The sequence below is a fragment of the Marivita sp. NO-S04 genome, from assembly GCF_059070475.1.
In genome coordinates, this window is the sequence record NZ_CM180980.1 from 4252957 (window position 1) to 4308712 (window position 55756).

A 55756-nucleotide genomic window follows, 5' to 3' on the forward strand; every position below is an offset into this window, starting at 1 on the left:
TGATAGCTTGAATGCACCTATGCGTCATTCTTTTCAAAGCTTTGTTCTTTGAAAGTGGCTACCGAGCGGGTCAAACATAAACCTTGTTGCTGCTGCGGGCATATAGATGAGCGGGGGAGTAAAACAGTCAGAGGTGAACAAAACGCTTTCTAACTTTGCACTGCCGGGAGCCGGAGCATTTGGCGGTAAGTGGAAGTTAGCTGCGATTGCGATGCGTTGTAGAGGGTTTGGGCAAAGCAGACGTTCGACATGGGCAGGATAGACGTGGGGTATGGGGCCGAGGGAAATATGCCTGCAACGTGCATGGGACTTCGGTTGACGGGCACGAGGAAAAGCGGCCCTGATCGGCAAGGAGTTACCAACCCTGAAAATGAAACAGCCGTCCTTTGTCGCCGTCGTCGTGCAGGCGCAGGATGATATCCTGCTCTGAAAATCCGACATAGCCACCGTCGTCATCGGTCGGCAAATCGAAGTCCATTACAGTGATGATCGATTGAATGCCCAACTCAGTATAGGCGTGCACGGAGGCCAACAGGTTGGCTTTTGGTCGTGGGTCGAGCAATTCGAAGATCCCGTCATGAAAAACGAACCTTGGGAACGCACCATCGAGATGGGCACGAACAACCGCAAGATCGAAAGCAACGCAAAGCAACTTCTTGAAGGAAGTGCCGTCAGCTTCGCTTGTGGACAGCTCGTTGCGATCGACGAAGTCGGTACGGAACTCCAGATTGCCTTCCCCGTTGAGGCTTACCGAAAGAATGGCGTCGCGCCGCAGGACATCTTTCAACTGGCCGCTGAAGTATTCTCTGACCTTAGATAACAGACTGGTCCGAGTCCGGCTGGCTTGATCGAGCGCTTCTTCGGCAATGCCCTGCAACTCGGCATATTTTGCTTTGGCTTCGCGCAGTTCACGGCGTTTGTCCTGGATGTCAGAGAGCGTATTGTGCTGACGCTTTAGGAGTTCAACTTCAGCCGCCGTCTTGGCGATTTCGGCAGATAGCGTCCGGTATTTGTCGAACACGTCCTCACTGCGCAGGAACTCGAGGCTTCGGCGTCGTCTATCGTTGAGCACGGTGAGCTCTGAGTTGATGCGCGCGATCTCTGCTTTTGCTGATGCAAGCTCCTCTCGCAGGTATTCGCTTCGTTCCTCAGTGATGGCTTTGTTGAAGGCGATCAGTTGTTCGAAGTCCGTCTTCACCTGGTCTGGAAAATTGACACCAGCTTCTTCAAAGAGGGTTTTGGCCTTTTGTGGATCGAAAGCGATCTTATCGGCAACCAGACCGCGTTCCAGTTCGGAGACCGAGTGCGACAAGCGATAGCGGTCCTGGTTTAGATCGGCGATTTGAGCGTCGATGTCGTCAACGATAGCGGTGGTCTTGCTGGCATCGAAACCTTCAAAGTCAAACTCGTCCAGTTCGGCTTGCATCCGAAAGACTTCCGCCTCTCTCAACTGGATCAAAGCATCGACTTTTGCCGGGTCTGACTCGCTGCCATCTGCACCCTGCTGAGCTCTTGCCAGAAGGGCCGCCTTAACTTCAATCTCTGCCTTCAACTCATATCGCTCGGTGAAAATTGAAGCGTCAAGCCCCAGGATCCGCGCGAGAATGGGTTTCCAGTCTTTATCGACGCCGGCATGACGTTGCAGTTTGAAGACATCGTCGTAGTCGGCCTGTGTCCGCAAAAAGTAGCCGATGGCGTTCCGGAACTTCCAGGGATCGATGTCCCTGAGGTCGAGATAGCCATCCAGAAGCGATTTTGCCTTGGCAAATGGCAGCTCAAAATGGGACCAGTCATCGTTGGCCAAACTGGTAAGGTCTGGTTGTGTCGTTGGGGACAGCGAAAAACTGACTTTTGACGGGTTCAGGGCTGCCCGCCGGATTGTCAGGAAGGAACCATCGAGCAGCTCAATTTCGAGAAAGAAAACAAACTCGCCAAACAGATCTTCCCGTTTCTTGAAGAAATGATCCTTGCCTACGCTTCCCAAAAGACAAAAGTCGATCACGCGCGCGAGTGTCGATTTGCCAAGGTTATGAGAGCTTTTGGACCTATTTTCAGGCAGTCGTATTTCGGCCAGGACCACGTTCAAACCGTCGTTGAAGAGGATCGGAGTGAAGTAGTGGTCAAGGTTGCTGTAGAGTCGGCGCAGTCTCATGTTTGTGCCGTATACTCGAAGCGGTCAGCCTTTGGCAGGTAGCGGATCAATCCGAGCATAAAGAGTAGGTTAACGGCGGGCAGGAAGAGAGCCTTGGCACTCTTGGTGTGCTTCTCCACAAGTGCGAGAAGGTCTGCGTAGGTCTCGGTTCGCTTTTTCTTCAGCCGGTCAAGGATCACTGTGGCAACGCTTACAACCGTGAGATCGGGGTGGGCGTGCTTAGACGGTCTGATCATCTTTGTCCTTCCCGATGTCGCAGTTCCAATACATGTAGTAGAGCATAGCGCGAGTCAGCCGCTTGTTCGACCTCAGAATGCCAGATCGGCCGATCAAAAGATCGATCAGGTAGTTAAACACGTCATCGAAGGTTTCATAGTCTGACCGCTTGGCAATGATCTTGAGGTTAAACTCATCGACGGCCTCCTGATAGGACGCTTTGAAGCTCTCATTGATTGGGTCAGATAAGAACTTTCTGATGTCGAACATGAGCTCAAAGTACCGCTTGCGCAGCGCGGCTTCGAAGTCAGGCGTCATGTTGTTGAAACGGTTTTTCTCCTGAAGCGGTGTGCGCGGGGTAGGTGTGCTCCGGTCTTCGTCGGATGCTGCAACCAAGACGGTTTCCCGAAACCCCTCAATCGTGTCAGCAAGGTCGTCGGGGCTGACAATCAATGGTGCTTGGAGGGGGTTGATCGATATCGACGACTTCGCATCGGGAAATAACTCCAGCCAGTCGTCCAACTGCTGAGTTCCTGAGAGCGCGACATTGCCGATAGGCATTCCGGTCATGTCGGAGATCAATTTGGTGAGCTTTTGCTCGGCAATGCCAGAGAGTTTTCGGTTGGAAATCAGAAGGTAGTTTTGTGCTTCTCCACTCTCATAGAGCGCCTTGATCTTTGGAATTTCGTCGCAGATCAACCCGGTAAGCTTGTCAGGATTGCACACCGATGGATCACTGAATGAGGCGTTGATACCGTTTGTTTGTTTGACCTGAATGATCGTGCAGCCAGTCCAGGGCGCCGCCGCCGATGGGTAGCATTGAGCTGTTCCTTTGAACTTTGCGTCGCGCCCACCGTCCTTGCCGGGTGCGAAACCCATCAGCCCCGGTCCAAACAGTCTCTGACCGATGGCGACCACAACCTTCTCGAACTGGTCGTCGCTCAGATCAAAGTACTGCATCATATCGTTTTGGCCTCAAGTGTTTTGCCATATTTATGAACAAGCTCGTGTTTGCAACAACGTCATTTTACAGAATGTTGGGGTGACGTCCCGCGACCCTTGAGTTGCAGTGGCAATTCTCGCTGAGTCGTGACCGAATGGCGGCTATCGCCGTCGCTGTGCAAAGTAATGAAGCAAGCACATGCAGTGATTTTCGTGCTACGTGCGCGCGCAGCATAACTTGGAGACTTCGGGTATGGGCTCTCTGCGGTCTTTTGCGGTGCCTTGCCCCGATGTCCGCTTTGGAAGGCTGTACTGCTGGGGTCGAGAGTTGGGGCGAACGGCAGCTTTGGTGAAGGATTTTCGATGCGGGCCGTGGTGCAACGGTGCCGCTTGACGAGTAGTCGGCCCGTGTTGGAAATCCTCCCAAGGTGGAAGCCGCGGTGGCCAGGTACTGTCTATGGGGAAAGTGCGTTGAGGTTTCCAGCGCCGGTGCAACGTGGCTGACGGATCGAATGATATCGCCCGTCGCAAAGAGCGCCCTGATCGGCCGATTTGATGATGTGCGGTCGCGGGCGGCGCCTTTCGTCGGCGGTTCGCGGGCGTGGCACTGCGTGAGGCATGGCTGAGCCGGTCCGGAACGGGTGTGAGATCCGAAGGTTTGATCGTGGCAGAGACTGGCGGTTTGTCATGCGGCCTGCTCCCGTGGTGGGGCGCGCGACATCGGTTTTTGGCCGCGACGGAAGATTTCGGTGATGCGCATCGGGCCACCGCAGCTTGGGCACGGCTCGCGCAGGGTGAGCGGGGCAGGCTCCGCTGGTTCCTGCGCTTCCAGTTCGGGCGCCCGCTGCCCGAGCAGGCCGCGGATGCGGACGATGGTGGCCTTGCGGGTTGCAGCGGCCAGAAGTCCGTAGTGCCGGATCCGGTGGAACCCATCGGGGAGGACGTGCATCAGGAACCGGCGGATGAACTCGGATGTGGCGAGGCGCATGACCCTCGCGCGGTCGCCGGACTTGATGCGGTAGTCCTTCCATCGAAACGCCACCGTCTCGGCGTCTGCGCTGATCAGGCGATGGTTCGAGATCGCGACGCGGTGGGTGTAGCGGCTCAGGTAGGCGAGCACTGCCTTGGGACCGCCGAAGGGCGGTTTGGCGTAGACGACCCATTCGGATTTGCGGAACGGCGCGAGCCAGGTGGCGAAGGCATCTGCCTGTGCCAGTCGTTCGAGATCGCCGTAGAAGGCCAATTCGCCAACGGCATGAAGCGCCAGCAGCCCGTCGAGGAACAAGCGCCGGAAGAGGCGAGACAGCACGCGGACGTGCAAGAAGAACCCGGGCTTGCAGGCGACCCATCGGGTGCCGTCCGGCGAGAGCCCTCCGCCCGGCACGATCATGTGGATGTGGGGGTGATGCGTCAGGGCAGAGCCCCAGGTGTGCAGCACGCTTGTCATGCCGATCCGGGCGCCGAGCCGCTTGGGGTCGGCTGCGATGGTCGTGACCGTTTCGGCGGACGCCCGGAACAGCAGGCCATAGATGGCCTTCTTGTTCCGCAGGGCGATCTGCGCGATCTCGGCTGGCAGGGTGAAGACGACGTGGAAATACTCGACGGGCAGAAGGTCCTCGGCGCGCGCCACCATCCAGTCGCGCGCCGCCGGCCCCTGGCACTTCGGACAGTGCCGGTTCTTGCAGGAATTGTAGGCGATGTGATGGTGGCCGCACTTGGCGCAGCCCGCTACATGCCCGCCGAGCGCCTCGGTCCGGCAGGCTTCTATCGCCGACATCACCTTGAGCTGCGAGAGGCTGACGTGCCCGACATTGGCCTGCCGCCACGCAGGACCATGGGCACGAAAGATGTCAGCGATCTCCAGCGTCGGCCGGGGCACCCCGGCGCCCGGTCACTCCAGACTTCGCTTCACAGCGTGATCCTGCAGCTTGGCCAGCATCTCGTAGGGGCTGACCGTGTCGCGGATCGTCTTGGTGGCGACATGCGTGTATTGCGCCGTCGTCGTCAGCTTGGCATGGCCGAGCAGAACTTGGATCACCCGGACATCCGTGTTGGCCTCCAGCAGATGGGTCGCAAAGCTGTGCCTCAGGGTGTGCAGGGTCGCCGCCTTTTTGACCCCGGCCATGGTCTTGGCCGACGTGAACGCGCGGTTCAGTTGGCGCGGTGAGATCGGGTTGATCTTGGGCTTGCCAGGGAAAAGCCAGCCCTCGGGGCGCGCTTCGCGCCAGTAGTCGCGCAGAAGTTCGAGCAAGCCGGGGGACAGCATCACCTTGCGGTCCTTCCGCCCCTTGCCCTGCTCGACATGGATCAGCATGCGGTCGCTGTCGATGTCCCCGATCTTGAGATTGCAGACCTCGGCGGCCCTGAGCCCGGCACCGTAGGAGATGCTGAGCGCCGCGCGATACTTCAGGCCGGGCCCGGGCGCCGCCATCAGTATGTCGGACACCTCCTCGACGCTGAACACCACCGGCAGCTTCCGCGGCTGCGTGCGGAACTGCATGTAGCGCTTCATGTCCTCACGCCCGCAGGTCATGCCAAAGAAGAACCGGAGCGCCACAATCCGCACGTTGAACGTGCTGGCCGTGACCCCGGTGTCGGTCATGTGCAACTGGTAGGCGCGCAACTCCTCCGGGGTAGCGGTGTCCGGCGAATGCCCAACAAACCGCGCGAAATCCTTGATCGCCCGGATGTGGGACTTCTGTGCCTTCTCGCCCATCCCCCGGATGCGCATGTCTTCGATCATCCGCGCCCGCAGCGGCGAAATCCTCTCCTCGGTCATGGGAACCTCCTGTCTGTCGATTGAGAGGCCTCAATCGTCAGGCAGATGCCCACATTCCCAAATGCACAGGGTGGCGATTAGTCCCGAACACCCGCCACGGACCCCAATGCCGCGCGAACGGCTTCGTCCTTGGGCCGATAGCGTAAAACTGTCACCTGGTTTTGCGGTAAGTTTAAAAAGTGAACGATTGCCTAAGGCTCTCCGTAAGCACGTATCTCAGCAAAGAGCGTCGCATCTGCAAGAAATGCACGCTGCACAAGTCTGAAATTTCATGAAAGCACAAAAATTACGCAAACGCTCTCGCCAGAACTTCTGCCTGCTGCAAAACCTTCTTCACCGATTCAGCCTGTAGATCGGGGGGAAACCCATGTTTTTTCAAGATCCTCCTGATTGTAACCCGCATTTTCGTTCTGACATTCTGCTTTCGCCACCAATCCACGGTTGATGTCGCTTGCACGGCATTCATCAATTCCTGAGCAATTACCCGGAGCTCCTCGTTGCCCATGAGATCGCGGGCGCTCTCGTTCTGTGCCAGCGCATCATAGAAGGCGATCTCTTCAGGGGTGAACCCATCCTCCGGCTGCTGCTGCAGCTCTTTCGCCATGTCGATCATCTCTTTGATCACTTGCACGGCATCGATGCTGCGGTTGTGGTAGCGCGCCATTGCGTCGAGCAGCCGTTTCGAGAAGGCCTCGTTCTGCGTCTTGTTCGTGCGTGTCCTGGACCGGATTTCGCCATTCAGGAGCTTCTTCAGAGCTTCAACAGCCAGGTTTTTGTGCGGCGTGTTCTGTAAGCCCAACAGGAAATCTTCCGAGAGCACACTGATGTCCGGCTTTTCGATACCTGCGGCCTCCAGGATATCGATGACCTCAGTGGAGGCCACAGCACGGTTCAGAAGTTGCGATATGGCCAGCTCTGCGTCTTCCGCGGTCCGGGCAGTCCGGGTCGAGGCGTCCATCTTGCGGATGGCTGACTGGACAGCCACGAAAAACCCGACCTCATCTTTGAAGATAGCCGCTTCGCCGGTGCCGGCCGCGATCCGGAACGCTTTCACCAAGCCCGCCACTGCTTTCATGAAGCGTTTCTTGGAGTCCTCGCGATTTTCGGCCTCTTTGCCGTTCACTTTCAAAGTCAGGGCATGCTCGATCGCGACTGGCAGTATCCTGATCCTGTCCGCGGCGCTCCCGTGGACCGCATCCATGTAAGGAATTCCGAAGAACATCCCCCGCATGATGTCGATTTGCGTGCGGAGCGCGTGAACTGCTTCATCCTGGCTGACGCCTGTCTGCTTCTGATCCGCATTCGAATAATGCTTGAGCGCAGATTTTAGATCAGCAGCCAAGCCGATGTAGTCGACCACAAGACCAGCGGGCTTGGACCCGAAGACTCGATTGATCCGGGTGATGGCCTGCATGAGGCCATGACCCTTCATCGGTTTGTCGACATAGAGCGTGTGCATGCAGGGTGCATCGAAGCCCGTCAGCCACATGTCCCGCACGATGACCAGTTTCAGTTCATCAGATGGGTCCCGGTACCGGGTCCGCAGGGTTTCCTGGCGGGCCTTTGATCGGATATGCGGCTGGAATTCGGCTGGGTCCTGCGCGGCACCGGTCATGACAACCTTCACCGCGCCCTTGGCATCTTCATCAGCATGCCAATCAGGACGCGCAGCCACGATGCGCTCATAGACCTCGACACAGATACGGCGCGACATGCAGACGATCATCGCCTTGCCGCCATCCATCGCCTCGATCCGCGCATCAAAATGGGTCAGGATGTCATCAACGACAGCATCAAGCCGCGGCTCGGCCCCAACCAGTTTTTCAAGCTGAGTCCATTTCGAAGACATGGCGCCGCGGCTGTCCTCATCGAACTCGACGCCATCGGCCTCCGCTTCTTCGATGATTTCATTGAACTCGGCATCGACCATTTCCCCGATGTCTTCGGCAAGCTCGATTTTCGCAACGCGGCCTTCGTAATAGATCGGGACAGTTGCGCCATCGGAGACCGCCTGCGCAATATCATAGACGTCGATGTAATCGCCAAAAACTGCCTGGGTGTCCGCGCCAACAAGATCGATTGGTGTGCCGGTGAAGCCAACATAGACAGCATTGGGAAGGGCTGTGCGCAGGTGATGGGCAAAGCCGTACTTGGTCTCGCCGGTGTCCCTGTTCACCTTCGCATCAAACCCATACTGGGAGCGGTGCGCTTCGTCGGCAAAGACAACCACGTTCGAACGATCGGTCAGCTCGCCGAAATCGACCTCACCTTTCGGTGGACGGAATTTCTGGATGGTGGCGAAAATCACGCCACCGACTTTTCGATCAGCAAGCTTCTTACGCAGGTTTGGCACATCCTCCGCCTGAACTGGCACCTCACCGAAAAGTGCCGCGCAGCGCGAGAAGGTCGCGAATAGCTGGTTGTCGAGATCATTGCGGTCCGTGATGACCACGAGGGTCGGGTTTTCCATCCGCGGATCGCGCATCAGGCGACCGGCCAGGAACGACATCAGAAGCGACTTTCCCGAGCCTTGGGTGTGCCACATGACACCACCGCGCCCATCCTCGCCACGGGCCTCCAGAACGGCTCTGACGCCCTTTCTGACCGCGTGGAACTGATGATAGCCGGCGATCTTCTTGATCGGGCCTTTGCCTTCATCTTCAAAGACTGTGCAGAACCGCATCATCTCGAGAATGACATCCTGATTCAGCAAGCCTTCCATGAGTGTCTGCAGGGCCAGAGCTGTCCCGTCTTCGACCAGCGTTTCACCGTCAACAGTGCGCCAGCGCATGAAGCGGTCGAAATTGGCGGAGAGCGAAGCATAGCGGGCCGTCACCCCTTCCGAGATCACGTTGAACGCGTTGGTGCGGAAGAGATCCGGCACCTGGGATTTGTAGGTCTCGATCTGATTGAACGCGCCTTTCAGACTTCCTGTCTCGGTGCCCTTCAACTCGATCACGATGATCGGCAGGCCATTCAGGAAAATGATCACATCCGGTCGGCGGGCGGATTTGCCGACGACTTCAAACTGGTTCACGACCAGCCAGTCATTGTCCGTGTTGTCCCAATCCACCAGCCGCGCGATGTCATGTTTCTCTTCGCCGCTTTCGACCCAGGATACCGGCACGCCACCAATCATCACGTCGTGGATGCGACGGTTTTCTGACACGAGATCACCCGAAAACTTCGCGTCCCGGATTTCGTTCATCACGGTGCGCACGGCGTCATCCGGTAGATGCGGATTCAGTCGCCGGATCGCGGCTTCAAGGCGGTCAAGCAACAGGACATCGCGGAAGCTTTCCCGCACGGGGTTGTCGGCTTCCGGGGACAAGGCCGAGCCATGAATATAGGTGAAGCCCAGGCCCTGGAGTTCGCCCAAGGCCCATTGTTCGAGGTCATCTTCGGATGCAAAGGCCATACTGGTAAACTCCCGTGTTCTTGTCTTTTTTGCTCGTCACAGACTACTCGAACGCAAGAAAATTGATTGCTGTCGTTAAAGTGCCGCCCAGGCGGGATTGCTGAGCAATCCAGTCTTTCACGGCTGCATGTGGAAAATCACCATCCGGTGTCAGTTCTGCGACCCGTTCGGAATGATGGTCGCCCCCGAGATATGTCATTTTGGAAAGGATGATCCCCTCATCTGAAATCGACAGGTCACAGGATCCGCCTTCGCCAAACCCATCTTCATCTGCGACACGGTTCTCCCAGCCAATCGAAACCGAGGAGCACGGCACCTCACGTTCAAGGATGCAATCAAGGGAATGCACCGCTCCGGAAATGGCAAGCATCTCGAGGGGACATTCTGCCTGATGACGGGATGACCAGATCATGTCGCGCAGCGCCTCAAGAGTGTCGTAGTCCCGTCGGCTCAACATCCAGGGTTCGGGTTCAAAATCACTCATAATCAGGCGACCTCTTCGACCTGCTCGCGGGCTTCTCCGACACGGAGTTCGCCTGACATGAGTTTGGGGAGGAGGCTGTCGCGGAGGGCGGCGAGGGTTTGGCTTTGTGCCTTTGAGGCTTCGATCTTCGCTATCAGCGGAGATACCAATTCCTGAAATGCATTGCGCAGATCGAGACTGGACAATACCACTGGCTGGGAAGCAACAACATCTGGTCTAACTGCAGGGTACGCTCCTCCATCCGCGAGATTGGCTAAGGCGTCGATGGTGTCAGTGTCCGTTGCAGATAGATAGACCAATGCAATATCGGCAGCGTCCGTAGGTCGGAGAACTGCGAAACCAGTGCTACCCGTCAATCCATCTTTTCCAATATATGAATACGATCCATTCCCAGGTCTTACCGTTCCTACAATTGTATCTTGTTCCCGAAGTAGCATTAGCGCCCGAGATGGTGCTTCCTCCCAAGAATACCGCGTTGTCGTTTCGATAATGCCCCATTTCGTGTTTGAGAGGTCGACATATTCAACAGCATTCGGATGACTCTTTTTCGTGTGTTTTTCAGGATTAAGATGGGCAATGTCGCCTATGCAGCCCCATTCCCATCCCTCCGGCAACCCATCCTCCCCAAACCGATCAGGAAACAGCGCAGCCGTCGCCTCATCCATAAACGCAGGCTGACGCCCTTCCATTTTGGCATGCACAGGATCGAAATCGACAAACCAAGACCGATACAGGCTGCGCGCCATGTCTTCGAGAGTGGCCGACATGCGGCGGTTCAGCTCGATCTTGTCGTCGAGGGCGCCGAGGATGGAGGCGATTTCGCGTTGTTCGGCGAGCGGCGGAAATGGCAACTCTACGGCGGTCAGGGACTTTGCGCTCGCGTTGGGCTGGGCGCCCTTGTCGAAGGCCACAGTGTAAATGTGCTGAGCGTATTCAGGTGTCTTGGTCTGGTAGTAAAGGAAGCGAGGGTCGAAATCTTCCTTTGCCCTGAGGCGCACGAGGTAGGATGCGAAGACAGCATCAGGCGGAGACTGAACAAACGCGCTCGCGCCAGTGCTGGCGCCAGTGCGAGCCACGACGATGTCATCTGCCTGCAGCAAGTATCTTGATGCTCGATCTGGCGCAGTGGTAAATGGCACCGAGGACCAATTGATCGCACCTGTAACTATATCGGTAATTCGCAGAAATTTTGGGCCTACGGCCTCCTGAGACGCCGAAGCTGTAAGGCCGTAGTCGATTTGTGCGCATGCCTCCGCCAACGGGATGGAAGTCCAAAGGCTCATACCAGCGCCCCCAGCTTCACTTCGATATCAGCCTCCAGCCGCCGCCCCTCAGCAAACTGCTCCCGCAACTCCACCATCAGGCGCTCGAACTTCTCCTCAAACGGCTCCCCGTCATCCTCGACCGCCCCAGCCCCGACATACCGACCAGGCGTCATGACGAAGTTGTGCTTCTCGATCTCGTCCAGTTCAGCGGACGCACAGAAGCCAGGCTCATCCACGTAAATGCCACCCGATGTCTCGCCCCGCCAAGCATGGTAGGTATCGGCGATCTTCTGGATTTCGTCTTTCGACAGCTCTTTCTGCTTGCGACTGCCCGGCACCAGGGCACCCATCTTGCGCGCATCAATGAACAGCACCTCACCACGACGGTCACGGAGCTTTTCCCCGTTTGCGGTGCCGTTCGATTTGTCCTTGGCCAAGATCCAGATACAGGCCGGGATCTGAGTGCCGAAGAAAAGCTGCCCCGGCAGGGCCACAACAGCATCCACGGCATCGCCCTGCACCATGGCTTTTCGAATGTCGCCTTCGCCGGATTGCATCGAGGACATGGACCCGTTGGCCATGACCACTCCGCCAATGCCGTTGGCCGAGAGGTGATGGTGGATATGCGCCATCCAGGCGAAGTTCGCATTGCCTACGGGAGGCGCACCGAATGCCCAGCGATGATCCTCGCGCAGCAATTCTCCATTCCAGTCCGAGATGTTGAACGGCGGATTGGCCAGGATAAACTCAAAGCGATCATCCGGGAAGGCGTTCTTGAGAAGCGTGCCTTCCGGGTTCCAGCGGATGTCGCCAAAGATGCCGCGAATTGCGAGGTTCATGCGCGCGAGGCGGAAGGTGGCAGGGTTCCGTTCCTGCCCATAGACAGCAATGTCATCCACACGCCCCTGGTGAGCCGTGATGAACTTCTCGGACTGCACGAAGAAGCCACCGGACCCACAGCAGGGGTCATAAACGCGCCCATGGGTGGGCTCCATCATCTCGACCATCACGGACACGATGGATTGGGGTGTGTAGAACTCCCCGCCCCGCTTGCCCTCTGAGGTCGCGAACTCGCCGATGAAGTATTCGTAGATGCGCCCAATCAGGTCGAAATCTGCACGCGTGCCGTGTAGCTGCAGGTTGGTGAACATCTCGATCAGACCGGTGACGATCGAGCGATCGAGGTCTGCCTTGCCATAGACCTTCGGCAGCGCGTCTTTCAGGGTCGGGTTTGATTTCTCGATTTCGCGCATGGCGTCATCGACCTGGACGCCGATGTCGTTGGACTTGGCATTAGCTGCCAGACGCGACCAGCGCGCCTTTTCCGGAACCCAGAAGATGTTTTCGGCTGCGTATTCTTCCGGGTCTTCCAGATCGATGTATTCGTCCTTCGCGAATTCTTCGCGCTTGGCCTCAAACGCGGCAGAAACATAGCGCAGAAAGATCAGGCCCAGGGCAACGTGCTTGTATTCACCAGGGTCCATCGCTCCGCGCATCTTGTCCGCTGCTGCGAAGAGGGTTTTTTCGATGGAGTCTGCCATGGCCTGTATTCCTAAAATGCAATTTTTGTTCGGTTTTGTCGTGAAAGTGCTGCTTCATCAACTCAAACGCAAGACGAATCCAACCGCTTGTTTCATCCTGAAGTGGGCGCAGAACTCCTTGAAAACCTCTCTCTTATCCTCAAAGTCTTTCAGACTGAGGTTCGCAAGTTTTGCCTTTTTCCGTGCGAGCGATTTCAAGAAACCTGTGTGTGAATGATCATTGATCGTCATGCCTTCAAACAGGCGACTGACATTTATCCTGTCCTTCCGGTCAGCAGGGTATTTTTGTGCTTCTTTTGGTCCATGCTGCAGTTTTTATCACAGGACATGCGATCTGGCAGATTTTCACGGCACCCACCCACAAATCCCTTCGCCCGTCTCATTATGCGCGACGATCTGCACGAGCGTGCCCTCGGTCAACACATCCGCCCGCGATGGCCGAATGGGCTGCACCCAGTCACAGGCGTCGGACCCGCTGTTTGGCTCAGTCGCGCATCCAGCGGTCAGCGCGGCGCTGAATATCATCGCGATCCGCGTTCTGCAGGTCATGGTGGATATCCCGTGCTGTTTTCAGGGCGGTGATGCGGGCGTTAGCGCGACGGATGGCCTCTTCGGCCTGAGCGTCGCGCCGCCCGTGGCGCAGGGCCAGCCAGACGAGACCTGCGATGCCCGCAGGGAGGATGGCCGCGCGCGCCAGACTGCGACCGACCCTCACCATCGCTGCGGTGATGATGGCGCCAATCATGGCGTTTTCCCCGACCGGTGGTCGTCGATACGCGCGGCTCTTGCGCGCCAGGCGGCGTAGACCACCGCAAGGAAGACAGCTGCCCCAATCCAGGGCAGAAGCGCGGGGAGCCATCCGTCCAGACCCAGAAGGGCAATGAGACGATGCGCCAGGCCCTGCGCGCCTTCGGCTTCTGCCAAGGCAGGGGCGATCTGACTGCTCAGCGTTCCGAGCGCGCCCAAAGTGCCCAATCCGATCTGGGTATTGGCGGCGGTGACAATCCGGCTGTTGCGCGGCATGCCGGAGGCGCGCTCGGCCGCAATCTCGCGTGGCGGGGCGGTTTCGAGAGCGTCGATCAGAGCGGTGTCGATGATCGGGGCCAGTGTGAGCGCGTTGTCCTGCCGGAAGGCGAGGATGGCTGCGCGTGTGCGCGGCCCCATGATACCATCTGCGACCCCGACCTCATGATAGCCAAGGGCGCGCAACCGCTGCTGGACGTCGCGCACTGAGAGGGTCACAGCGGGTGCGACGCTGCCCGCCCGGCGGATGCCGAGGAGCCGGGTCTTTGCATAGCGCTTGATGTTGACCGCATCGGCCTGATTGCCGCCGAGCACCTCGATCGAGGCGGCGGTCTTGCGCACGAAGAAGCCGACATGGCCTTGCCAGCCACTCGGGTCGCCACGGGTAAAGATCACAATGTCGCCTTCCTGTGCGTCCGCCAGTTCGATCGGCACACCCCAATTCAGATAGGACCGGGCGTTGAGCTTGCGGGTGGAGCGCAGGCCGGCGCTTTCGACGCAATGGCCGACAAAGGCGGCGCACCAGGCCACGCTGTCATGCTCGACCCAATCCTGGCCCACGGTGGCGTACATCTGCACGATCACCGGATTGTTCTGCGGCCCGGGCCCTTCGGTGGTCCCGATATAGGTTTTGGCAATCTCGTAGGGGGTCATTCTGGTCTCCGATAAAAAAGCCGCCCCAAAGGACGGCTGTGTGATGTGATGCGTTGGTCGTTGAGCGTGAGCCTCCCCGTCACCGCCTGCGGTCGGGTGCTCCGTCCGAGAAGCGGTCGAGGAGGAACTCGTAGAGCCGGTCGATCTTGCCCTCGAGGCCGTCGAAGCGCTTTGCGATGGAGGGCTGGTCGATCTTGGCGATCTCGATCTCCAAGGCCGCGACACGGGCGCGAATGTCGTGCACATCGTCGCGGATCATTTCGATGTCGCGCTCGGTGGTGTCCGGCCGAGGCCGGATGGTGTGCCAGAGCTTGATGATGGCGAGCATGGCGCCCGCGACACCGCCCATGCCGATGATGAAGTAAACCGCGGTGGGGATCCCCGCGACCCAATCCTGCGCCATGTGCTGTCCTGTTCTGTTACTGCGGCCCGGAGACATCCGGGTCGACTATGGGTGGGGCGCTTGGCGCGACCTCGGCCCTCGCCACCGGCGCGGTCGTGGCCGCGCGCGGGTCAGCCCCTGCGCCGCCCCGGGGCTGCCTGAGCTCAAGTGCGGTGACAAAGCCACCTGCGCGGCTGAGCGTATGGGTCACGGCCTCGATCCGGTACGCCCCGTCAACACCCGGCCGGGTCCCTGAGACGATGCAGAGCCCATCGGGGATGGCGGCGGTATTGCCCTCGATCACGACAGAGCCTTCGCCCGCGTCGCGCTCGGCCGTCGCCGCATCGCTGTCCGTCTGCTGCGTTGCCTCGGTTGGCCCCGCCAGCGACAGGCGCCCGGAATGGACCGCGCGGACATCCAGCCCTGTGGCGCGCTCCACCACCTGCCAGCCGGTCTTCTCGACATCATACCAGCGCGCCCGGACCCCGCTGAACTGCGGCCGCCCAAGCTGCGGGGCAATGTCCCAGCTGTGCAGGTTGTCACCCCAGGCCGCGCGGACGGCAGCGGTGTAGTCGGCGTTGCGCCGGGAGAGAATGACCGTGTCGTCGACGATACGGAAGTTGGCCCCGATCTCGCGTGCCAAGCGCTCACCCATGGCGGCGAAGCTCTCGTCGCGCATCTCGAAGTAGCTGCGGGACAGGCTACGCAGCGCGGGATCGATCTGCACATTCGCCACCTCGGCAAAACGGGCGGCATCGCGCAGGATGGTCTCGACCGTGGCCTCGTCCCAGTGGCGCTGCTGTCCCTCCTTTGCGGGACCGGTGGTGTCCATGCCTTTGGCACTGATCCGCAGGCGGCGACCCGACCCGCGACTTGCCGAGGATTTGACCTCGTCCACCGTACCGCGGAACACCTCGCGCATCCCTTCGCCCTGCCAGCCGAGGCTGATGGCGACCTTTGCCCCCTTGCGGGGCAGGACGATCTGGCCAGAGGTGTCGTCGATCTCGAGATCGGCGCTGTCGGTGTGGGTGCCGACCTTGTCAGAGACCCGCAGGCTCAGCAGCACCGGTGCCAGCGCTGTGGTGATGTTGGTCCCGGCGACCGTGACGGTGAACGCTGCGCGCATGCCCCCCTCCGCTGTTACCAGAGCCGGATCGGCGCCAGGACCTGCGCCGGATCGGGCGACGGGTCAGGGGCTGGGACCGGCAGCAGGACCGACGTGCCCAAGGGCAGGATTGCGCCATACGCCGCAAGCCCCGGGTTCATCGCGTAAACCTGCTCGACAAGGCCTGGCATGGCGCGGTGGAAGCGCCGCCAGACAAGAAGCGAGACCGTCAGGCCATCGCCCTCAACGGTGATGCGTTCGGTGATGTCGGTCATGTCAGCTCCGGCAGAAAGACCCGCGCCAGGCGCGCGAAGAAGGTGGTGGCAGAAGGCGGCGCGCTGCGCACCACCTCGATATCGACGTCGATGACGCGGCCGACCCCGCCTGCGCCCAGATGGCTCGACCGCTCCGTCACGCTGCGGATCACCACCCAGCCCATGACGGCACCGTCGCCGCGCATCATGTAGTGCGGCGCGCCGGAGGACCGGAGGGTGTAGAGCATGTCCAGCTCCGAGAGCCCGCCGAATGTCTCGGGAAAGAGCCTGGCCTTGATCGTCCAGGTTTCCGGGCCCGCGCCCACGAACTCGAGCGGGGGGCGGGTGCCCAGCACCGGCTTTTCGGCAAAGCCGGCGGCGTGGCCATGGTCATAGCTGCCCGTATTGAACGGCACGACCTCGAAGCGCAGCGGTCCCAGCATCATCAGCATCACGCAAACCTCATGCCTGTGTCAGCAAACACACCGCGGAAGGCCTCGCGCACCTCGTCACGCATCTGCCGGCCGATCTCGCGCGAGAGCTGGGCGGGATCGACCCGCTCGGTGGTGCTGATGGTGGGGGAGATCACGATGTCTCCGACCGTCACCGTGATCGACGCAGGGCTCGAGGTGGCCGCCGCAGTCGGAGCCACAGGCCCCTCACCGTTGGGGTGCACATAGCCGTTGCGGCTGGCCGTGATCAGCTCGGGGCCGTCTTCGCCCACGAGATAGGTGCCGCCTCGGCTGATCGGGCCCCCTTTGGCGCGCTGGCCGTCGATCTCTGGCACCGAGGCAGCCGGGGTGGCACCCGGGGTCGCCCCGGCGCTTTTGAGCCCATCAAGCTCCATGGCAAGGGCACGCGCGCGGGCCAGCGCCGCATCGATGGAGGCGCTGCTGACCTCAGGGGTCGCACGGGTGTCGCCCAACATGCGCAGAGCATGGGTGACCTCGTCCGCACGGGATCGGCCTTCGGCCAGGTCTGCTTCTACAGCCGCAAGATCCTCCTGCAGCAGCGACAGGTCCCGTTGCAGCGGTGCCGCCAGTGTTTGCCCCATCGGGCCGTTTTGATCGATCTGTGCGATCTGCGCCTGGACACCCGCAATGTCATTGTGCAGTTGCTCGGCGTATCCCGACAGCCCTGCAAGATACTCTGGTGTCGGCAGTTCACCCGCCTGTTGCGCCGCGAGAAGCGTGTCCGCCGCGTTGCGCTGGTCTGCCGGCAGATTGGCGGACGCAGGTTCGAAGTTGACCGAAGGCGACGGAACCTCGTCCTCTCCGATCAGCCACTTGAGCCAGCCCGGGGGCTCGCCAAAGTCGATCAGGCTGGACAGGTCTATCCTGCCGATGGCCGAGAGGATGTGCCCCGGGATCCCCGCGACCCAACCCAGAAAGTCGTCGAACGCCTGCACCGCCCCGTCCTTGAGCAGCTGGATCAGGTTGGCGCCTGCCTCGAACACCTCTGGCGGGATTTCCGCGAAGAGACCGCGCAGCAGCCCCATCACGAAGTCGGAATAGGCACGCCATGCTGCACCAATACTGTCAAAGACGGCGTCGACGATTGAGCCGGCCACACCGCCCCAATCAACACCCGGACCATCGCTGGCAAGCCAGGCGGCAACACCAGTCCAGATCTCGGTGAAGGTCTCGTAGAGAAACCCGCCCACCACACCAATCAAGCGACCGACCCCGGCGCCAATCGTCTCGCCCATCGCACCCCAATCCACCGTCACGGTGGAGGCCCAATCATGGACGGCGCTGTACGCTCCGGCCATCGCCTGTGCCAAGGCCGCGCCAAGGCCGTAAGCAACCTGCGGCACCCCAAGCAGGATGTTCGCCGCAGCCTGCGACCAGTCAATGTCGAGGCCGGTTGCGAACGTCGAGACCGCCGCCCATGCGCTGCCGATCGAACTGATCGCCAGTTCCCCAAGACCGCTCCAAACCGCAAGCAGTCCGCTGGCCACAGCCGCGCCAACGGCGCCCCAATCCAGATCGCCCGCATAAGACGTGATCGCTGCCCAACCGGAGCGGAGCGCCGCGATTGCGGAATTGGCAAGGCTCGCGGTAACCGATCCAACCGAGACACCTGCGCTCGACGCAAGAGCGCTCAGATCAAGATCGAGCCCGTCAAACCATCCTGTGACACGCGACCAACCCTCCAACAGACCATCCATCAAACCCTCGACGATTTGCGTGCCCGCGCTGCGCGCCTGCGCCAGCGCCGCCTGTGGATCGACGGCCAGATTGGACAGAAAGTCCCGCAGGCCGGATGCCGCTCTCGCAAGACCCGCCACCACACCGGCCGTCGCAGTCCCGGCGGCCGAGCCCCAGCGCAGCCACAGATCGGGATCGATCGGACCTGTCAGCCGGTTGAACCACGACAGAGCGTCCCCCACGAGGGCGGTGAACCTTTCGAGTGCAGGGCTGGCGGCGCTCATGGCCTCCGAGAAAGACGTCTTGAACGCATCGATGCCCGCTTTAACGCCCTGCCAATTGTTGCTCAGGAAGGACAGCGCCGCGCCAACCGCAAGAAGGGGTCCGGCGCGCGCAACAAGAAACAGGCTGCGGAAGCCTGCAGCCAGCAGGTTCAGAGCGCCGCCGCGGCCCAGCAGCCCGACAAAGGTCAGGCCTGCCAGCGCACCTTTGAGCGCGATGAACCCCGCAACCGATCCGACAATCGCCGTTGTCACCTCCGGATAGGTCGCGGCAAAATCGGAGGCGGCGACGATGATCGGCGCAATCGCCTGTCCAAGGCGGACAAGGGCCGGGATAAGCGCGTTGCCGATGCGGATCTTGAACTCGTCAAGCAGGCTCAAGAACCGCTGAAGGTGGGAATTGAACGTGTCGTTCTGTGCAGCGAACTCCGCAAAGGCCGAGCCCGCATAGCGCGATTGGTCCCCCACCATCGCCAGGGTGCCCTCGATCAGATCGAGATTGGTCAGCAGAGGGCCAAGCGCCCGGGCCTCGCTGCCAAAGAGGTCCGTGGAGATGGCCGCCTGCTGTTCCGCAGGCAGCTGCGCAATCCGGCGCAGAACATCCGTTGTCGTCTCGACGGCGTTCTCCTGCATCGACCGTGCGACCTGCTCGGCATCAAGTCCAAGCGCCTGCAGCGCATCCCGTTGCGAGCCGGTGGCGGATGCGCCGCGGGTCAGGGCCGCCCCCATGTTCCGGAAGGAGGTGGCCGCCACATCGGATTGCGCGCCCGCCGCCAGCATCGCCGAGGCAAAGGCAGCGGTCTGCTCTGCGGTAAAGCCGAACATGGTGGCCTGCGCGCCGACGCTCTGCACCACGCTGAGAATGTCCGCCGCACTGGAGGCCTGGCTGTTGGACAGGTGGTTCATCGCGTCCGCGAGCAGGATGGCCTCGTCGACGGAGAGACCGAGTGCTGTCATCATGTTGGCCATCGCGGTGCCGGATTGCTCGGAGCTGATATCGAAGGCGACGCCGATCTTTGCGGCCGCCGCCGTAAACCGCGTCAGGTCCGCTCCTGCGATGCCGGCTTGACCCGCGGCGGCGGCGATCTCCGCCAGACCATTGACGGCAAACGGGATCTCCCGCGAGAGCCGGAACAGCTCGTTTTGAAACGCCTCGAAGGCCTCGGGTGTCGGAAAGTCGACAACCTTTGCCACGCTGGCCATGGCCGCCTCGAACTCTGCCGCGGTCTGGATCGGACCTGCGATGGCCGCATGCAGCGTGGCATAGCTGCCCGCAACGTCGATCACCCCCAGGCGGGCCCTGTCCAGCGCATCTGCATTGCGCGAGAGCGCCAGATCAAGCCTGTCCGACAGACCGAGGCGCTGGCCATTTGCCTCGCGTATCCGGTGGGTGATCCCGGCCAGGGAGCCTGCGGCCTGCCGGGCGGGCTCGGTGACCCGGTCGATCAGGGAAATGATCAGCTGCGACGTCAGAACGGACATGGCTCACCTGCGCTGTGCGCCGGCCAGACGCCGGGCTTCGTTGTGCCAGAGCACGACCTCGGACCAGTCCATGTGCTCGAAGGCGGTGATGGGGGTGTTCAGCCAGTGGGCGGTTTCGGCAAGGACGGAGCGCCAGTCCCGTGCGCCTTGGCCTGGGGGAAAAAACCGGCGACCTCCTCCGAGAGCCTGGTGAAGTCGTCGGCATCGAGCTCCTCGACCGCCACGGGCGGCAGCCCGGTCAGGACAGACACCATGACGATCCCCTGATCGAGCTTGTCGGTGATGCCGACAAGGGCGGCGTCCATCGCCTTGAGGTCCTTGACCTTGGGGCGGGTGATCGTCACCTCGGAGACCTCGCGGTCCTCGACGGTCACGGGGTAGTGCAGGCGAAGCGTTTTGGTCTTGGGGGATGTCATGATGTACCTCACAGACCGCCGGGGATGCGCAGGATTGTGCGCTCATCTGCGTTTTGCGACACGCCGTTGACGCGCCAATCCGATGTGAAGAAGTCCCAGTAATAGGTCTCCGTGCCCTCGAAGTGCAGCTCGTAATGCAGGATCTCGGAGATTGAATAATCGAAGCCCTGCATCTCGCCACGTGTGAACGCTTCGGGGCTGGCGGCACCGAGGCGGCCTTCAAGCACCGCCTTGGCCTCGATGGCGGCCCCACTGCGCTTGTTGCGGATCACGCCGTAGGCCGTGAACTTCTTGCGCGCGCTGGCGCCAAGGCCGAACTGGGCCAGCAGGTCCGGGTCCCAGCCCGCCAGCTTGAAGCTGGCCTCGAGCTTCTGAATGCCGACTGCGACCTCGATCTGGACGCGGGAGCCGCCCGGCTGGTGGTCCTGATAGGCTTCCTGCAGGTTGGGCAGCTGCAACTCGGTCAGGGTGAGGTGCTTGGAGGCGGTGGGGTCGTCATCGCCGCAAAAGAGGTTTGCGGCCTCCATGAGGTATATATTGCTCATCTGAGCCTGTCCTTTGTGTTGGGGGTGCGATCATCCGGGTGGGGCAGTCTCGTGGGCAGTCCCGGCGGCAGAGCTGCGCCGAGTCCGCCTGTCAGGGTTGGATGCTTGAAGGCGGTGGTATCGTCATCGCTGCAGAAGAGGTTAGCCGCCTTCATGAGGCATATATTTTACATTTTTACGTCTGCTTTTTGACGGGCGATCAGCCGGTGATGGTGCCGACCTGTGCCAGCAGCTCGTCGAGCAGGGCGTCGAGCGCCGGGCGATAGCGCGCGGACTGGATGCCGAGGTAGCGCAGGACCGGGGCTTCCTCGGCTGCGAAGGTGACGGTGAAGCGGCCCTGGCGCAGTTCTTCGGGGCTGTTCTGCGCGGGCAGGAACTTGACCTCGAAGCCGAGGATGTCGCCATCGGCCTTGAGGTTGCGCAGCGCCGTTTCCATCGTGTTCAGCACGGCCTGGATGGTCTGGCCGGTGATGTTGAAGCGGCCGAGGTAGAACCGCAGGGTGCGCAGCAGCATCAGGTGGATGTAATCGCGCCCGCGGGTGACGTTGTAGAACCGCCAGAGGTCATCCTCGCCGGCGGTGTCGGTGCCGACGAAGATAAAGCCGCCCTGACCAATGGCGCTCTCGACGCCCATCTCGCCGCGCAGCAGGATGCCGATATTGGCCGCGAGCAGGCTCTGGCCCTCGGTGGCGCCATCGGTAAGCGAGAAGGCAATCGGGCGCGAGGGGCCGACGATGCCCTGCACCGGCTGGTTGGCCCAGCTGTGGAAGGGGCGGCCCTGGAAGGCGTGATCCCGCCGGACGCCGATGCCAATGACCGCCGGGGAGAGCGGCTGGACCACGGTCACGCCGCCGTCAAGTACGCGCACCGCAGGGTCCACCGGGATCAGGCGATAATGCGAGATTGTCTCGCGCCAGTCGAGCGCGTCCTGCAGGGTGGTGGCGGGGCCATCGATCACCGCATGGGCCAGCAGCTTTTCGCAGATCGGGGGCAGCGCTGCGCAGACGGGGTTCGCGTCAGGTGCCGTGCGCTGGCTGGTAAAGCCCGGGGCACAGATCAGGCGCGGCGTGACGCCCAGCTCAGCAGGTGCGTTGAGGAACGCGCCGAGGCCAGTGGTGACACCGTCTCCGACGATGTTGGCCAGGGTTTCGTCGACCGCGCTGGCTTCCTCGCCGTCGGCGACGCGCACAACGACGATCTTTGCGGCCGCCTGAAAGGCCCCAAGCTGCGCGTTCACAAGCGTGATCGCATCGCGCAGGGTGCCGGCCGCGCCGAGGGCGGTGAGCTTGGTGGCGTCGTCCGAATAGAGAAACACCGGCGTGTTCAGCGGGAACGCGGAGGCGTCCGCGTCAGCCGCGGTGCCGATGATGCCGACGACGGACATGTCGCTGGCGACAGGCGGCCGCGGCTCATTGTCGATCCGCTGGATCGACAGGCCAAAGGTAGGATCAGACATGAGGGATGTCCTTTGCATGTATGGCACCCGGCGGGCGCTACGGAGGGTTGGAATTGGTGCGTTGGATTTGGGTTTGCAGACAGGCGCAGATGCCCGCAGAAAGATCAGCCGCTGCGAATGGTGGCACCGCGCTCTGCGGTGACAAAGCCATTGGCTTCGAGATAGGCGAGCCCTTCGGTGACATCCGGGCTGGTCAGGTCCACTTCTTCCGCGAGGGTCAGCATCAGCAGGAAGTCGGCGACCACCGGGTCTGTAGCCTCGGCTGCCCGCAGCGCGATGCGCTCAGTGCGTGTGAAGCGGCGCAGGAAGTCGAGGCGCGAGACCACCGTGACGGGCGCGGGCGGCGGGGGTGCTGCGGCTGCAACGGGTACTGGGGCCTCAAACTTGCGGCCGGTTTTGACAAAGCCCGGTTCAACCGCGTCCGGCACCTGCAGATACACTGCGTGCAGCGCGGGGTGAATGCGGCCCTCAAGGGTGTCCAGCACTTCGATGACGGTGCCGTTCACGACTTTTGCAAACTTGCTCATGGAATTCCCCTTTACAGGATCAGCGCGTATTGAAGGATGATCAGCCCGTCGCCACCGAGGCCATGACCTGTAGCCGTGCCGAACTGATAGCCGGACCCGCCACCACCACCTGCGTTGCCGCCATTGCCACCGGCGCAATACTGACCTGCGCCACCGCCGCCGCCGAGGACACCGCCATTGCCGGCCAGCATGTAGGCGTAGGTCGCCCCTGACGAATAGGGTGAGGCCGATCCACCGCCGGCACCCGGACCGCCATTACCGGCATTGGTGCCGGCACGATCGGAGGACTGGCTCGACATGGCATTTCCGCCACCACCACCTCCGCCGAGCAGGATTGTGTTTGGCTCGAAGAGGGCGCTGCCACCACCATCTCCGGCGGGCGTCATCGCGCAGGCTGCGTTGGAATAATTGGTGGAGCTTGCCCCCCGGCCTCCGGCACCGAGCAGACCGGAGCCACCGCTGCCGCCAAAGCTCTGATTGGCGCTGGAGTTCATCGCACTAGTGCCACGACTGGCAGTGCCAGCCCCGCCGACCGAGGCGTTGGCAATCTCGGGCATGGTGCCCGGAAAGCAGATCGAGGCCCCGCCACCGCCAGAGCGGGTGAACCCGTCCCCGCCGTTGAAGCCATCAATATGCCCATCGGGATGCGGTGCTGAGGCGCCACCGCCACCGCTGCCGCTGTTCGATACGATCTCGCCGATACCACCAGTACCACCACGGCGATTGATATCCCCGCCGACACCGATCCCGCCAAGGCCCAGACCTGACGCGCCTTGATTGTCGGCGCTGTTGAAGCCGCTATTCCCGCCGGTTGCGGATAGAAAGGCCCCAAAGGAGGATGTGCCTCCGGTGCCATCGTGAAAGCTGGACCCAGCACCGACGATGATTGGCACCGTACTGACGGTGGTGAGCTCAAAGATTGGAATCTCGGACATGGCGAGGCCACCACCGCCTCCGCCATGACCGTTTCCGGTGGCTGCCGTGGACAAGCCACAGGCACCTCCGCCGCCCCAGACACGCACCAGAAGCGGCACATTGGGATCGATTGTCTCGGGAACGACCCAATTGAACGTGCCTGCCACGTTGAACATCTTGATCTGGTTGCGTGGACCCACGCCATTGCCCCCGACCCGCGCAAGCGCCGGGTTGTAAATTGTCCGCATGTCGCGTCCTTTCGTGTTCAGTTAGATCAGCGCAGAGATGCCCCAGGCGGTCAGGGCCACGGTGTCGGTGTCTGCCAGCGCGTAGAGCCGGTCGCCGGGGCCAAGGATCAGTGCCGTGCGGTAAATGATCCCGCCGGGGTTCAGCGCGACGGCGTGTTCAAAGATGTGCCTGGGCTCGAGCACGATATCGATGGTGGCTGTCGCAGCAGCAGTACCACCGCTGAACGACACCGTTGGGGCCTCGGAGAAGCCTGTGCCCGGGTTGGTCAGCGTCAGGCTCAGCACGGCAAAGGTCAGCACGAAGGTCGCGCCAGAGCCTGACCCGCTGCTCACCGGCGCAGGGCTCTCTGGGAGAACTCCGTAGTCGCCCCCGGAGGTCAGCTCAGCCGCCTGAATGGCACCCGCGCCGTCCACGTCGGTGACTGTGATCACCGCCGCTGTCTGATCCGTCAGGGCGACCGAAAGCGCGTCGCCAACGGCGTAGCCGGTGCCCGCGTCCGTGAGGGTGATGCTATCGACTGTCATGCTGGCGGTTGCAGCTGCGCCAGTGCCGCCACCGCCCTCCAGCGTCACGTCCGGGATGGCGACATAGCTGGCACCGCCGTGTGTCACCGCAAGCCCTGTCACGCGCACCGCCTCGCGCGAGGCCGCATAAAGCGTCACGGTGGCGATGTCGGAGCCGGTGTTCACCGCATTGATGTTGAAGGTGGTCCGCCGTCCGGTGGGGATGGTCAGGACCTCCACCGCCGTGTCGGCCGCACTTATCTGGTTTGCAAGGATGCTCATGGGCCTGGTCCTCAGAGTTGATTGAAGAAAAAGGAGGTCGCAGTCAGGCCGGAGGCCGTCGCCACCGCCGCCAGCGCCGTCTCGGTGACCTCGGCCACAGCGCCCTCGGTGGTCGCCGCGACCGCCGCCAGCACCGCGTCCCGCTCTGTCCCGATGGCGGTGAGAGCCGCAGCCTGCGCCTCCGCAATCGGTGGCAAGGCTGCCGTTCCCGCCGCATTGATGCTGCCGACGTGATTTGCCAGCGCCGCATCGGCCGCCGCCAGCGCATCCGCAATGGCCTGCAAGGCATGGTCCCGAGACGCGGCCGCTGCGGCAGAGATTGCAGTGCGCTGTTCCTCGCCGAGCATCTCCACCTCGATGGCGGTGGTCTTGCCCGCGATGCGCTCAAGGGCCGTGCCCAGCATCGCGAGGTCTTCGGCCGTGGCCGTCTCCGAGGACGCCAGGGCCTCGATCTTGGTCTTGAGGGCGCTCAGCGCGCCCCGGAGCATGATGTCTGTCATGGGGTCCTCACAGTTTCAGTCCGATGAAGTCGTGCACCCAGCGCCGCCGGGTCTCGGCGATCTGAGCCGTGACGTCCGCGTCAGCCGCAACCAGCGTGACGCGCAGCCGCTCGATATCCGCCTGCATCGTGTTGTCAGCATGGGGGAGCGGGTAGCCCCTCCCGGAGGTGCGCTCGTCCCGGTTCACGCCGTCGGCCATGCCTCACCTCACTTGAGAATGGCGCGCAGGGCGCTCACAAAAGGCCGCGCTGCGGGGGTGCCCGACAGCGCGATCTTGATGCGGGTCACGTTGGCCGCCCCCACACCGGCAAAACCGGACCCGACATAGTGCCGCTCCTCACCGCCGTTCTCGATGGGCTGGCCGCTTTCGAGCGACAGCGCAGACCAGCCCGCATCCGTCTCGGCAAATACCGCCACGCCAGCCCCGGGCGGGATCAGTGTGTCGAGATAGACCGAGACATCAAACGTCGCTGCCGCCGGGATCGCCCGGCTGACATACTCCGCCTCGGAGGCCAGCGCGCCGTTCAGCACCTGCACACCGGGGAAGAGAACCGGTGTGAACCGCTCCGAGCCCGAGAGCACCGCCTCCACGCTCAGCCTGTCCGAGACGCGCGCCGCCAGATTGAGCGCAGCGCCTTCCGTCATGCGGAACACCTGGCCCCCACTGTCGCGCAGCACGAAGGTCACATCGGTCTCGGACGACATGCGCTCGACACCCGCCAGCGCGATGAAGTCGGTGCTTTGCGAGACCGTGATCTCCCCAAGCGCCACCGTCCGTGTGGTTTGCGTAAAGCGCGCCGCCAGCAGCCGGAACTTCAGGTCCCGCTCCTGATGCGGGGTCCAGGTCGAGGCGTTGGAGGAGGACAGCAGCACGCCGATCCGGTAGGGCTGCGCCGTCACCCAGGTTTCCGTCTCGGCGTCATACTTGCCCAGCTCCGCCACCCGCAGGGCGTGGTCCGGATCGTCGGTCAGAAACACCAGCGCGTATTCGCGCCCCGCCCGCAGCAAGGTCGGATCAAACGCCAACCGGGTCGACCCACCCAGAGTGACCGTCGCCATGTCGACTTCGCTCGAGGTCACGACAGTGTCGTTCGGGAAGCCGACCGTGGTCTCTCGGATTTGCACGATCGTGGGCGCATCTGCGCGGCCGATCGCGTCAAACCAGACGTCGAGCCCCGCCACCACCGTGTCCACATCCAGCACAAGCGTCTGCGCCAGCGGGTCCCACCGCCGGGGAGGCCGCGGCGGCGGAGGTGGCGGCGGCGGGCTCCAGCGCACCGTCCGCCGCGTCGTGACACTGCGGAAGGTGTTGGTGATGATCGTGCCGTTGGCGGTATACGTGCTTTCGCCGAACGATCCGGCCTCGCCCAGAAAGGTCACGCTCTTGGATCCGGTGGGCACGCCGGGCGGGATCGTGAAGGAGGAGGTCAGCACCCCCGCCGCGTCTGCCATCGGTGCAGGGTCTGGCGTCACGTCGAGCCCGTCAAATTCTACCCGCAGCAGTGCCTCGCTCGGGTCCATGCCCCGCAGCGTGAACCCAACCGACCGCTGCCGAATGTCCAGCGCGGCGCGCGAGGTGGAGGACACAAGCTCGGTGCTGGTGGAGACCGACGTGCTGGACAAGCGCCCGGACCCCGAAGTGAAGGCCCGGGTGATGGCGGAGGTCCATTGCGTCTCGACTGTGGTCCAGTTGTCCACCGACGGCACCAGGGTGACCGCCGCCGGCACCGGCTCGAAGTTCATGTAGGGGTTGATCTTCATCGCCCGCGTGCTGGCCAGCTGCTCGAGCACCGGTGTCAGCTCATAAGCCAGCGTCCACGTCGCCGAAGCGCCCTCTGGCGGTTCCTGAACCGCTGCCGTGATCGGCAGGGTCAGCTCGCCCCACAGCACCGCCGCGCTCTGTGGGATGCCCTGGTCGCGCAGGTCGTCGTCGAGGAACGGGTCGACAAACACCCCGAGCTTGGAGGTGGGATCGGTGATGTTGGCGTCATTGCGCAGCCGTTCGATGGCGACGAGCTGGAACAGGCTGCTGATCTGGCGTTGCATCGCGGCAAGGTCTGCAAAGGGCACAGCCCGGGTCGCGGTGTTGCGCACCAGCGGCACCCGGTCGGCAAACCAATCCAGTGCCACCTCCGCCAGAGGCAGCACGCTGCCCGGCAGCTGCGGGGGCTGCGGGTTGAGGGTCTGCGAGACGCCGCGCACCCGCGAGAGCTGACCACCCGCGCTCATCACCAGCGCATCGATGCGTGGCAGCTTGTAGGCATAGTCGATGAACACCGTGGTCCCGGTCACGGCACCCGAGACGGTCACGGTCTCATCCGTCACAGCATCCGGGGCGATGCTGTCGATATAGCGATAGGTGACCGAATAGCTGGAGCCCGGCGCAGGCTCCGCACCGCCCGGGGACCAGTCGATGCGCCCGGCCGAGACCACGTAATCCACCCCTTGCGTATAGGCGGTGCCGCCTTGCGACACGCTGAGGACCGCAACCACCGTGCTGTTCGCAAGCGGGTCCGATGCTCCGGTGAAGGCGCCATGGGTGACGGTCTCGGGGGTCTCGCGGGTGATCGTGACGTCCGTGACCTCGGCGATGGGGGCGAGATTGACCGGGATCACCGCGGTGCCGGTGCCGCCATCGGCAAAGCCATGCGGCTCGGCATTTACCGCCCGCAGGTCCGGATCGACGGTCCAGCGGAGACGGGTGGATTGCGGGCGCTCGACCTTGAGCCCACCGACATTGCCGACACCTTCGGCGAGCGAGAAGACATATTCCTCCGCCGCATCGTCGCGGGTCAGATAGGTGAGCTCCAGGCCAGTGGCGACATAGGAGCCATTGGCCTCGCGGTCATAGCGCGCCACGGTTTGCAGCACCGCGTCGAGCTCGGGGGGCTGGATCCTGCTGTCGAGTGTGCCATTGGTAACAGTGTAGATCGCATGGAACTGACCCTCACCACCGTCGTTCTGATTGCCGCTGTCCCAGCCCCAGAGGATCTGCTCCTTGCGACGTGCGGCCCCGGGCTCCTGATAGTTGCGGGTGCCCACGGCCGGGTCGCGCAGGGCGGGGTCCTCGAGCTCGGTGACGATGGTCTCGACAAAGCGCACGCCGAGGGCCACCGTCCGGTCCATTGGAACGACAAAGGTTGCAGCACCGACGGGGCGGGCTGCGCCGCGCAGATAGACGATGCCGGAGGCCAGGTTGACCTCGCCGGTGGCGGGATCGACGGAGACGTCGCCATCGCGGATCAGGTCGCCTTCCTTGAAGATGGCGTCGCCGATCCTGGCGAGGCGGTCCGCGAGCCAGGTCTGGACCTCGTTCAGCTCGCGGCTTTGCAGGCCGTCGCCGGCGCGGAACATCAGCTCTGCATAGCCGGAGGCCGAGTTGTAGAGATTGTAATAGCGGTCGAGCGCCACGGGTGGGCCTCCTGATCAGAACGTGACCACGAACTCGAAAGTCTCGCGGGTCGAGGGTTGGCGGATGATCGGGACGGTGTTCTGCACGATCAGCAGGATCCCGGGATCGGTGATGGCGGCGGGCTCAAAATACCGCAGCCCCGCCGGGAGGGCGGGATCGGTGGTGGTGCCGACAAACAGGCCTTGCTCGCGGATCACCGCATCGGGGGCGTCCTCGAACTCGAAGCGCACCCGCACGAAGAGGTGGTTGGTGGGTGTGGCCGACAGCGTGAAGCGGCCGGTGGGGGCGACAATCGCGCCTGCATCATCCGCGACGACAAACGCCACTTCGTCCACCGCGCGGCGGCCGAGCTCACCCAGCAGCGCAGTCTGAGTGACGTCCGGCGGGGGCGTGTCGATGGTGTAATCCACGCGGACGGTCGCCTCGGGTGGGATACCGCCTGTGACGATCCGTGTGATCCGGCCGGTGGTGGCGTCCACGGTATACTCTGTCCCGGCCGAATAGGTCGTGATCCCATCCGCAGAGGCAAGCGCCACGCCTGAGACGTAAGCGTGAGGCAGCTGCAGCACATCGTTTGCGCCAAACGTCAGGGCCCCCTGCGGGGCGGTGCTGCCCCATTCGATGTTGCCTGTACCCCAGGCAAGATGGAGCGGGCGCTGGCGGATTGCGTCCGCCAGGGCTGCGCGCCCCGAGCGCGTCATGATAGCCATTCAGGCCTCCTCGTCAGTCTGTGTTGGGTGTGTCCGTGCGGTGCATGGCCTCGACGAGGACCTGCACTTCGGACCAGGGCTGGTCGACGTAAGTGAGCGGCAGCCAGAACTGCCCGGCGTAAGTTGTGTCTCCGGTGAATTCGCTGAACCGGGTGGGAGACGCCGCCGGATCATAGAGCTCAGGCAGCAGTGCCCGAGACGGATTGGTGGGCGTCAGGGCGAGACCGTCGCCCACCGCTCGCGCATCGGCCCGGCGCACCTGTCCGGGAATGAAGCGGTCCTCGTCCGAGACCCGCGCGTCCGCGCGCACCGCGTCGCGTACATGAATGAGCAATTCGTACGTGTTGGCCGCAATCACGCGCGCGGGCGGGGTGCTCCAAACCGGCGGTAAAATCCGCCGCGTTTCCGAAAGGCGATAAAACTGTGATCGGCCGCCGATGACTTGGCACCGAACCGTGTCGCGCCATCTGAATGTGGCGTGCGGCAATGGCACGAGCGCAGATGCGACGGCCCTGCGTTCGAACATCTCCGTGCGCTGGATGCGCCGCACCTCTGCCGGAGCGCCGGAGACCGCAGCCTCCTCGGAGAGCCGCCTGCGCCCCGCGTAGAACACCCACTCCACCGGGGGTGTTCGGCTGTTGGTATCCCCGAGGCGCATTCCCTCCGAGAGCACCATCTGCGCGCGCTGGAATTTGCGGACAGGCTCGAAGTCGGCTGGCTCGTCCGGGACGCCGTCGGTGTTGGCGAGCGTGAACAGGTGCGCGTGATAGATAAACGGGTTGGGCGTTGCCCGGTCGTCGTCGAGCACGCTGTCCGACAGAACAAACCGACCCGGCAGGAAGGCGCGCCCGACATGGTCGACGAATATCCCTGCATGTGTCCGCACCTCCGGCGCGGGCACAGTTGCGGGAAACACGCGCCCAAACGACAGGCGCGTCTGCCCATCTGTGTGACGCACGCCGCTGTAATCGCTGAGCAAACCGTCACCGAGCCGCGTGTCGTCCAGCTTGATCCGCCGCAGGTCGTAGCCGTGAAAGATGCGCGCCAGCCGCGATCGCGCTGGCGCCGACAGGCGCGCCAAGGCGATGAGATCGTCGATGTCCTCAAGCGGTGTCACCGCATTCGTGTCGATCTGGAACGCGGCAAAATGTTGCCCGGGCTCCTCCTGGAAGACCTGAACCCCGTCGAGATCGCGCCACGAGAAGGCAAGTCGCAAGGCCTCGGGCGTGCCGCGCAAGCGCTGCCAGCGAATACCCTCCCGCAGCGCGCGTTGCGGATCGCTCAGATAGGGGAGGATATCTCCCAGGCCGTACTCCCAGATCAGCCAGGGCACAAACGGATCAAAGCCGTCGAGCTTGGCCCGGGCGTTGGGTCGGATGGCCGGGGCTCTGGCATCCAGCGCCGTCGCGGCCTCCATCGCGCGCTCAAAGGTGGTGGCACCCGGTGGCAGGAACGACTGCGTGGTCATCGGTCCCGCCCGCCGAAGGTGATCTCGACCGATCCCAGCGCCGCGCACTGCTCCTCGGTAATGATCGTATCACCAGACGGAAAGGCCAGTTCGACCCGCTGCACCCCTGAAGGGTGGAGTTGCGCGTTGATCCAGGACCGGGTCAAATCCCAGCCAAGCCCGCGCGCCGCCGCAAAGCGCGCGGGGAAGTCGATGCGCAGCTGCTCGATCACCTGAGCGGGGGTGTCGGGATAAAGAAAGACCCTGGCCGCCACATCCACGGGCACGATGCTGGCCGAGACCACCTCGACCGTGTCGGTCAAGACGCGCACATCATCGCGCAGCACAATTGCCCGCACAGCCGTGAGCAGGTCCTCGGACGAGGCCCCGTCGCCCTCGGCGGAGAGCACGGCAATCCGCACGATGCCCGCGCTTGGGGAGGAGACCGCCGCATCGGAGACCCGCTCGTCCGCCGTCAGGGCCCAGTACCGGTAATGCGCGGCACCTCCTGCGTTGGACCAGCCCTGGATACGCTGTTGCACCCGCAGGCGCAAAGCGGTGTCGGTCTCATCCGTCAGGCGGGTGACACCGTAGAAGCTGGCGAGATGGTCAAGGTCGGTGGTCCTCGCAAAGGCCAGCAGGTTAGCACGCGCCGCGTCATTGACCCGTTGCCGCAGCAAGAGCTCGCGATAGGCGCAGACCTCGAGCAGCTTGCGCGCGGGCTCGCTTTGCAGGTCGATCACCGGCGCAATCGGCGCGAAGCGCGCCACCAGATCGTCGCGCATCGCCCGCAGGATGACCTCGAAGTCCAGCTCCTCGATGACGCCCGGAGCCGGGAGCGAGGACAGGTCGATGGGTGTCGTCATGGAACATGTCCCGGCAAATGTTGATCAGACTGGACACCTGAGCCCCGACTGACTGGGATAGGGGACTTTGTCTCGATTCCTTGTGCAATCGAGACACCCTCGTCCTTGGCGTCAATGACCAGGCTGCGCAAACCGGCGGAGGTGGGATCCCCCAGCAGGGCCCGGGGGCGGTATTCGCCAGAGATCGACAGGCGCACCACACCGTCCCGGGTGACATCCTTCAGTCCAATCTCCGTCACCTTGAACCGTGGCTCCCATTGCTCGATCGCCGAGGTGAAGGCCGCAAGAAACAGCGGCATCTCCGATCGGTTGATCTGCCGTCCGAGCAGCGTGGGCACAAACGAGCCGTACCATTCGCGCATGACGCGCGCGCCAAACGCGTCGTGAAGATGTCCTGCAAGGACTGCACCACATGCGGCCAGCCCATGAGCGTGCCCCCTGTGACCGCGTTCAGGCCAACCGAGGGGGTGTTGTGATTTGGCGCCATGCCGACGCGTCCCATTGACCGAAGACCGGACGTTCATCAAAAGCCGCTCCTGCCGGTGCAACGCGACTCGAACGAAACGATCAAAATGAAAAAATGCATGTATTGCGGTGGCACCTTCCGCGAGACCGATCAGACCTTCCCGAACTGCGAAGAACCCACAGCACCGATCCTGCGAAAGAAACCGGCCCCAAGGGAACTCGTGTTCCAGACCACGCGGACGAAGCAAGACGGTAAGGCAGACACAGCAAGCAAAGATGACGGCTGAGGGCCGCGGGTTACTGCTTCGGAGACGCACCGCGTTCTTTGCTGATTTTAGCCTGGCCATCACCGGTCTTGGGTCTTGTTGCCGTTTGGCTTTGCGCTGCATCGCCAATGTGCTCAGGCGCATCGGTGTTGACGTCCAGCAGCCTTAGCGTGCCGAGCCGAACCTCGTGCTCGGCCTGCTTTTCCGTCAGCGTCAGCACCGTCCCGACGCCGGTATTGTTTGTCCCGGCGACGAAACGCCCGGCTGTCTCGGTGATTGCGTAACGTGGCATGTTATGCCCTCCTATCTTGCAAAAACGTCCGGCGAGCCGTCGGTAATTGCGCCTGCGTCGATGGCGTCACCGACCCGGGCAATTGACATTGAATTGGCGAACACCGTGGCGCTGCCGCCAGCGATGGACACCGTGTGCGGGAGGCACAGTTTCCCGACGAGGCGCGTGTGCGACGCAGAAGGGTCGCCCTGGCGGGACACACCAATACCATTGGCAAAGACGTTTCCGCTGCCCCCGGCAATTGTGCTCGTGCTGTCGCAAGGGTGGCCCGTTGCAAACGGGTCCCCGATCCGCGCAACTGCTGGCATGGGCGCCTCCCTCAGTTGAGATCGATGCGCGCGCCGGTGATCTTCACGCCCGCATCTGTCATCTCGATGCTGCTGCCGCCCGTGTAGAGCGTGACCTTCGCCGAGCTCAGCTCGAACAGCGTGCCGCCCACATCGACCCGCACCAGATCATCCGCCAGCGTCATGCGGACATTGCCATAGGTCACGACATTCTCGTCGCCGGCTTTGGATGGGCTCGGATTGCCGCTGTGATGGGTCAGAGGCAGCGCCACCGCCTGCTGAAAATCCCCGCTGGGGGACATTGCCGTGAGCTGTTGCCCCACCGTGGGTGGGGTGTGCACGCGCAGCGCCCCCGAGAATTGCGCATAGGGCACCCAGGGCGACAGGAAGCGTCCCCCAGCCCCGTGAGCGGGTCCAAGGTCCAGCCGCACGCGCTGGCGCTCGGGATCCACCTCCGCCACCGTGCCGTGGCGCAAGACACCCGCAAACCGCCGCTCCAGCTCGGCCACCCGAGAGACCAGCTCGACCAATTCGCGCACCGCCATCAGGGCACGTCCTCGGTCACGGTGACCACGCCGGCACCGGTGCTGATCGCGCCCATGATAAATTCCACCGGGTCCACCAAAGGCGCGTCCCCTGCGCCAAACCCGAGGCCGTCCGAGACCTCGAGCGGAACACCCAGTGCATGCGCCGCGCGACGCCACTCGGGGACAAGCGTGCCCTCGATCTCTGCCCGGATCAGCGATGCAATGCCGGCCATCGTCGCGTCTGCTTCCATGAGCGTCAGCACCTTCGACCATGCCCCGGCCGCAGGGAGTGCAGCGCCGGGGACGGGGGCGTCGATCAGATCGCAGCTCAGCGTCAGCTGACGCGCCGCGAAGCGCACACCGTTCTCAGCGGAGGCGCCGCGTCGCGACACCTGCCGCGTGATCCGCGGCACCAGCATCATCCACGCTCTGGACCACGCCCCGTCATCCCGCGTCAGCGCCGAGACCACCTGATGCTCCATCAGGTCAAGCGTCAGCTCCATCCCCTCATCGGTATGCGGGATGGCGATGGTAAGAGCGCCGCCGTCTCCGTCCTCGGCTGGAACCTCGACGCGCGAGGCAATGGCAAGCTCGATCACCAGATCACAGCGATGCGTGCCGCTGCCGAGATCGCGCCCGGTCACCTCCAGCGCATGCTCATCCGTGGTCAGCACCAGCAGCGGCTGGCGCTGCGCGGCGATCGTCTGGTCAATCGGGTCCACCGCGCTGTCGAACACCCGCGCGCCCGCCAGTGTCTTGTCTCTCAGCGCCCGGGCGGCCGCAAGGCGCATGGCCAGTCGCGTCAGGCTCATGGCGTCTCGTCCTCCAGAACCAGGATCAGGGTCAGGTCCCCCATGTCCGACGGGTGGACCTGAGAGAGTGCATAGACCGGCGCTTCTGGACGCCCGGTCAGGGTCAGCGCGTCGCCCTTTACGGGTCGCGCGGCCAGCGCCCGAACCTGCTCCGCAGGAAGCCAGAACTCAGCGCTCTGCGACACGACGCGCGTGCCGCCAGAAAATGCAGCCCCCGCAGTGCTGCCCTTGAGAGGGGCATCCGCGGGCCCCGCCGAGAACACGCCCTTCACGGTGGCAACCCGGCGGGACGGATCCTCTGCGCGCGCGACATATTGGGACGAAACACGCGGTCGCAGGATAGCGACCTCCCCGAAGGCCGCGTCAATCGTCCCGGAGACCTGCGCGTCCAGATCATCAAAGAGGGTGGACATCCTTTCATCCTTTCAATGCACGCTGGATTACGTCCGCTTGCCCGGGATCAGCACCCGCGGGCGGGTGCAGTATTGCAGCGCGTTCATCTGGAACTCGAGGTTCACACCCTTGCCGTTCTGCATCTCCCATTGCTTTCCGTAGAGGCGCTGGCCCGGGGTGTTCACCGTCTCGATGTAATCGGCCGGGGCATAGACCGTGCGGAAGAGGCCGGGGACACCCATGGGGACGAGGTGGCACTTGTCGGTCTCGATGCCGACATTCTGACCGCCGCGATAGTTCATCCAGGTGATGCCGCCGAACTCGAAGGCGCCGTAGATGCCGGACGACCCCGAATTGATATACGCGTTGCGCAAGCTCGCCGCGTCGGCATAGCCCTTGTAGGTCTCGCGCACTTCCGGGTGGGCGATCAGGTCATCGAAGAAGGCATCCCCGCACAGGGCCATGATGCCGGTATAGGGCAGACCGTCCAGAATGGCGGCCATCTGGCGGATGACCCCGGCGCATTTCTTGCGCAGCGCGCCATCGGCGGCACTGGCATTGTCGAGATCGAAGTCCACCACCGCCTGCTGGCTTTCGCCGAACTCGGTGAAGTAGTCAAAAAGGACGGAGCCGTCCGCGTCGAGCAGCTGACCGGTCTTGAGGATGTTGAGCCGGTGGTATTCCTCGGTCAGCGCGAAGAACTGGCTGGCCTCTGCGGCGCGGTCGGCGATCTTCTGCTGCAGCCGCTCGACGGCGACTTCCTGGCCAAAGGCGCGCACCTGCTGGACCTCGTCGGCATAGATGGCATCGTCCACCTGGAAGTGGGGCACCTTGAGCATGCGCATGGCGCGCTTTGATTTGTCGAAGGTCTGGCCGGGACCGCCCCTTGGGCTGGCGGAGACCAGCATGCGGTTCTGTTCCTTGTCCTTTTCGATGGCGATATCCAGCGTGTCGATGCTGGTGGTCTGGAACAGCCCCATCTGTCCGATGCGGGACGGGGTGTACTTGATCTCACGAAGCGCGTCCGTGAGCCGCATGACGCTGAAGGCGTCCTGACTGAAGATGTTGAGGATCGACATGGGGGGTCCTTTATTGCGTCGGCGCGCGGGTGGATTGGGCACGCGGGATCGGCCCGCTGCTGTCAGAGCGCGGGGATTGGGCGCGACAGATCAGCCTGCAGCCTCTGGCGGCAGCGGATCGGATGGAAACTGTGAGGAATTCGGGGCTGGCGTTAGCCCATGGCGACAGTCGTCCGCGCTCAGCGCAGGATGATGCCGACCGAGGCGAGGTCAGCTTGGGCTGCGGCCTTTTCCGCCGCCTGATCACGGTCGGGGTGCCAGGTCAGGATTTTGCCGTTCACCTCGGCATCCCGAGTGATGGCGGCAATCGCAACATCACGTGTGGTGGCATCACAGCCATAGAGTGCAATGGCGACTGCGGTCTGGCTGCCATCGGTGGCGCTGACAGCGCTCGCGAGATATTTGCCGCTTGCCGTGATTTTGCCAAGCACCGTGCCCGGGGCGATGATGCCCGCGCCACTTGCGATGGTGATGTTGTCCCGCGAGCGCTGGCCATTGGCCTCGGTCATCAGGAATTCGCCGGGATGCCGGCCTTCAGTCAGAACTGTCATGAGGGGATGTCCTTGGATTGCATGGAGTGCATGTCAGCCGAATCGCGCATTGGCATTTGTGACGGCTTTGGCCCAGCCGGCGATACTGCGCTCGGCGCGATTGTGGAACTCGGCCGGAGTTTCGGCCCCGAGTTCGGTTTCTTGCGCCGCCCTTTCAGCAATCGTTGTGGGAACCGATGACTTGGGTGACGCCGTCAGAACTTTCGCTGCATCTTCCGCCGTCATCTCGGTCTCGAGTGCAAGCACCAGCGCCTGGGCCTCTCGACCTTCGGTTTCTGGGGCCGTCAGGATGAATTTGATCCGCGCCGTGGCCTCGGCCTTGCCGGCGGTGACACCAGCGGCATGGGCTTCCGTCCGGGCCACATCGACAGCAGCCTGCAGATCAGCGGGGCTGAAGGCCGAGGCTTCGCCCTGTGGCGCCTCGGTTTGGATGATTTTGGTCATGGGTCCTCCCTTTCTCTGGGGGCTTGCCCCGGAGGGCGGTTGCGCAAAGGTGGCGATCACCTCGTCGAGGCTCGCCACACGGTCGGCGAGGCCTTGGGCAATGGCATCGGTGCCGAGATAGGTGCGGGCTTCCGTCGCCCGGATCGCGTCGGCGCTGATCTGGCCTGCACGCCCTTCGGCCACGAGACCCACGAACTGGTCGTAGATCTTCATCACCTCCGCCTGCAGGTCGGCGCGCACGGCGTCCGACAGCGGTCCAAACGGATGGCCATCCACCTTATGGGCGCCCGCGTGAATGAGCGTCGGCTTTACGCCGCGGTCTTCCAGTTCCCCCGAGCGATCGAAATGGGTCAGCACCACGCCGATCGATCCGACCATCGAGGTCGGCGAGACAATGACCTCACTGGCCGCGCTGGCAATGCCATAGGCGGCAGAAGCAGCGACGTCATTGACGAAGGCCAAGACCGGTTTGGTCTGGTTGATCGCGCTCACCAGTCTGGCCGTCGCGAACATGCCCGTCGCCTCACCGCCGGGGCTGTCGATATCCAAGAGCACCGCCCGAACTTCCGGATCAGCTCGCGCCTCCCTCAGCTGCGCCGCAATGCCCTCGTAAGACACGAGCCCCGAACTGGCCCCGATCCAGGCGCCGCGGTTCACCAGACTGCCCACGATCGGCAGGATCGCCACGCCGTTTTCCACGCGCAGCGACCCCACGCTGCCATTGTCGCGGCGGTATGTGCCAACGAAGCGGTTCGACTGCGGGTCTGGCGCCGCCAAAGGCGCGATGCCGATCCGCCCCTGCAGCACATGCAGGATCAGATCGACCTTGTCCGGATGCAGCAGCAGCGGCCGGTTCAGCACCCGGCTCGCGATCTGGGCAAGCGACGGTGCTGCCTGGCTTTGAAGGATGTCCGGTGGTTCGGTCATCTCATCCCTCCTGCAGAAAGTGCAAATCGGCGCGGGCCGTGGCCCTGCAGCTTGGCACACTGCTCTTCAAAGCCCCGAATGACCGCCAGGAGCCGGTCGGGATGCGCGCTGTGATACCGCACCGAGCGTTCCACCCCGTTCGATCCCGCCCGGAACCGCACCTCCATGGCGCCTTCGCCGGCAACAAGCCGGACATAGACCTGCCGCAAGCTGGCCGCCGCCGTGCAGGGATCAGCCTCATCGATCTGAACTGTCATGGGTCATCCTCTGCATCCGCGTTGGCGGGGTCAGCGTCTTCGTCATCTTCATCACCAGCATCATCACCATCGCCGCCTGTGGGACCACCGCCCTGCGCGCCCATCATCTGCGGCTCGGGCAAACCGTATTCGGCCCGCAAGGCCCGCTCTTGCGCCAGCTGCTGGTAGACATCGTCCACATCGGCACCGAGATCGGTGCAGATCATCGCATCCGACATCACGCCGAGCCGCTTCCAGACCTCATGCGCCTTGGCTTTCTTCAGATCATCCGCCTGCGGTCGCGGATCGCCGCGCCACTCCGCCCGGCACGCCGCCGTGCGGTTGGCCATGAACCCTGCCACACCGCCCGGAAAAGGCACACCGCCCGCTTCGATCTCTTCCTCGAGCCAGGCCTCGTAAATCGGCTGACAGAACGGCGCCATGATATTCCGCCGTCGCGCTTTCGTGATCGCGAATATCTCCGTCGTCGCCGCCTGCAGCGAGGAATAGGTCGCCCCCACATTGTCGCCCGTCGCGCTTTCATAGGTCAGCCCAAGGCACCGCGCGAGCTCTCGCAGCAGATGCATCGAGAAGGCTGCGTATTCCGAAGATGGCTGGTTGGCCGTGTGGAAGGTCAGCTCCTGACCCGGAAACAGATGCGCCAGCCGGCCATTGATCCCGACATCCAGCGTGCTGTCGTCATAATACCCCGCCACCATCTCGATATACGCCTCCATCGGCGACACACCCTGCGCCAGCATCTGCGCCTGCTCCTGCGGCGTCAGCAGACCCGCCAGCACCTGCTCGGTCGGCTCGTCCGAAGTGATCGTCACCGCAAAGAGCGTCTGCACGATCGCCGCCATCAGCGTGGCATCCGCCAACTGGTCGAATTGCCGCGCCACCTGCAGCGCCGGAACCAGCGGCGAGATGCCCCGATGCGTGCCCGGCGCACCCTCGAAGACATGGATCACCCGCGGGCGTCCCGCCCGGTCCCGTGCCCGCACGTCATATTCCACATCATGACCAAACAGGTCCTTGCGGATGGCCCTGTAGCCCACCGGCATGCCGTCAGCATTGGTATAGACCCCGTTGATCAGCCGTCGCAGGCTTTCAGTCTTGCGCGACAGCCGCTGCGGCGGCAGCAGGCGCACTTTGGTGCCGTAGCGGTTCCATGGGCGTTTGCGCCAGGGCAGCTCTGCGAGGATTTCCCCGGTCACCAGCCAGGACCGAAACGCCGCCGCCTGCATCTGGCCAAACGTGCGCAGGCCCTGAATGTCGCATTCCTGAGCGCTCCGGGCCCAGAGCTCGAACCGCCGCTCCACCGTCTTGGCCCAATCGGACGCCTCCGCAGGCGCCATGCCGAAGGTCTCGTTCTCCGGCAGGGCCTTCAGCTGCAGCCCCGTACCCACGGTATTGGCCACACATTGCTCCATGGCACCAGCCAGCCAGCCGCTGTTGTGCAGCAGATCCTTGACCCGGGCTGCCGCATCGTCCCAAGCCTCGCCGATATCGTCCTGCGCCTCCCGCAGCGCAGGCTTCCAGCCCGCAAAGGTCACGCCCCGACCGCCGCGCATGTATTTGCCCGAGGGGCGGGGGAGTGGGGCAGGCCCTTGTGGCAGGCCAAGCGGTATCGCCTCTGCAAGGAGAGATTTGAGCCTTTGAATCATGAGCAATTGACCTTATCGGAATACTGCGGCTGGCCTGCACCTGTTCTGCTCCAGCCGCCCGCCGCTGCCTCCGCTTTCCAGATGCGTTGATGGCAGCGGCTTCAACACAGTTTTTCTTGTATTTCTTGAAGTTCGATTTTTAATGTTCTGGCAGCCTCGGGTTTTGGCGATGAGAGGCTGCATGTGCTGTATGTCGTGCTTTCCTCTGAATACCATCCACGACAGAAAGCACGGGCAGCGCCCTCACACACTCCATGTTGGTCTCGTTGATCCCGACAGAGGGCGCTGCCAAAACCTTGATCCTGTTTCTCCAAGCGGAATACCGGCAGGCATGTGCGCCGATTGGACATGCTGAGATTTTTGCGGTTTACCTTGCCCCGCAGTGGGGATTCGTGACGATACCGAACTGCATCTGCTCCGGTTGCTGTGTTGTTCGAAGGCACGCGCATCAACAAGGGTAACGGCAGCGCCCTCCTTTCAGTCGTTCGCTCACCTCGTTGGAGGGCGCTGCCATCTTGCGCGGTGGCCTGCCGCGCTGCGCTCTGTGCACCGGCTTTTCTTGAGCCGGCGCTGGCGCTATCTGTTCAGCCTGCTGCCGTGGCGCGCAAATCGCGCCCGCAGCGCGCCGCCGCCTCCGCGGACTGCGGTACCACGCGATGTTGGCGGCGGCGCTTCGGGATCCTCGCCATCACCCTGCGTTCCATCATGTCCCCCGGGCACCGCCACCTCGCGCTTCGGGGCCCGTTCAACGCCTTCCGGAATGCGCTGCACATTCATCGTGTAGCCGATCGCGGCACAGAGCGTCTCGCAGTCGAGATAGTGGTTATGCCGCGAGCGTTTCACCCAGACCGGCTTGCCCTCGATCACCACCCGGGCCTCCGAGGTCAGCTGCTTGCAATACTCCTCCGTGATCGCCTCATGCACATGAAACGCCCCCGGCTGATCCGCCGGCGTGCGGATGCGCGACATCACCAGCGACTTGAAGAAGTCGGTCGACAGCGTCACCAGATCGATCGAATAGAGCGCCTTTTTTCCGTCCGGCTTCACCTCGATCTTCGAGACCCGGTAGGGCGGGCTCTGCTGATCCCGCCCCTTGGTGGGCGAACAGAGCCAGCTATAGCGGCGGCAGAACTCGTAGACCTTGTGCTCGTTGCCCAGCTCCGGCTTGTCCGGCCGGAACCCTGAGTCGATGAACACCTTCTCGATCTGCAGCCCACCCACCTGTGTCAGCATCAGATCGGCCAACGCCGACCAGACGTCATCGTCCTCCGTCGGACCGTAGAGCTGGCCATTGTCGATCAGCCAGGATGTTCCCCGCGCGCCAAAGGCCCGGATCACATAGACGAGGCTGAACTTCTGCACATCCACACCCATCACCAGCCGCAGCCCACCCGCGGGCACATCCCCGGGCCGGTAGGGCTGGCGCCGCTCCAGGATCTCCTGCCAGTCCGGCACATCCCCCGAGGCGGTCATGGCATGGCATTCGCCAAAGCCTGCGTTCATCGCCGTCTGGATGCGGCCATGATCGCCGGACTGCAGCGCTGTGAGATAGGTCTCCGCCCGCTGGCCCCAGGTCACGAAGGGCGAGCAGAGCCCAGAGGTCCACATCGACAGCGTGGCGCTGTCTGCCGGCGCGCCCGTGACATGCGCCGCGTCGTCGCGCAATTCCACTGACTGACCCGGCGCGACCATCGCGCCGCGGGCATTCATCCAGACCTTGTCGGTCTCCACATGCTGCGCGCCGCAGCGCGGGCATTCCAGCGTTGCGGCCTGCTTGGCCTGCGCGGGGCTGGCCGTCTTTGGCCAGCGCAGCTGCTTGAAGCGCGGGATGAAGTAGTCCGCGCAGGACCGGCAGGGCCAGGCCCAATGGTGCCGCGTGCCCTCCTGCCAGAGCCTCCAGATCGGGCTTTCCAGATCCTCCGGGCTGGACCGCGCCCAGAACTCCAGACCGCTGGCATCATCCGGTTCGATCTCCACAAGGCCGCGCGCCGGGGTGCTGGTGATCGCGGTGACAAAATCCGCGTAGGTCTCGCCGCGGGCCTCCACCAGACCCAGCACATCCCCTTGGCCTTTCACATTGGCCATCATCTCGTCGTATTCATCGATCAGCGCCAGTGCAGCCGGGTCGGACTTCAACGCCGTGGACGAGCCCGCATGGGCCAAGCGCAGCCGCACACCGGCCACATGCTTCAGCGTCTTCTTCATCCGCCGGCCGCGCACCACCTTGCCCGCCAGCGTCTCCGCCTCGTCCAGCAGCGCCATCAGCCGTGGCTCGAACTGGTCGGTCAGGAACTCTTTCGTCGGCCCGACATACAAGATCGGTGCTGGCTTCTGATCGAGCCGCGCCCCGATGATGTCCAGCATGCTGTCGGTCTTGCCCGACTGCGCCGAGGTCACCGCCACCACCCGGCGGTAGCCGCCGCGATGCACCGCCGAGGACCACGGGATCATGTAGGGCGTCAGTCCCGGGTCCCGCGGTCCGGGAATACCCGCCGTCTCGGGATACACCCGGTGGGCTGCCGCCCAGGCTGCAGGGTCACGCTTCTCGCTCGGCCTCCAGATCGCCGCGACCAGCGCCCAGAGCTGCGCCCGCTTTGTCCGCGCCGCCGGCAATGCGCTGGAGGGAACCATCAATCACCTCTTCAAGCACCCGTCGCGCCTCCATGTCGCGCGTGTAGCGCGCTGCCAATCCCGCAAGTTCGGCGCGGACAAGGGCAGCCATTTCGCCAATGACCGCCCGGGCATCCTCCATGGCGATCAACTCGCGACTGCGTTCCTGAATGCGCAACTCGATCTCGCGGGTGCGCGCCTCCGAGGCGCGTGTGGCGGCTGCGGCCTTGTTGTTCTTGGTGATCTGGTCTTCGTAATAGGCCAAGGCCCCGCGGATGACGGCCACCAGCGTGTATTCGCCGCGATTGGCGCGCTCGATATATCCGGCCTTCACCAAGCCCTGCACCCAGCGGTCGGAGCGCCCCAGCAAGGCCGCCGCTTGGGAGACGGTGATGGTCTGGCCGCGGGGGCGGGGAGTGGACATGGGTCAAATCCTTCAGCAGCCACGCATGTTAAATCGCATGACATGAGGACGGCCGCGCCACAGCTCGTGACGCGGCCTGTGGCGCAGGGCGCCATCGCGAGTGTCAGACGTCGGTTTCTGCCAGAATGGCGTAATGGGTGACCCAACCATCGAGATGGGGCAGGCCTTCGGGAATGCCGTGGCTGGCCTCGGTCTGGGCGGAGATACCCCGGCGCTGCCATTTGTCGATCGTGGCCTCGAGGGCGGCTTTGGTGCTGGTCTCGCCACAACGCAGGGCGTCGATGGCCTCGTCGGCGAAGTGACGTCCCATCTTGCTGTCGAGGAAGTCGCGGATGCCGATCATCTCGGCCTCGCCTTGGGCATTGATCGCCTCGGCGATGAGGGTGCTTGCCAAGGTCCAGAAGACGGCGCTGGTGCAATCGCGCAGCGTGCAGGTCGTGACGGTGCCGTAAAACCCATAGGCGGTGTTCTGGCTGGGCAGAATGGTGCGGTTGGTCATTTGGGCGTCTCCCCGTGTTCATGGCGCGCAGGATCGCGTGCCTTCTACGGACCCAAGCCCGGACCAGCCGGGCAGGGGGGTAGGCTGCGCGATCAGGACCATGCAAACTCGATGCTGGCGAAGTCCTCTTTCTCGAACCCGTCTGTCGCGAAGTCGTCAAAGATGTCCTGCGGGTCGCGTTCGGTGTCGAAGTAAAAGCCCCCGATCAAGCGGTTAGCGGTCTTGGCTTCGGTCTCCAGAAGGATGCAGCCAAGGGCGCGGTCGACGCTGTCCGTGGCGGTGCGCGGGTTTGCAAAGCGGATGGTGACTTCCATGACGGTGTCTCCTGTTTCTGACAGCCGCGTGCATCGCGGGCCTTCTACCGCCGCGAGCCCGGAGGCTCCGGGCTGTTGGCGCACGCCGCGGGTCAGGCGGCCGTGTGGGTCTGGATGCAGATCTCAGCGAGGTAGTCCCGCAGGGGGGTGTTCACCGTGAGTTCGGCGAGCATCTTCGTGATCGGCATGTCCGCCTTCTTGGCAAAAACCTCGACGGCGGTGGGCAGAACGATGAGCGCCTCGGGCGGCATGCGCATCTGCGCTGCAATCGGGGCGAGGGCTTCAGGTGTCAGGGTCATGTCAGGTCCTCCGGGATTGGGAGCCGTTTCCGGCGAAGGACCATCATGTTCGCTCTGTAAAACCCGATAGTGTAGAGAATTCAGCCTCATAAGATTGCTGATATACGCGGGCGATTGTTCGATCAGAGCACATCGAACCAGCGCATGGCGGTTTGCAGCAGGTGGTCGTAATCTCCTGCGGTGGCCTCGGTGACGAAGGCGGTGATCTCGCTGTCCCGCAACCCGGCCTCGCGGGCGGCTTTGCGGCAGCGGCCAAGGATGGCGAAGGCATTGCCATCCTCGCCGGTGAGCGGAACGGTGATGTGCGGATGCTTGGGGGTCATGCTACGGGTCTCCTGTGATTGGCCGCAAATGCAGCCCCGGCGCGTTGAGCCGGACAAAGTGGGTTATCTGTTTTGCGGGCAGGGGATCCTGCGCAGCCATGTTGCCCGGCCATTGCCCTGCACGAGCCAGTATCCTTCGCCGTCCTCGTCCCGTGTCAGCCAGCTTTTGGGGATGGCGCCGAGCGCGTTGCCGATCGGGTAGCCGCGCAGCCAGACAACATTGCCAGCCGCGTTGTTGTTGACCCTGTCAGGCCCCTCGTTGCGCGTGCGCAGTTCCAGCAAGGCGCCCTCGGCGCGGATCACGTCGCCGATCTGCAGCGCGTGTGTGGTCACGGACTCGTAGGTGTCGCCTTCAATTATTACGGTGTTCGGTGTGTCGGTGGTCACGTCGGTGCCCTCCATGGTGCTGGCCCCGCGACAGCGCGGCCTTCTACCGCCGCAAGCCCGGACAAGCCGGGCTCTCGGTGGACCCGGAGGCCCGGTTACAGCGCGTCTTACTGCGCTTCGTTTTTCCACATCGGGCTGTGGCCGTGGTCTTTCGCATGGGCGATGGCCGCCTCCACTGTCTCGAAGCTGGGGGCTTTCCACATCATGGGGTCGTTGGTTTCAGGGTCGCTGAATGCCCTCTGCCCCAGGATGGCAGCGCGGTCGGCGGGCACCTGTTCGCAGATGTCTGTGGGGATCGACCCGACAAAGCCAAAGCGACCGGACGGGAATTGAATGATGTGCAGGCTGACCTGGGTGCCAGTGATGCCAAGCATGGGTATCTCCTCGCTGTTGCGTCGCGCCGCGCAGATCGCGCCGCTGCTACTGCCGCAAGCCCGGAGGGGCCGGGCCGACGCGGAGGAGGGGATGCCGTCAAAGGCTGTTTCGGCACACAGAATTGATCGTTTCGCTGCTGTTATCCACGATAATCGGGGTCAGAAGATGGCTTTCTCGCCGGCATCCTTGTCATGATCTTACCCGGGGTCGTCGTCGGCTTCGCTGTCGGTCTTTTCATCATTGGTGCTGGCGTGCGCGCCAGACCGTGTGCCAAACGCCTGCCCAGTGCTTTCCAACACGGCGACCTCTCCGGTGAAGTCCTGCCAGCGTGTGACAGCAACATCGACATAGGCCGGGTTCAATTCCAGACCCAAACAGACTCGCCCGGTCATTTCCGCGGCAATCAGCGTCGTGCCCGATCCCATGAACGGCTCGTAGACGGCCTGACCCGGGCTCGAGTTGTTCTCGATCGGCCGACGCATGCAGGCCACCGGCTTCTGCGTGCCGTGGATGGTGCTGGCATCCTGATCCTTGCTGGAGATGTGCCACAGGGTGGTCTGCTTGCGATCCCCCGCCCAATGACCCTTGCCGGAGGAGCGGACCGCGTACCAGCACGGCTCGTGCTGCCAGTGATAATCGCCGCGGCTCAGAACAAGCCGCTCCTTGGCCCAGATGATCTGGGAGCGGATTGCAAACCCGCAGGCCTCAAGGCTCTCGGCCACTGTCGCGGCGTGCAAGGCGCCGTGCCAGACATAGGCCACATCGCCGGGAAAGAGCGCCCAGGCCTCGCGCCAATCGGCCCGGTCGTCATTCAGCACCTTGCCCGTCCGCTTGGTCTTGGCAGCACCTGCGGTATTCCGCCAACCGGGATCATACGCCACCCCGTAGGGCGGATCGGTGCACATGAGCAGAGGTTTGACGCCTCCCAGCAGCTTTTCGACATCCGTCGCCACGGTGCTGTCGCCGCAGAGCAGGCGATGTGCGCCGAGGATCCACACATCACCCGGCCGCGTCACAGGGGTTTCAGGCACGTCCGGCACATCGTCCGGATCGGTCAAGCCGCCTGTGGTCTCCACCAAGGCGTCTGGCAGCATCTCCGCGAGGTCGTCCGCGCTGAAGCCGATCATCCCGAAATCCTCGATCCCGAACTCCGACCGCAGGTCCTCGATCTCCAGGCGCAGCATCTCCGGGTCCCACTCGGCGATCTCGGCCAACCGGTTGTCCGCCAGCGTGTAGAGCCGTCGGTCTTCCTCCGTCCAGCCACGGGCCACCATCACCGGAACTTCGTCCAGTCCCAGCTGTGCTGCCGCCATCAGTCGACCGTGACCCGCGATGATCGTGCCATCCTCCGCTACCAGCATCGGGATGGTGAATCCGAACCGCTGCATGGACGCAGCAATCTGGTCGATCTGGTCCGCCGGGTGCTGCCGGGCATTGCGGGCATAGGGCACGAGATCGGCGACCTGCCACATCTCGACCTGCGCCGCGGGCCAGGCCCGGGCAGTGTGTTCTGCATCAGCTGTCATCTGAGACCTGCTCTTTGGGTGCGAAAACTGGGCCGGCGAACCGAAACGGGGCCGGCACTGGGTTAATCAATCTTGGGTGGTGTCGCGCCGATTCAGAGACGCATCAGGCGGGTATTTCATGCAAAAAACACGCTGTTTTGCAGCGCCGACTGTTCGCTAATTCGACGCCTAAGCCATTGAAATCATTTGGTCAGACGCCCTCTGAAGCGCACAAGATCGCGGTTTCAATTGGCGAAACCAGCGGGGGGTATTTCGGCAATTTGAGACCTAAGCCATTGAAATCCTTGCATCGGACCCCCTCTGAAACGAAGCGAAATGGATTTTTCAAAAAATAAAAAACACGAAAATCCCGCGAGGCGGCGGCCCCGCATGAGATCAAACCCCCGGAAGGGACCCAAGGGGTGGGGGGCTGGAGGCCGCGGCTGGCCGACACCAAGCCCGTTCGGGCGCCGGTGCGGCCGCACGCGTCCGGAGCGGCGTCTGTAATGGCGTCTTTGCGTATCATTTGGGGTGCTTTCGTCCCTGTCAGACTTGATCTTCGAGCAGGTGTTGGAGTTGTCGCGTGGCCTCGGCCAGCACGTTTGGCTGCGCGGCCTCGAATGCCGCGCGTGTGGCGTCCTGTACCAACTCCTTCGGGATGGATGGGCCGAACATCTTCTTGATCGGGAACCTGGCCTTGCGCTCACGGACAAAGGCGTTGTTGCCGAGGGAGCCGAGGAGGAATGCGCTCTCAAAACGCTGCCACCGGCCCCAGGGTTTGGCGCGGACCCCGTAGCCGAACTGCCGTGGGCTGAAATGCGACAGCCCGAGGTAATCCCCACGCGCCTCGATCGTGTAGGTCAGGTTTGCAAAGGTTGACCGGATCGTGCGTGTCTCGCGGTTGATCAGCGCGGCTTTTGCGCCGGTCTGTTTGCGCAGGGCACGGTGCACCTGCGTGCGGACCTTGTTGCCCTCGGAGTTGAGCGCCCGGTTAAAGGCGCGCGTAGCAGCCTGTTCGCCAACCCGATGGATCGCCGCTTCGAAATGTACACGGGTCTGGTCGAGATCGCGCAGGATCACGTTCATGGGCCACCTTTATCGAGTTGATTGTCATCGGTGTCAGAGCGACACCAGTCATGCTGCATCGCGCCAGGCCCGCACAACTGCGGGCTCCATCTGGTAGAAGGCAGCGCGCGACGCGTTGTCCCTGAACACCGGAGGACACGATGCTGAAACTCACTGATACCCAAAACCTGATCCTCAGCCGCGCGGCGACACGCCCGGGCAATCTGGCCATGCCGCTGCCAGACGGGCTGCATGGCGCTGCCGCCAGGAAGGTCGTCACAATGATGACCGATCGCGGTTGGCTTGAGGAGGTCGATGCAGACCTGCGCAAGGGTGAGCCGCTCTGGCGCGAGACAGGCGATGGTCATGGCACCACCTTGGTAGCCACTGCGTCCGGACTTGAAGCCATCGGCATTGAGCCCCTTGTGGCGCAAGTTACCGCAGCCGTTCGAAAAGCCCGCACGCAGAAGGTCGCGCCCAGCGCGTCTGACACTCCCGCCCAGCGCGCCGGCACGAAGCAGGCTCAGGTGATCGAGATGCTGCAACGCCCCGACGGCGCGTCCATAAAAGAGATCGTGGCGGCCACGGCGTGGTTGCCGCACACGGCGCGCGCGGTGATTTCGTCCGCTCTGAAGAAACGTCTTGGTCTGCCGATTACGTCGCAAAAAGAACCGGGCAGGGGGACCGTGTACAGGTTGCCGCCTGCGTGACGGCACAGATTATCGCCAGCGTTCAAACACACGGCGCAGCGCGTAGCTGCGGATCAATGAGACGCCGACAAAAGCTGCGCCGATGGCAAAGTTGTCCTGCAGGCTCGCGGTTAAGCCAAACCATGGAAACACAATGAGCTGTGTCAGCACGGCCAGCGCGTAGCCAACGACGACGTTGGTCAACGCCTCAAGAAGCGACAAGTGGCGAGATTGGGGCATTGCTTGGTCTCAGGACGAAGTTGGTGAAGAAGATCGCGATGCATTTGCAGGCAGGATAACGTGGCGCCCAGCACGCGACCATGGCCCCAGAAAAAAAGCGCCCGGGTGAACTTTCATCCGGGCGCAGCTCTTCGATGATCAAGGGGTACGTCAAGGGGGGCAGCTTGTAAACCCTCAATGTGAATCAGAGTCACTTTTTAAATGATCGCAGTTTTTCGCACTTTTCATGTGTCGGTACTGATTATCGTTCCGACACTAGAGAATGTAGGTTTGCCTCGAAGGTTCTCGGATCATCCATCAAGTCAACCGGCTTGAACCACATCACATGTCCTTGGACGGTTATGTCCTCGCCGATTGATCACTCGATCTGTGGGTGACCGCCCATACAAGACGCATCCGCAATTCCGTCCAGTCCTCCCGTGGCAACTGTGTGGGTCTCATCGACACGAGCTCTGGGTCCCATGCAAAACCGAGCAGATTGCGGTCAAGCCAGTCGGACAGCTCCGCAGCCAAACGGCTTCTATGAGAAAAGCTTTCGGCTAGGCGCAAAGCGCAGGTCAGGAGCGTCAGCGTTCCGTAACGTGTCATGGGCGTCATCTGATTGGTTGAGGACCGTATGACAGGCCGATACGTCAGATTGGGATGTGTCCTTATTGCCGCCCGTACATCGACCACACTCAACGAACTATGCGACGCATGACCGTGTTTGCAGACCTACCATCGCGATCGACGTCTCACTTGGTCTTGCTTTGCGATTGCGGCGACAGAATGCCGAGGCTGAGAAAAACTGGGCGCCTCTTGATCACTGAATGCTAACTGAGCTACGGCCCAGTCGGCAGCCTGATGCTCACTTCGAAACCATCCTCCTCGCCGACGCGGGGGGACTTCAGGATGAGCTCACTGCCGATCCGCTCCGCGATAGCCGCGACAATGGCTAGGCCAAGACCGCTTCCGGTGGTGTTCGATCCTGCACGTTCAAAACGGGTGGTCAAGTTCTGCAGTTTCTCTTTCGGCACCACAGGGCCACCGTTTGCAACGCGCAATATGCCATCTTGTGAGAGCAAGACCGCTATTGGCGCTATTCCCGCGCCATGACGGATCGCATTTTCGATCAGGTTGCGACAGAGGATGCCAAAGGCGTCCGGGTCGAGGTCTGATATGACGGGTCCGTCCGGAAGCGTAAGCTTGATGCGCCCCGATGATGTCTCGCGCTCTATCTCTTCGACAATAATTGTTGCGATGCCGCGCAGGTCTGAGGTTTTGTCGAGCCGCAGGCGGCCTCCTTCGGCGCGGGCCAGTTGCATCAAGCGTTCAGACAGGCGTGTCAGCCGTTTCAGCGTGGCCTCGATGTCTGCCGCTCGGGCAGCAGCAGCCGGGTCACCTGTTTCAGACTGAAGCCGTTGCGCCTGCGCGATAGCCCCAGCGAGGGGTGTTCGCAATTCATGTGCGGCATTGGCGGCAAAGCTGCGTTCCGCATCGAACGCGTCTTTCAAGCGTCCAAGAAGTCCGTTCAGGGTTGTCGCCATCGGAACAATTTCCAACGGAATGCCTGTCGTCGGAACAGGTGAAAGGTCACGCGCATCCCTAGCTTCCAAGCGTTTGCGAAAACGGCTAATGGGTCCAAGGCCTGCCCGGACCGCCAGCACGATGGCGAGCAGCGCAAGCGGTATAACTACCAGAAGTGGCAGGCCCAGCCCCATCTGGATTTCCCGTGCGACCGTAGCGCGGTGGTCCAGCGGTTCGGCCACCGAAATGCGAACGCTGCCCTGCAAGGCATCCTCGTTGTAAAGCCTGTGGGTTGCGGTCTGACGAAACCCGGTCCCGTCATAGGCAGGGAATATTTCCGGATCGGCGGCATGCGATTGCAGCAGGATGCGCCCCCGTGAGTCCCGCACGATGTAAGTGAAAAACTCTGTATGTGCGCTGATCGTGCCAAGGCGTTGGGTCACGCCATGATCTTCGCGGCCGACAATCTCTTGTACGGCCAGCGGAAGAAGGCGCTGCGCCGTTTCCTGCAGGGCAGAATCGAAGACCTCGTCCATTTCGTGGCGCAGGTTTACCGCCGTCACCGTTGCAGTCGCGATCCACAAAAGCGTCAGCCCGCTACCCAAGGACAGCCCCAAACGGGCCTGGAGGCTCCGTGGCAGTCTCATGAAGCGCCCAGACGATAGCCCATGCCGCGTTCGGTCTGTATCACGTCAGCCCCAAGTTTCTTGCGCAGGCGGCTAACATGGACTTCAATGGTGTTGCTTTCGATTTCGGCCCCGTGGGCATAGAGCTTGTCTTCAAGCTGTGTTTTCGACAGCAGCTGACCGGGACGCGCCAGAAACGCATCGAACAGCGCCCATTCGCGCGCGGTCAGCTGGACTGGTTTTCCGTTCCGGTGGATGCTGCGCGAGGCAAGGTCGATGTCCAGCGCGCCGTGGGTGATGATCGGATTTGGATTGCCGCTATACCGGCGCGCGACCGAGCCGATCCGGGCGGAGAGTTCCGACAGGTCGAACGGTTTGACCAGATAATCGTCAGCCCCCGCATTCAACCCTTCGATCCGGTCTGAAATCTGGTCAAGGGCAGTCAGGATAATCACCGGGGTCACGTCCCCCCGATTTCGGATCGTTTTCAGAAAGCCAATGCCACGACCATCGGGCAGCATGAGGTCAAGCAGCAGCAGATCATAGGCGGCAACCGCCATGGCATCTCCGGCCGCATCAAGCCGTGTCACCCAATCCACAGAGTGGCCGTCGGCGGCGATCTGGTCGCGCACGGCTTCTCCCAGAACAGTGTCATCCTCGATCAGCAGGATACGCATGGGTGTCGGGCTCCTTTGGGTCTCATGCCGTTTTGAACACTCCAGCTTACGCGAGGCTGACGCACATCAGCCCGCGAGCTTCAGGAACCTGTCAGGTTACCGGCGCATGGTTTGGTGAAGTTGGCCGCAATCCGGAGTTTGCCGCATGAAGAAGACACTGACAATGCTTGCATTTCTCGCGACTCTTTCAGCGGGCGCTGCGATCGCCGACGATGATGACTGTTTTGTCCCCATGGCCGACTGGCAGCCGCGGGAAGCGGTGGCGCAGATGGCGCTGGACAACGGTTGGACCGTGCGTCGGATCAAGATCGATGATGGCTGTTACGAAATTGATGGCCGCGATGCACAGGGGCGCAGGATCGAAGTGACCGTTCATCCGCAGACCCTTCAAATGATCGAATTTGAATACGAGGATGACGACGATGACTGAGACCTCTGCACATGATGCGCCTTCAGCCGCGCAAAGCTCTATAGCCAAGGTTCGTGTCTGGGATCCTCTGGTCCGGGTCTCTCACTTGAGTTTGGTTGTTACGTTTGTCGTGGCTTACCTCAGCGCCGAGGAGCTTAGCACGGTACACGAGATCGCGGGCTACATTGTTGCTGGACTGATTGCGTTCCGTTTGATCTGGGGCCTTGTTGGCAGCAAATATGCCCGTTTTGCACAATTCCTGCGAGGGCCGTCAGAAACAGTCAGCTATATCGGGGATGTCGTGCGCGGCAAGGAGCATCGGTATCTTGGCCACAACCCTGCGGGTGCCGCAATGACCGTTGTCTTGCTCCTGACACTCGCAGGCACCGCCTTTACGGGATGGCTGCTCGAAGATGAGGGCCGTGTTGCAATGCTGCCTGCCCTGCCGCAGATCGTCTCTCCGGCCTATGCCGATGGCGACGACGAAGGGTATGGAGGAGGCGGCTCTGAAGCCGTCGAAGAGGCACATGAGGTGCTGGCCAACCTCATGCTCTTGCTGATTGCAGTCCATGTCGGCGGGGTTGTTCTGACCTCTTTCCGCCACAAAGAAAATCTCGCACGGTCCATGGTCACCGGTGACAAGCGCGCACCAAGTCCCGGCGATATTTCCTGAACGTTCCCCCGCGTCGAATGTCCCTTCGACGTTTTCCTGGCCCTGCCATCTTCGGTGGGGCCTTTTTTCTTTCCGGCGCCGTTCTGACGTCTTTCTGACGGCAAGCTGAAGCAAAAAACCGCGTCGCGTCAGGAAGACCTCAGGCGGTGTCTCCAGATTGATCTCAGCACACAAACGGAGACACGACCATGAAAAAGACACTTGCCCTTCTTGCAGCAACAACCGCGCTGTCCGCAGCCATCACTGCACCGGCCTGGAGCGCGATGCGCACAAGCAATAGCGAATTTCTGCCTTTCGCGGCAGTTTTCGAGGCCGGTCAGGACGCCATGCCGCTGATCCTTGCCAGCAGCGACGATGATGACGACCGCGAATATCGCAATGGCGCGAGGTATGAGGAAGACGATGACGACGACGACGGCAAATACCGCAGCGGGTCTCGCCACGACGACGACGATGAAGATGACGATGACTGCGGGAACAGCGCCCGCAATGCAGCACCTGCTGGCACCGTCGCTCCGCCGCAAAACGGTCTGTTCGGCAACGGGGCTGCGCCAAAAGCGCAGATGAACTGACGTACATCCACTTATTCCAATTCCCTTAAGAAGGCACATTCCGCATGAAATCGCTTCTCGCAACACTGGCGCTGACCACGGCGCTCACGCTTCCCGGGCTCGCAATGGCGCGCCCGGTCACATTGACCACAACGATGAACAGTTACGGCGGCGATGGGGCCTATCTTGCGCTCTATGTCACCGACACGTCGGGGGCCTATGTTGGCAGCCTCTGGATGGCAGGCGGCAAGTCGAAATATTATGAACACCTGAGCGACTGGTACCGAGCCACTGCCGGTGACACGGCACAGATCAACGGGATCACCGGGGCCAGCGTTGGCGCAGGTCGCACGCTCGAGATCACGCTTGATCTGGCGGATGCGCTGTTTGATGCAGGTTATACGCTTCACATCGACGCCGCAGTCGAGGATATGCGCGACAGCCCGAACGAGGTTGCGGTGCCCCTGACGACAGACGGGTCCGGCACGCCGGTCAAAGGCCGCCGTTACATCGCTGATTTCACCTACGACATGTAAGGAGGCCCGGCGATGATCCGCGCTCTACACCGTTGGCCGGGTCTTCTGGCCGCAGCCCTTCTCATTGTCCTGACCCTCAGCGGGGCCGCCCTTTCGGTCTTTCCGGCGGCAGAGCGCCTGACCGCGCCGCAAGCGCAATCCGAGATGAGCGTGGCGACGCTCGCGACCCGTATCCAGACTGCCTATCCCGGGGTCGAACAGATCCGGCGGTCTCCGTCAGGTCAGATCACAGCCTACTGGTTTGTCGATGGCAGACCGGGGGCGGCTGTGATTGACCCTGCGACGGGCGAAGGCGTGGGGTCTGCTGACCCCAACCAGGTCGAACGATGGCTGACCAACCTGCACCGGTCGCTTTTTCTGGGTGATGGCGGACGGATCGCCATGGCCCTTGGTGCGGCGGCGATGCTGATCCTTGCGGTGTCCGGGTCTGTCCTTGTTGCGCGCCGTGCCGGAGGCTGGCCGCGCTGGTTCGCGCCCTTGCGCGGCCCTTTGTCAGGGCGACTGCATGTCGAGATTGCGCGCGTCGCGGTTCTGGGCCTTGCCTTGTCGTCGATGACGGCGCTGTGGATGTCGGCGTCTACCTTCGACCTGCTTCCCATCGCGGCATCCGCACCAGTCTTTCCAACCGAGGTCAGTGGTGAGACTGGCGTTGCGATCGCGTCGATCGACCTGCTGGGACAGACCCCCGTGGCTGAACTGCGCGAACTGAGCTTTCCCTATCCGGGCGATGCCAGCGACGTCTTTACCCTGAAGACGGATCAGGGGACAGGATATCTGGACCAGGGGACAGGTGCGGCCTTGGGCTGGACCGATCTGACTGGTTGGGAAAATGTGTCGGAAACGATCTACATGCTGCATACCGGTCAGGGGGCGGCCTTTCTTGGGATCTTCCTAGGACTGATGGCATTGGGCGTGCCGGTGTTGGGGGTCACGGGTGTCCTTGTCTGGCTGGCAGGACGACGCAGCAGACCGCGCATTCCCGGCAACCTGCCGGCCGCCAAGGCCGAAACGATCCTGCTGGTTGGCAGCGAAGGGGGCAGCACCTGGGGCTTTGCGGCGACGCTTCATCAGGCGCTGAGTGCGGCAGGACAAACAGTCCATGTCGGACCAATGTCCGGCTTTGACCCCGCGCACTACGCCAAAGTACAGCGGTTCGTGATCCTTGCGGCAACCTATGGCGACGGCGATGCGCCGGAAACCGCCAAAGGGTTCCTTGATCGCATGAAAGCTTTGACACCCTTGCCGACAGCACCGCTTGCAGTGCTTGGGTTTGGTGATCGCAGCTATCCGGATTACTGTGGCTTTGCCCAAAGGGTTGCGGAAATGGCTGAAACGCAGGGCTGGGATATGCTCTTGCCTTTCGACACCATCGACCGCCAGTCGCCACAGGATTTCGCGCGATGGGGGCGTCTGTTGGGTCAAGCGCTTGGCATTGACCTCGAACTGGCGCACCAACCCGTTGTGCCTGCCACTGAGACGCTTACTCTAATGTCACGTCGCGACTATGGGGCGGAAATGCAGGCACCCACCGCAATCCTTCGCTTTGCATTGCCGTGTGTTTCACTTTGGCAAAAACTCACAGGACAAGGCTTTGCACGGTTTGAGGCGGGTGACCTATTGGGTATCGTGCCAGAAGGTTCCGCAATCCCGCGTCTATATTCTCTGGCTTCTGACCGGCGCGACGGGTTCGTCGAGATTGTCGTAAAGCGTCAGCCTAGCGGGCTGTGTTCTGCGCAACTGACACAACTTGCGCCGGGGGATACGGCCAAGGGATATATCCGTCGCAATCCCGGCTTCAAACCGGGCAAGGGCCGCGCGCCACTGATCCTGATCGGGGCAGGGACGGGTATCGGCCCACTGGCGGGGTTCATTCGGGACAACAAACGGCATCGTTCCATTCACTTGTTCTTTGGCATGCGCCATCCCCAGAATGACTTTCTGTACGGGCAAGACCTTTCAGATTGGCAGACCGAGGGTCGTCTGACCCGTCTGCACACTGCGGTCTCTCGCGCGGCAAATCCAAGCTACGTGCAGGACACGCTGCATGCCGAAAGCACTGAAGTGGCCCGCCTGATCAAGGACGGGGCACGCATCATGGTTTGCGGTGGGCGCGGCATGGCGGCCGGTGTCACGGATGCGCTGGCTG

At 62.6% G+C, this 55756-nt stretch carries 60 protein-coding genes (2 of these 60 running past the window's edge); 8 read left to right on the top strand and 52 right to left on the bottom strand.

Going from position 1 to position 55756, the window contains the following annotated elements:
* A protein-coding gene (locus ACK3EW_RS21505; protein WP_493807788.1) for an exonuclease domain-containing protein crosses the window boundary here: on the top strand, positions 1 to 3 show its final stretch. It extends 1422 nt beyond the left edge of the window; the window shows 3 of its 1425 coding nt (coding positions 1423-1425); its start codon lies off the left edge, out of view; its stop codon occupies positions 1 to 3.
* A gap of 352 nt (positions 4 to 355) precedes the next feature.
* Here the strand turns inward: ACK3EW_RS21505 and ACK3EW_RS21510 are convergent, their stop codons facing one another.
* The 29 genes from ACK3EW_RS21510 to ACK3EW_RS21650 form a co-directional block, all read right to left on the bottom strand.
* Positions 356 to 2152, bottom strand: a complete 1797-nt coding sequence (locus tag ACK3EW_RS21510) for a DUF2326 domain-containing protein (RefSeq protein WP_493807789.1) — start codon at positions 2150 to 2152, stop codon at positions 356 to 358.
* Complete coding sequence (locus ACK3EW_RS21515; RefSeq protein WP_493807790.1) at positions 2149 to 2388, bottom strand: ABC-three component system middle component 8; 240 nt, start codon at positions 2386 to 2388, stop codon at positions 2149 to 2151. Before ACK3EW_RS21515 ends, ACK3EW_RS21510 begins: the two co-directional genes overlap by 4 nt.
* A complete protein-coding gene (locus ACK3EW_RS21520) occupies positions 2372 to 3247 on the bottom strand; it encodes an ABC-three component system protein (protein WP_493807791.1) in 876 nt (291 codons plus the stop codon). The genes ACK3EW_RS21515 and ACK3EW_RS21520 overlap by 17 nt, the downstream gene beginning before the upstream one ends.
* A gap of 748 nt (positions 3248 to 3995) precedes the next feature.
* Entirely contained in the window at positions 3996 to 5189 is a 1194-nt protein-coding gene (locus tag ACK3EW_RS21525) for an IS91 family transposase (protein WP_493807792.1), read from the bottom strand.
* A 12-nt stretch (positions 5190 to 5201) separates the two neighbouring features.
* Entirely contained in the window at positions 5202 to 6089 is an 888-nt protein-coding gene (locus ACK3EW_RS21530; RefSeq protein WP_493807793.1) for a tyrosine-type recombinase/integrase, read from the bottom strand.
* A gap of 286 nt (positions 6090 to 6375) precedes the next feature.
* Entirely contained in the window at positions 6376 to 9507 is a 3132-nt protein-coding gene (locus ACK3EW_RS21535) for a type I restriction endonuclease subunit R (RefSeq protein WP_493807794.1), read from the bottom strand.
* Between the two features lie 43 nt (positions 9508 to 9550).
* Positions 9551 to 9991: a hypothetical protein gene (locus ACK3EW_RS21540; protein ID WP_493807795.1), complete on the bottom strand. Its 441-nt coding sequence runs from the start codon at positions 9989 to 9991 to the stop codon at positions 9551 to 9553.
* A 2-nt stretch (positions 9992 to 9993) separates the two neighbouring features.
* Positions 9994 to 11274 carry a restriction endonuclease subunit S gene (locus tag ACK3EW_RS21545; protein ID WP_493807796.1) on the bottom strand — a complete coding sequence of 427 codons (1281 nt, stop codon included), beginning with the start codon at positions 11272 to 11274 and terminating at the stop codon, positions 9994 to 9996.
* Positions 11271 to 12797: a type I restriction-modification system subunit M gene (locus ACK3EW_RS21550; protein WP_493807797.1), complete on the bottom strand. Its 1527-nt coding sequence runs from the start codon at positions 12795 to 12797 to the stop codon at positions 11271 to 11273. Before ACK3EW_RS21550 ends, ACK3EW_RS21545 begins: the two co-directional genes overlap by 4 nt.
* Before the next feature lie 484 nt (positions 12798 to 13281).
* Positions 13282 to 13542: a hypothetical protein gene (locus tag ACK3EW_RS21555; RefSeq protein WP_493807798.1), complete on the bottom strand. Its 261-nt coding sequence runs from the start codon at positions 13540 to 13542 to the stop codon at positions 13282 to 13284.
* A complete protein-coding gene (locus ACK3EW_RS21560; protein WP_493807799.1) occupies positions 13539 to 14474 on the bottom strand; it encodes a C40 family peptidase in 936 nt (311 codons plus the stop codon). The genes ACK3EW_RS21555 and ACK3EW_RS21560 overlap by 4 nt, the downstream gene beginning before the upstream one ends.
* 79 nt (positions 14475 to 14553) lie before the next feature.
* Positions 14554 to 14877, bottom strand: coding sequence for a hypothetical protein (locus ACK3EW_RS21565; RefSeq protein WP_493807800.1), 324 nt, complete (start codon positions 14875 to 14877; stop codon positions 14554 to 14556).
* Between the two features lie 16 nt (positions 14878 to 14893).
* Positions 14894 to 15982, bottom strand: coding sequence for a phage late control D family protein (locus ACK3EW_RS21570; RefSeq protein WP_493807801.1), 1089 nt, complete (start codon positions 15980 to 15982; stop codon positions 14894 to 14896).
* Between the two features lie 14 nt (positions 15983 to 15996).
* Complete coding sequence (locus tag ACK3EW_RS21575) at positions 15997 to 16236, bottom strand: tail protein X (protein ID WP_493807802.1); 240 nt, start codon at positions 16234 to 16236, stop codon at positions 15997 to 15999.
* Positions 16233 to 16667: a phage tail protein gene (locus tag ACK3EW_RS21580; protein ID WP_493807803.1), complete on the bottom strand. Its 435-nt coding sequence runs from the start codon at positions 16665 to 16667 to the stop codon at positions 16233 to 16235. Before ACK3EW_RS21580 ends, ACK3EW_RS21575 begins: the two co-directional genes overlap by 4 nt.
* Complete coding sequence (locus ACK3EW_RS21585) at positions 16667 to 20128, bottom strand: phage tail tape measure protein (RefSeq protein ID WP_493807804.1); 3462 nt, start codon at positions 20126 to 20128, stop codon at positions 16667 to 16669. The genes ACK3EW_RS21580 and ACK3EW_RS21585 overlap by 1 nt, the downstream gene beginning before the upstream one ends.
* 98 nt (positions 20129 to 20226) lie before the next feature.
* Positions 20227 to 20544, bottom strand: a complete 318-nt coding sequence (locus ACK3EW_RS21590; RefSeq protein ID WP_493807805.1) for a phage tail assembly protein — start codon at positions 20542 to 20544, stop codon at positions 20227 to 20229.
* A gap of 8 nt (positions 20545 to 20552) precedes the next feature.
* Positions 20553 to 21089, bottom strand: coding sequence for a phage major tail tube protein (locus ACK3EW_RS21595; RefSeq protein ID WP_493807806.1), 537 nt, complete (start codon positions 21087 to 21089; stop codon positions 20553 to 20555).
* Between the two features lie 199 nt (positions 21090 to 21288).
* Positions 21289 to 22545: a phage tail sheath family protein gene (locus ACK3EW_RS21600; RefSeq protein ID WP_493807807.1), complete on the bottom strand. Its 1257-nt coding sequence runs from the start codon at positions 22543 to 22545 to the stop codon at positions 21289 to 21291.
* A 104-nt stretch (positions 22546 to 22649) separates the two neighbouring features.
* Positions 22650 to 23072, bottom strand: a complete 423-nt coding sequence (locus tag ACK3EW_RS21605; RefSeq protein ID WP_493807808.1) for a hypothetical protein — start codon at positions 23070 to 23072, stop codon at positions 22650 to 22652.
* An 11-nt stretch (positions 23073 to 23083) separates the two neighbouring features.
* Entirely contained in the window at positions 23084 to 24235 is a 1152-nt protein-coding gene (locus ACK3EW_RS21610) for a glycine-rich domain-containing protein (RefSeq protein WP_493807809.1), read from the bottom strand.
* Positions 24236 to 24256: 21 nt separating this feature from the next.
* Positions 24257 to 25021 carry a hypothetical protein gene (locus ACK3EW_RS21615; RefSeq protein WP_493807810.1) on the bottom strand — a complete coding sequence of 255 codons (765 nt, stop codon included), beginning with the start codon at positions 25019 to 25021 and terminating at the stop codon, positions 24257 to 24259.
* An 11-nt stretch (positions 25022 to 25032) separates the two neighbouring features.
* The gene (locus tag ACK3EW_RS21620) at positions 25033 to 25521 is read right to left on the bottom strand and encodes a hypothetical protein (RefSeq protein WP_493807811.1); all 489 of its coding nucleotides are present in this window, start codon (positions 25519 to 25521) and stop codon (positions 25033 to 25035) included.
* Positions 25522 to 25528: 7 nt separating this feature from the next.
* Positions 25529 to 25720, bottom strand: a complete 192-nt coding sequence (locus ACK3EW_RS21625) for a hypothetical protein (protein WP_493807812.1) — start codon at positions 25718 to 25720, stop codon at positions 25529 to 25531.
* 8 nt (positions 25721 to 25728) lie between these two features.
* On the bottom strand, positions 25729 to 28932 hold the full coding sequence (locus tag ACK3EW_RS21630) for a DUF4815 domain-containing protein (protein ID WP_493807813.1): 3204 nt from the start codon (positions 28930 to 28932) through the stop codon (positions 25729 to 25731).
* Between the two features lie 15 nt (positions 28933 to 28947).
* Positions 28948 to 29643 (bottom strand): BW3TFN family phage tail fiber component, encoded by a 696-nt coding sequence (locus ACK3EW_RS21635; protein WP_493807814.1) that lies wholly within the window; start codon positions 29641 to 29643, stop codon positions 28948 to 28950.
* A gap of 13 nt (positions 29644 to 29656) precedes the next feature.
* On the bottom strand, positions 29657 to 31159 hold the full coding sequence (locus ACK3EW_RS21640; protein ID WP_493807815.1) for a phage tail protein: 1503 nt from the start codon (positions 31157 to 31159) through the stop codon (positions 29657 to 29659).
* Entirely contained in the window at positions 31108 to 31956 is an 849-nt protein-coding gene (locus tag ACK3EW_RS21645) for a baseplate assembly protein (protein WP_493807816.1), read from the bottom strand. Before ACK3EW_RS21645 ends, ACK3EW_RS21640 begins: the two co-directional genes overlap by 52 nt.
* Positions 31953 to 32480, bottom strand: a complete 528-nt coding sequence (locus ACK3EW_RS21650) for a GPW/gp25 family protein (protein WP_493807817.1) — start codon at positions 32478 to 32480, stop codon at positions 31953 to 31955. The genes ACK3EW_RS21645 and ACK3EW_RS21650 overlap by 4 nt, the downstream gene beginning before the upstream one ends.
* Positions 32481 to 32528: 48 nt before the next feature.
* On the opposite strand from ACK3EW_RS21650, the gene ACK3EW_RS21655 reads away from it, so the two are divergent.
* A complete protein-coding gene (locus ACK3EW_RS21655) occupies positions 32529 to 32708 on the top strand; it encodes a hypothetical protein (protein ID WP_493807818.1) in 180 nt (59 codons plus the stop codon).
* A gap of 10 nt (positions 32709 to 32718) precedes the next feature.
* Here ACK3EW_RS21655 and ACK3EW_RS21660 read toward each other — a convergent pair whose 3' ends face one another.
* The 20 genes from ACK3EW_RS21660 to ACK3EW_RS21755 form a co-directional block, all read right to left on the bottom strand.
* Positions 32719 to 32979, bottom strand: coding sequence for a hypothetical protein (locus ACK3EW_RS21660; protein WP_493807819.1), 261 nt, complete (start codon positions 32977 to 32979; stop codon positions 32719 to 32721).
* A gap of 11 nt (positions 32980 to 32990) precedes the next feature.
* Positions 32991 to 33287, bottom strand: a complete 297-nt coding sequence (locus tag ACK3EW_RS21665; protein WP_493807820.1) for a PAAR domain-containing protein — start codon at positions 33285 to 33287, stop codon at positions 32991 to 32993.
* A gap of 11 nt (positions 33288 to 33298) precedes the next feature.
* Positions 33299 to 33811, bottom strand: a complete 513-nt coding sequence (locus ACK3EW_RS21670) for a phage baseplate assembly protein V (RefSeq protein WP_493807821.1) — start codon at positions 33809 to 33811, stop codon at positions 33299 to 33301.
* On the bottom strand, positions 33811 to 34605 hold the full coding sequence (locus ACK3EW_RS21675) for a hypothetical protein (RefSeq protein WP_493807822.1): 795 nt from the start codon (positions 34603 to 34605) through the stop codon (positions 33811 to 33813). Before ACK3EW_RS21675 ends, ACK3EW_RS21670 begins: the two co-directional genes overlap by 1 nt.
* Positions 34602 to 35018, bottom strand: coding sequence for a hypothetical protein (locus ACK3EW_RS21680; RefSeq protein WP_493807823.1), 417 nt, complete (start codon positions 35016 to 35018; stop codon positions 34602 to 34604). Before ACK3EW_RS21680 ends, ACK3EW_RS21675 begins: the two co-directional genes overlap by 4 nt.
* A 27-nt stretch (positions 35019 to 35045) precedes the next feature.
* Positions 35046 to 36077 carry a major capsid protein gene (locus ACK3EW_RS21685; protein WP_493807824.1) on the bottom strand — a complete coding sequence of 344 codons (1032 nt, stop codon included), beginning with the start codon at positions 36075 to 36077 and terminating at the stop codon, positions 35046 to 35048.
* Positions 36078 to 36256: 179 nt separating this feature from the next.
* A complete protein-coding gene (locus tag ACK3EW_RS21690) occupies positions 36257 to 36628 on the bottom strand; it encodes a head decoration protein (protein ID WP_493807825.1) in 372 nt (123 codons plus the stop codon).
* Between the two features lie 33 nt (positions 36629 to 36661).
* Positions 36662 to 37999, bottom strand: coding sequence for a S49 family peptidase (locus ACK3EW_RS21695; RefSeq protein WP_493807826.1), 1338 nt, complete (start codon positions 37997 to 37999; stop codon positions 36662 to 36664).
* Positions 37996 to 38256 carry a hypothetical protein gene (locus ACK3EW_RS21700; RefSeq protein ID WP_493807827.1) on the bottom strand — a complete coding sequence of 87 codons (261 nt, stop codon included), beginning with the start codon at positions 38254 to 38256 and terminating at the stop codon, positions 37996 to 37998. The genes ACK3EW_RS21695 and ACK3EW_RS21700 overlap by 4 nt, the downstream gene beginning before the upstream one ends.
* Entirely contained in the window at positions 38253 to 39809 is a 1557-nt protein-coding gene (locus ACK3EW_RS21705) for a phage portal protein (RefSeq protein WP_493807828.1), read from the bottom strand. Before ACK3EW_RS21705 ends, ACK3EW_RS21700 begins: the two co-directional genes overlap by 4 nt.
* 669 nt (positions 39810 to 40478) lie before the next feature.
* Positions 40479 to 42533, bottom strand: a complete 2055-nt coding sequence (locus ACK3EW_RS21710; RefSeq protein ID WP_493807829.1) for a terminase gpA endonuclease subunit — start codon at positions 42531 to 42533, stop codon at positions 40479 to 40481.
* A complete protein-coding gene (locus ACK3EW_RS21715) occupies positions 42439 to 42936 on the bottom strand; it encodes a hypothetical protein (RefSeq protein ID WP_493807830.1) in 498 nt (165 codons plus the stop codon). The genes ACK3EW_RS21710 and ACK3EW_RS21715 overlap by 95 nt, the downstream gene beginning before the upstream one ends.
* Positions 42937 to 43039: 103 nt before the next feature.
* On the bottom strand, positions 43040 to 43435 hold the full coding sequence (locus ACK3EW_RS21720; RefSeq protein ID WP_493807831.1) for a hypothetical protein: 396 nt from the start codon (positions 43433 to 43435) through the stop codon (positions 43040 to 43042).
* Between the two features lie 92 nt (positions 43436 to 43527).
* Positions 43528 to 43749, bottom strand: coding sequence for a hypothetical protein (locus tag ACK3EW_RS21725; RefSeq protein ID WP_493807832.1), 222 nt, complete (start codon positions 43747 to 43749; stop codon positions 43528 to 43530).
* A 92-nt stretch (positions 43750 to 43841) separates the two neighbouring features.
* On the bottom strand, positions 43842 to 44048 hold the full coding sequence (locus ACK3EW_RS21730) for a hypothetical protein (RefSeq protein WP_493807833.1): 207 nt from the start codon (positions 44046 to 44048) through the stop codon (positions 43842 to 43844).
* Positions 44049 to 44170: 122 nt separating this feature from the next.
* Positions 44171 to 44371, bottom strand: coding sequence for a hypothetical protein (locus tag ACK3EW_RS21735; RefSeq protein WP_493807834.1), 201 nt, complete (start codon positions 44369 to 44371; stop codon positions 44171 to 44173).
* 63 nt (positions 44372 to 44434) lie between these two features.
* Entirely contained in the window at positions 44435 to 44758 is a 324-nt protein-coding gene (locus tag ACK3EW_RS21740) for a hypothetical protein (RefSeq protein WP_493807835.1), read from the bottom strand.
* Between the two features lie 107 nt (positions 44759 to 44865).
* Positions 44866 to 45132 (bottom strand): hypothetical protein, encoded by a 267-nt coding sequence (locus ACK3EW_RS21745; RefSeq protein ID WP_493807836.1) that lies wholly within the window; start codon positions 45130 to 45132, stop codon positions 44866 to 44868.
* A 198-nt stretch (positions 45133 to 45330) separates the two neighbouring features.
* Positions 45331 to 46659: a site-specific DNA-methyltransferase gene (locus tag ACK3EW_RS21750; RefSeq protein ID WP_493807837.1), complete on the bottom strand. Its 1329-nt coding sequence runs from the start codon at positions 46657 to 46659 to the stop codon at positions 45331 to 45333.
* A gap of 525 nt (positions 46660 to 47184) precedes the next feature.
* Positions 47185 to 47724, bottom strand: a complete 540-nt coding sequence (locus ACK3EW_RS21755; RefSeq protein WP_493807838.1) for a hypothetical protein — start codon at positions 47722 to 47724, stop codon at positions 47185 to 47187.
* 140 nt (positions 47725 to 47864) lie between these two features.
* Here ACK3EW_RS21755 and ACK3EW_RS21760 point away from each other — a divergent pair, with 140 nt between their 5' ends.
* Positions 47865 to 48413 carry a DUF3489 domain-containing protein gene (locus ACK3EW_RS21760; protein WP_493807839.1) on the top strand — a complete coding sequence of 183 codons (549 nt, stop codon included), beginning with the start codon at positions 47865 to 47867 and terminating at the stop codon, positions 48411 to 48413.
* A gap of 9 nt (positions 48414 to 48422) precedes the next feature.
* Here ACK3EW_RS21760 and ACK3EW_RS21765 read toward each other — a convergent pair whose 3' ends face one another.
* The 3 genes from ACK3EW_RS21765 to ACK3EW_RS21775 form a co-directional block, all read right to left on the bottom strand.
* Positions 48423 to 48632 carry a DUF7220 family protein gene (locus ACK3EW_RS21765; protein WP_493807840.1) on the bottom strand — a complete coding sequence of 70 codons (210 nt, stop codon included), beginning with the start codon at positions 48630 to 48632 and terminating at the stop codon, positions 48423 to 48425.
* An 821-nt stretch (positions 48633 to 49453) separates the two neighbouring features.
* On the bottom strand, positions 49454 to 50785 hold the full coding sequence (locus ACK3EW_RS21770) for an ATP-binding protein (protein WP_493807841.1): 1332 nt from the start codon (positions 50783 to 50785) through the stop codon (positions 49454 to 49456).
* Positions 50782 to 51441: a response regulator gene (locus tag ACK3EW_RS21775; protein WP_493807842.1), complete on the bottom strand. Its 660-nt coding sequence runs from the start codon at positions 51439 to 51441 to the stop codon at positions 50782 to 50784. Before ACK3EW_RS21775 ends, ACK3EW_RS21770 begins: the two co-directional genes overlap by 4 nt.
* Positions 51442 to 51586: 145 nt before the next feature.
* Here ACK3EW_RS21775 and ACK3EW_RS21780 point away from each other — a divergent pair, with 145 nt between their 5' ends.
* From ACK3EW_RS21780 to ACK3EW_RS21800, 5 genes are all read left to right on the top strand, one after another.
* The gene (locus ACK3EW_RS21780) at positions 51587 to 51871 is read left to right on the top strand and encodes a PepSY domain-containing protein (RefSeq protein ID WP_493807843.1); all 285 of its coding nucleotides are present in this window, start codon (positions 51587 to 51589) and stop codon (positions 51869 to 51871) included.
* On the top strand, positions 51864 to 52523 hold the full coding sequence (locus ACK3EW_RS21785) for a cytochrome b/b6 domain-containing protein (RefSeq protein WP_493807844.1): 660 nt from the start codon (positions 51864 to 51866) through the stop codon (positions 52521 to 52523). Before ACK3EW_RS21780 ends, ACK3EW_RS21785 begins: the two co-directional genes overlap by 8 nt.
* Before the next feature lie 188 nt (positions 52524 to 52711).
* The gene (locus tag ACK3EW_RS21790; protein ID WP_493807845.1) at positions 52712 to 53095 is read left to right on the top strand and encodes a hypothetical protein; all 384 of its coding nucleotides are present in this window, start codon (positions 52712 to 52714) and stop codon (positions 53093 to 53095) included.
* Between the two features lie 44 nt (positions 53096 to 53139).
* Positions 53140 to 53610, top strand: a complete 471-nt coding sequence (locus tag ACK3EW_RS21795; protein WP_493807846.1) for a DUF2271 domain-containing protein — start codon at positions 53140 to 53142, stop codon at positions 53608 to 53610.
* 12 nt (positions 53611 to 53622) lie between these two features.
* Positions 53623 to 55756: the 5' portion of a PepSY domain-containing protein gene (locus ACK3EW_RS21800; RefSeq protein WP_493807847.1), read on the top strand. It continues 74 nt past the right edge of the window; the window shows 2134 of its 2208 coding nt (coding positions 1-2134); the start codon lies at positions 53623 to 53625; its stop codon lies beyond the right edge, outside the window.

Coding starts and splice junctions, on each gene's coding strand:
- ACK3EW_RS21760 (WP_493807839.1), top strand. CDS start 47,865: ATGCTGAAACTCACTGATACCCAAAACCTGATCCTCAGCCGCGCGGCG.
- ACK3EW_RS21610 (WP_493807809.1), bottom strand. CDS start 24,235: ATGCGGACAATTTACAACCCGGCGCTTGCGCGGGTCGGGGGCAATGGC.
- ACK3EW_RS21775 (WP_493807842.1), bottom strand. CDS start 51,441: ATGCGTATCCTGCTGATCGAGGATGACACTGTTCTGGGAGAAGCCGTG.
- ACK3EW_RS21675 (WP_493807822.1), bottom strand. CDS start 34,605: ATGAGCCTGACGCGACTGGCCATGCGCCTTGCGGCCGCCCGGGCGCTG.
- ACK3EW_RS21550 (WP_493807797.1), bottom strand. CDS start 12,797: ATGGCAGACTCCATCGAAAAAACCCTCTTCGCAGCAGCGGACAAGATG.
- ACK3EW_RS21530 (WP_493807793.1), bottom strand. CDS start 6,089: ATGACCGAGGAGAGGATTTCGCCGCTGCGGGCGCGGATGATCGAAGAC.
- ACK3EW_RS21510 (WP_493807789.1), bottom strand. CDS start 2,152: ATGAGACTGCGCCGACTCTACAGCAACCTTGACCACTACTTCACTCCG.
- ACK3EW_RS21665 (WP_493807820.1), bottom strand. CDS start 33,287: ATGCCAGCAGTTGCGCGGATCGGGGACCCGTTTGCAACGGGCCACCCT.
- ACK3EW_RS21780 (WP_493807843.1), top strand. CDS start 51,587: ATGAAGAAGACACTGACAATGCTTGCATTTCTCGCGACTCTTTCAGCG.
- ACK3EW_RS21585 (WP_493807804.1), bottom strand. CDS start 20,128: ATGTCCGTTCTGACGTCGCAGCTGATCATTTCCCTGATCGACCGGGTC.
- ACK3EW_RS21535 (WP_493807794.1), bottom strand. CDS start 9,507: ATGGCCTTTGCATCCGAAGATGACCTCGAACAATGGGCCTTGGGCGAA.
- ACK3EW_RS21515 (WP_493807790.1), bottom strand. CDS start 2,388: ATGATCAGACCGTCTAAGCACGCCCACCCCGATCTCACGGTTGTAAGC.
- ACK3EW_RS21655 (WP_493807818.1), top strand. CDS start 32,529: ATGAAAAAATGCATGTATTGCGGTGGCACCTTCCGCGAGACCGATCAG.
- ACK3EW_RS21685 (WP_493807824.1), bottom strand. CDS start 36,077: ATGTCGATCCTCAACATCTTCAGTCAGGACGCCTTCAGCGTCATGCGG.
- ACK3EW_RS21520 (WP_493807791.1), bottom strand. CDS start 3,247: ATGGGTTTCGCACCCGGCAAGGACGGTGGGCGCGACGCAAAGTTCAAA.
- ACK3EW_RS21575 (WP_493807802.1), bottom strand. CDS start 16,236: ATGACCGACATCACCGAACGCATCACCGTTGAGGGCGATGGCCTGACG.
- ACK3EW_RS21710 (WP_493807829.1), bottom strand. CDS start 42,533: ATGGTTCCCTCCAGCGCATTGCCGGCGGCGCGGACAAAGCGGGCGCAG.
- ACK3EW_RS21545 (WP_493807796.1), bottom strand. CDS start 11,274: ATGAGCCTTTGGACTTCCATCCCGTTGGCGGAGGCATGCGCACAAATC.
- ACK3EW_RS21755 (WP_493807838.1), bottom strand. CDS start 47,724: ATGAACGTGATCCTGCGCGATCTCGACCAGACCCGTGTACATTTCGAA.
- ACK3EW_RS21700 (WP_493807827.1), bottom strand. CDS start 38,256: ATGACAGTTCAGATCGATGAGGCTGATCCCTGCACGGCGGCGGCCAGC.
- ACK3EW_RS21670 (WP_493807821.1), bottom strand. CDS start 33,811: ATGGCGGTGCGCGAATTGGTCGAGCTGGTCTCTCGGGTGGCCGAGCTG.
- ACK3EW_RS21580 (WP_493807803.1), bottom strand. CDS start 16,667: ATGCTGATGATGCTGGGACCGCTGCGCTTCGAGGTCGTGCCGTTCAAT.
- ACK3EW_RS21750 (WP_493807837.1), bottom strand. CDS start 46,659: ATGACAGCTGATGCAGAACACACTGCCCGGGCCTGGCCCGCGGCGCAG.
- ACK3EW_RS21715 (WP_493807830.1), bottom strand. CDS start 42,936: ATGTCCACTCCCCGCCCCCGCGGCCAGACCATCACCGTCTCCCAAGCG.
- ACK3EW_RS21735 (WP_493807834.1), bottom strand. CDS start 44,371: ATGACCCCCAAGCATCCGCACATCACCGTTCCGCTCACCGGCGAGGAT.
- ACK3EW_RS21680 (WP_493807823.1), bottom strand. CDS start 35,018: ATGTCCACCCTCTTTGATGATCTGGACGCGCAGGTCTCCGGGACGATT.
- ACK3EW_RS21650 (WP_493807817.1), bottom strand. CDS start 32,480: ATGAACGTCCGGTCTTCGGTCAATGGGACGCGTCGGCATGGCGCCAAA.
- ACK3EW_RS21595 (WP_493807806.1), bottom strand. CDS start 21,089: ATGAGCAATATATACCTCATGGAGGCCGCAAACCTCTTTTGCGGCGAT.
- ACK3EW_RS21725 (WP_493807832.1), bottom strand. CDS start 43,749: ATGGAAGTCACCATCCGCTTTGCAAACCCGCGCACCGCCACGGACAGC.
- ACK3EW_RS21720 (WP_493807831.1), bottom strand. CDS start 43,435: ATGACCAACCGCACCATTCTGCCCAGCCAGAACACCGCCTATGGGTTT.
- ACK3EW_RS21645 (WP_493807816.1), bottom strand. CDS start 31,956: ATGACGACACCCATCGACCTGTCCTCGCTCCCGGCTCCGGGCGTCATC.
- ACK3EW_RS21620 (WP_493807811.1), bottom strand. CDS start 25,521: ATGACAGACATCATGCTCCGGGGCGCGCTGAGCGCCCTCAAGACCAAG.
- ACK3EW_RS21785 (WP_493807844.1), top strand. CDS start 51,864: ATGACTGAGACCTCTGCACATGATGCGCCTTCAGCCGCGCAAAGCTCT.
- ACK3EW_RS21590 (WP_493807805.1), bottom strand. CDS start 20,544: ATGACATCCCCCAAGACCAAAACGCTTCGCCTGCACTACCCCGTGACC.
- ACK3EW_RS21705 (WP_493807828.1), bottom strand. CDS start 39,809: ATGCGCGGCGGTCGGGGCGTGACCTTTGCGGGCTGGAAGCCTGCGCTG.
- ACK3EW_RS21565 (WP_493807800.1), bottom strand. CDS start 14,877: ATGGCGCAGGATTGGGTCGCGGGGATCCCCACCGCGGTTTACTTCATC.
- ACK3EW_RS21615 (WP_493807810.1), bottom strand. CDS start 25,021: ATGAGCATCCTTGCAAACCAGATAAGTGCGGCCGACACGGCGGTGGAG.
- ACK3EW_RS21770 (WP_493807841.1), bottom strand. CDS start 50,785: ATGAGACTGCCACGGAGCCTCCAGGCCCGTTTGGGGCTGTCCTTGGGT.
- ACK3EW_RS21765 (WP_493807840.1), bottom strand. CDS start 48,632: ATGCCCCAATCTCGCCACTTGTCGCTTCTTGAGGCGTTGACCAACGTC.
- ACK3EW_RS21745 (WP_493807836.1), bottom strand. CDS start 45,132: ATGCTTGGCATCACTGGCACCCAGGTCAGCCTGCACATCATTCAATTC.
- ACK3EW_RS21560 (WP_493807799.1), bottom strand. CDS start 14,474: ATGACCCCCTACGAGATTGCCAAAACCTATATCGGGACCACCGAAGGG.
- ACK3EW_RS21790 (WP_493807845.1), top strand. CDS start 52,712: ATGAAAAAGACACTTGCCCTTCTTGCAGCAACAACCGCGCTGTCCGCA.
- ACK3EW_RS21570 (WP_493807801.1), bottom strand. CDS start 15,982: ATGCGCGCAGCGTTCACCGTCACGGTCGCCGGGACCAACATCACCACA.
- ACK3EW_RS21795 (WP_493807846.1), top strand. CDS start 53,140: ATGAAATCGCTTCTCGCAACACTGGCGCTGACCACGGCGCTCACGCTT.
- ACK3EW_RS21660 (WP_493807819.1), bottom strand. CDS start 32,979: ATGCCACGTTACGCAATCACCGAGACAGCCGGGCGTTTCGTCGCCGGG.
- ACK3EW_RS21635 (WP_493807814.1), bottom strand. CDS start 29,643: ATGGCTATCATGACGCGCTCGGGGCGCGCAGCCCTGGCGGACGCAATC.
- ACK3EW_RS21730 (WP_493807833.1), bottom strand. CDS start 44,048: ATGACCCTGACACCTGAAGCCCTCGCCCCGATTGCAGCGCAGATGCGC.
- ACK3EW_RS21605 (WP_493807808.1), bottom strand. CDS start 23,072: ATGAGCAAGTTTGCAAAAGTCGTGAACGGCACCGTCATCGAAGTGCTG.
- ACK3EW_RS21690 (WP_493807825.1), bottom strand. CDS start 36,628: ATGACAGTTCTGACTGAAGGCCGGCATCCCGGCGAATTCCTGATGACC.
- ACK3EW_RS21555 (WP_493807798.1), bottom strand. CDS start 13,542: ATGATTGGCGCCATCATCACCGCAGCGATGGTGAGGGTCGGTCGCAGT.
- ACK3EW_RS21625 (WP_493807812.1), bottom strand. CDS start 25,720: ATGGCCGACGGCGTGAACCGGGACGAGCGCACCTCCGGGAGGGGCTAC.
- ACK3EW_RS21540 (WP_493807795.1), bottom strand. CDS start 9,991: ATGAGTGATTTTGAACCCGAACCCTGGATGTTGAGCCGACGGGACTAC.
- ACK3EW_RS21600 (WP_493807807.1), bottom strand. CDS start 22,545: ATGTCTGATCCTACCTTTGGCCTGTCGATCCAGCGGATCGACAATGAG.
- ACK3EW_RS21695 (WP_493807826.1), bottom strand. CDS start 37,999: ATGACCGAACCACCGGACATCCTTCAAAGCCAGGCAGCACCGTCGCTT.